Source organism: Pseudomonas sp. WS 5532 (genome assembly GCF_012985445.1).
GTDB classification, from domain to species: Bacteria; Pseudomonadota; Gammaproteobacteria; order Pseudomonadales; family Pseudomonadaceae; genus Aquipseudomonas; species Aquipseudomonas edaphica.
On record NZ_JAAQWK010000009.1, the window covers coordinates 111,992 to 168,920 of the forward strand.

The 56,929-nt window shown below is 58.6% G+C and carries 52 protein-coding genes (2 of these 52 cut by a window edge); 27 read left to right on the forward strand and 25 right to left on the reverse strand.

Annotation, left to right across the window (positions count from 1 at the left end; all coding sequences use genetic code 11):
- Positions 1–253: the 5' end (the start) of an NAD(P)-binding domain-containing protein gene (locus tag HBO23_RS17065; protein ID WP_264082989.1), read on the reverse strand. 446 nt of this gene lie to the left of the window's left edge; 253 of the gene's 699 nt are visible here — the first part of the coding sequence; it begins with the start codon at positions 251–253; its stop codon lies beyond the left edge, outside the window.
- A gap of 87 nt (positions 254–340) precedes the next feature.
- Between HBO23_RS17065 and HBO23_RS17070 the strand changes: the two genes are divergently transcribed.
- Both HBO23_RS17070 and HBO23_RS17075 read left to right on the forward strand, forming a co-directional pair.
- Positions 341–1,216 carry a LysR family transcriptional regulator gene (locus tag HBO23_RS17070; protein WP_169985859.1) on the forward strand — a complete coding sequence of 292 codons (876 nt, stop codon included), beginning with the start codon at positions 341–343 and terminating at the stop codon, positions 1,214–1,216.
- Between the two features lie 159 nt (positions 1,217–1,375).
- Positions 1,376–1,705, forward strand: a complete 330-nt coding sequence (locus HBO23_RS17075) for a YXWGXW repeat-containing protein (protein ID WP_099549597.1) — start codon at positions 1,376–1,378, stop codon at positions 1,703–1,705.
- A 21-nt stretch (positions 1,706–1,726) separates the two neighbouring features.
- Here HBO23_RS17075 and HBO23_RS17080 read toward each other — a convergent pair whose 3' ends face one another.
- From HBO23_RS17080 to HBO23_RS17090, 3 genes are all read right to left on the reverse strand, one after another.
- A complete protein-coding gene (locus HBO23_RS17080; RefSeq protein ID WP_170039025.1) occupies positions 1,727–2,095 on the reverse strand; it encodes a hypothetical protein in 369 nt (122 codons plus the stop codon).
- 77 nt (positions 2,096–2,172) lie between these two features.
- Complete coding sequence (locus HBO23_RS17085) at positions 2,173–2,568, reverse strand: type II toxin-antitoxin system VapC family toxin (protein WP_017137461.1); 396 nt, start codon at positions 2,566–2,568, stop codon at positions 2,173–2,175.
- Positions 2,565–2,822 carry an AbrB/MazE/SpoVT family DNA-binding domain-containing protein gene (locus tag HBO23_RS17090; protein ID WP_017137462.1) on the reverse strand — a complete coding sequence of 86 codons (258 nt, stop codon included), beginning with the start codon at positions 2,820–2,822 and terminating at the stop codon, positions 2,565–2,567. Before HBO23_RS17090 ends, HBO23_RS17085 begins: the two co-directional genes overlap by 4 nt.
- A gap of 155 nt (positions 2,823–2,977) precedes the next feature.
- On the opposite strand from HBO23_RS17090, the gene HBO23_RS17095 reads away from it, so the two are divergent.
- Complete coding sequence (locus HBO23_RS17095) at positions 2,978–3,370, forward strand: RidA family protein (protein ID WP_099549595.1); 393 nt, start codon at positions 2,978–2,980, stop codon at positions 3,368–3,370.
- Here the strand turns inward: HBO23_RS17095 and ppnN are convergent, their stop codons facing one another.
- Together ppnN and HBO23_RS17105 are read right to left on the reverse strand one after the other, a co-directional pair.
- Positions 3,371–4,744: a nucleotide 5'-monophosphate nucleosidase PpnN gene (gene ppnN, locus HBO23_RS17100; protein WP_138450195.1), complete on the reverse strand. Its 1,374-nt coding sequence runs from the start codon at positions 4,742–4,744 to the stop codon at positions 3,371–3,373.
- Positions 4,745–4,893: 149 nt separating this feature from the next.
- Positions 4,894–5,718, reverse strand: a complete 825-nt coding sequence (locus HBO23_RS17105; protein ID WP_017137465.1) for an aspartyl/asparaginyl beta-hydroxylase domain-containing protein — start codon at positions 5,716–5,718, stop codon at positions 4,894–4,896.
- A gap of 275 nt (positions 5,719–5,993) precedes the next feature.
- Here HBO23_RS17105 and fabV point away from each other — a divergent pair, with 275 nt between their 5' ends.
- Together fabV and HBO23_RS17115 are read left to right on the forward strand one after the other, a co-directional pair.
- Complete coding sequence (gene fabV / locus HBO23_RS17110) at positions 5,994–7,187, forward strand: enoyl-ACP reductase FabV (RefSeq protein ID WP_017137466.1); 1,194 nt, start codon at positions 5,994–5,996, stop codon at positions 7,185–7,187.
- A gap of 241 nt (positions 7,188–7,428) precedes the next feature.
- The gene (locus tag HBO23_RS17115; protein WP_170038919.1) at positions 7,429–8,052 is read left to right on the forward strand and encodes an HAD family phosphatase; all 624 of its coding nucleotides are present in this window, start codon (positions 7,429–7,431) and stop codon (positions 8,050–8,052) included.
- Here the strand turns inward: HBO23_RS17115 and HBO23_RS17120 are convergent.
- Positions 8,049–8,954, reverse strand: a complete 906-nt coding sequence (locus HBO23_RS17120) for a LysR family transcriptional regulator (protein ID WP_138450197.1) — start codon at positions 8,952–8,954, stop codon at positions 8,049–8,051. The two genes, HBO23_RS17115 and HBO23_RS17120, sit on opposite strands and share 4 nt — an antisense overlap.
- A 103-nt stretch (positions 8,955–9,057) precedes the next feature.
- On the opposite strand from HBO23_RS17120, the gene HBO23_RS17125 reads away from it, so the two are divergent.
- The gene (locus HBO23_RS17125) at positions 9,058–10,227 is read left to right on the forward strand and encodes an aspartate aminotransferase family protein (protein ID WP_170038921.1); all 1,170 of its coding nucleotides are present in this window, start codon (positions 9,058–9,060) and stop codon (positions 10,225–10,227) included.
- 119 nt (positions 10,228–10,346) lie between these two features.
- On the opposite strand, the gene punR is transcribed toward HBO23_RS17125, so the two are convergent.
- A complete protein-coding gene (punR, locus tag HBO23_RS17130) occupies positions 10,347–11,261 on the reverse strand; it encodes a DNA-binding transcriptional activator PunR (RefSeq protein ID WP_017136120.1) in 915 nt (304 codons plus the stop codon).
- Between the two features lie 122 nt (positions 11,262–11,383).
- Between punR and punC the strand changes: the two genes are divergently transcribed.
- A complete protein-coding gene (gene punC, locus HBO23_RS17135) occupies positions 11,384–12,568 on the forward strand; it encodes a purine nucleoside transporter PunC (RefSeq protein WP_170038923.1) in 1,185 nt (394 codons plus the stop codon).
- A 91-nt stretch (positions 12,569–12,659) separates the two neighbouring features.
- Here punC and HBO23_RS17140 read toward each other — a convergent pair whose 3' ends face one another.
- The gene (locus tag HBO23_RS17140; protein ID WP_170038925.1) at positions 12,660–13,493 is read right to left on the reverse strand and encodes a nucleoside-binding protein; all 834 of its coding nucleotides are present in this window, start codon (positions 13,491–13,493) and stop codon (positions 12,660–12,662) included.
- Between the two features lie 158 nt (positions 13,494–13,651).
- Between HBO23_RS17140 and HBO23_RS17145 the strand changes: the two genes are divergently transcribed.
- A complete protein-coding gene (locus HBO23_RS17145; RefSeq protein ID WP_138454049.1) occupies positions 13,652–15,154 on the forward strand; it encodes a nucleobase:cation symporter-2 family protein in 1,503 nt (500 codons plus the stop codon).
- A gap of 99 nt (positions 15,155–15,253) precedes the next feature.
- Here the strand turns inward: HBO23_RS17145 and HBO23_RS17150 are convergent, their stop codons facing one another.
- Both HBO23_RS17150 and HBO23_RS17155 read right to left on the reverse strand, forming a co-directional pair.
- Positions 15,254–16,186: a proline iminopeptidase-family hydrolase gene (locus tag HBO23_RS17150; RefSeq protein ID WP_170038927.1), complete on the reverse strand. Its 933-nt coding sequence runs from the start codon at positions 16,184–16,186 to the stop codon at positions 15,254–15,256.
- A 93-nt stretch (positions 16,187–16,279) separates the two neighbouring features.
- Complete coding sequence (locus HBO23_RS17155; RefSeq protein ID WP_170038929.1) at positions 16,280–17,044, reverse strand: LuxR family transcriptional regulator; 765 nt, start codon at positions 17,042–17,044, stop codon at positions 16,280–16,282.
- A 183-nt stretch (positions 17,045–17,227) separates the two neighbouring features.
- On the opposite strand from HBO23_RS17155, the gene HBO23_RS17160 reads away from it, so the two are divergent.
- From HBO23_RS17160 to HBO23_RS17185, 6 genes are read left to right on the forward strand one after another with little or no spacing between them, the layout of a single operon-like run.
- Entirely contained in the window at positions 17,228–18,115 is an 888-nt protein-coding gene (locus tag HBO23_RS17160; protein ID WP_017136114.1) for a proline iminopeptidase-family hydrolase, read from the forward strand.
- 3 nt (positions 18,116–18,118) lie between these two features.
- On the forward strand, positions 18,119–19,066 hold the full coding sequence (locus HBO23_RS17165; protein WP_017136113.1) for an ABC transporter permease: 948 nt from the start codon (positions 18,119–18,121) through the stop codon (positions 19,064–19,066).
- Positions 19,063–19,920: an ABC transporter permease gene (locus HBO23_RS17170; RefSeq protein WP_170038931.1), complete on the forward strand. Its 858-nt coding sequence runs from the start codon at positions 19,063–19,065 to the stop codon at positions 19,918–19,920. The genes HBO23_RS17165 and HBO23_RS17170 overlap by 4 nt, the downstream gene beginning before the upstream one ends.
- On the forward strand, positions 19,917–20,873 hold the full coding sequence (locus HBO23_RS17175; RefSeq protein ID WP_026013611.1) for an ABC transporter ATP-binding protein: 957 nt from the start codon (positions 19,917–19,919) through the stop codon (positions 20,871–20,873). The genes HBO23_RS17170 and HBO23_RS17175 overlap by 4 nt, the downstream gene beginning before the upstream one ends.
- Positions 20,870–21,841 (forward strand): ABC transporter ATP-binding protein, encoded by a 972-nt coding sequence (locus HBO23_RS17180; protein ID WP_170038933.1) that lies wholly within the window; start codon positions 20,870–20,872, stop codon positions 21,839–21,841. The genes HBO23_RS17175 and HBO23_RS17180 overlap by 4 nt, the downstream gene beginning before the upstream one ends.
- 35 nt (positions 21,842–21,876) lie before the next feature.
- Positions 21,877–23,391: an ABC transporter substrate-binding protein gene (locus HBO23_RS17185; protein ID WP_170038935.1), complete on the forward strand. Its 1,515-nt coding sequence runs from the start codon at positions 21,877–21,879 to the stop codon at positions 23,389–23,391.
- A 239-nt stretch (positions 23,392–23,630) separates the two neighbouring features.
- Here HBO23_RS17185 and HBO23_RS17190 read toward each other — a convergent pair whose 3' ends face one another.
- From HBO23_RS17190 to HBO23_RS17205, 4 genes are all read right to left on the reverse strand, one after another.
- Positions 23,631–24,371 (reverse strand): YciK family oxidoreductase, encoded by a 741-nt coding sequence (locus tag HBO23_RS17190; protein ID WP_017136110.1) that lies wholly within the window; start codon positions 24,369–24,371, stop codon positions 23,631–23,633.
- A 177-nt stretch (positions 24,372–24,548) separates the two neighbouring features.
- Positions 24,549–25,220 carry an N-acetylmuramic acid 6-phosphate phosphatase MupP gene (mupP, locus tag HBO23_RS17195; RefSeq protein ID WP_099549098.1) on the reverse strand — a complete coding sequence of 224 codons (672 nt, stop codon included), beginning with the start codon at positions 25,218–25,220 and terminating at the stop codon, positions 24,549–24,551.
- A 4-nt stretch (positions 25,221–25,224) separates the two neighbouring features.
- On the reverse strand, positions 25,225–25,923 hold the full coding sequence (gene ubiG / locus HBO23_RS17200) for a bifunctional 2-polyprenyl-6-hydroxyphenol methylase/3-demethylubiquinol 3-O-methyltransferase UbiG (RefSeq protein ID WP_003172645.1): 699 nt from the start codon (positions 25,921–25,923) through the stop codon (positions 25,225–25,227).
- 64 nt (positions 25,924–25,987) lie between these two features.
- A complete protein-coding gene (locus HBO23_RS17205; protein WP_170038937.1) occupies positions 25,988–27,319 on the reverse strand; it encodes a TRZ/ATZ family hydrolase in 1,332 nt (443 codons plus the stop codon).
- Between the two features lie 109 nt (positions 27,320–27,428).
- On the opposite strand from HBO23_RS17205, the gene mtnA reads away from it, so the two are divergent.
- The 11 genes from mtnA (at position 27,429) to HBO23_RS17260 (ending at position 40,993) form a co-directional block, all read left to right on the forward strand.
- Positions 27,429–28,499 carry an S-methyl-5-thioribose-1-phosphate isomerase gene (mtnA, locus tag HBO23_RS17210; RefSeq protein ID WP_170038939.1) on the forward strand — a complete coding sequence of 357 codons (1,071 nt, stop codon included), beginning with the start codon at positions 27,429–27,431 and terminating at the stop codon, positions 28,497–28,499.
- 423 nt (positions 28,500–28,922) lie between these two features.
- Complete coding sequence (gene gyrA / locus HBO23_RS17215; protein ID WP_017136106.1) at positions 28,923–31,586, forward strand: DNA gyrase subunit A; 2,664 nt, start codon at positions 28,923–28,925, stop codon at positions 31,584–31,586.
- 246 nt (positions 31,587–31,832) lie between these two features.
- On the forward strand, positions 31,833–32,918 hold the full coding sequence (gene serC, locus HBO23_RS17220; protein ID WP_026013609.1) for a 3-phosphoserine/phosphohydroxythreonine transaminase: 1,086 nt from the start codon (positions 31,833–31,835) through the stop codon (positions 32,916–32,918).
- Positions 32,918–34,012, forward strand: a complete 1,095-nt coding sequence (gene pheA, locus HBO23_RS17225; protein ID WP_003172650.1) for a prephenate dehydratase — start codon at positions 32,918–32,920, stop codon at positions 34,010–34,012. The genes serC and pheA overlap by 1 nt, the downstream gene beginning before the upstream one ends.
- A gap of 9 nt (positions 34,013–34,021) precedes the next feature.
- Positions 34,022–35,134 carry a histidinol-phosphate transaminase gene (gene hisC / locus HBO23_RS17230; RefSeq protein ID WP_017136104.1) on the forward strand — a complete coding sequence of 371 codons (1,113 nt, stop codon included), beginning with the start codon at positions 34,022–34,024 and terminating at the stop codon, positions 35,132–35,134.
- A gap of 28 nt (positions 35,135–35,162) precedes the next feature.
- Positions 35,163–37,373 (forward strand): bifunctional prephenate dehydrogenase/3-phosphoshikimate 1-carboxyvinyltransferase, encoded by a 2,211-nt coding sequence (locus tag HBO23_RS17235; RefSeq protein WP_262378197.1) that lies wholly within the window; start codon positions 35,163–35,165, stop codon positions 37,371–37,373.
- Positions 37,370–38,059: a (d)CMP kinase gene (gene cmk / locus HBO23_RS17240; RefSeq protein WP_169985669.1), complete on the forward strand. Its 690-nt coding sequence runs from the start codon at positions 37,370–37,372 to the stop codon at positions 38,057–38,059. The genes HBO23_RS17235 and cmk overlap by 4 nt, the downstream gene beginning before the upstream one ends.
- Positions 38,060–38,179: 120 nt before the next feature.
- Positions 38,180–39,874 carry a 30S ribosomal protein S1 gene (gene rpsA / locus HBO23_RS17245; protein ID WP_017136102.1) on the forward strand — a complete coding sequence of 565 codons (1,695 nt, stop codon included), beginning with the start codon at positions 38,180–38,182 and terminating at the stop codon, positions 39,872–39,874.
- 161 nt (positions 39,875–40,035) lie between these two features.
- Positions 40,036–40,320 (forward strand): hypothetical protein, encoded by a 285-nt coding sequence (locus HBO23_RS17250; RefSeq protein WP_017136101.1) that lies wholly within the window; start codon positions 40,036–40,038, stop codon positions 40,318–40,320.
- A 132-nt stretch (positions 40,321–40,452) separates the two neighbouring features.
- Positions 40,453–40,746 (forward strand): integration host factor subunit beta, encoded by a 294-nt coding sequence (ihfB, locus tag HBO23_RS17255; RefSeq protein ID WP_003172657.1) that lies wholly within the window; start codon positions 40,453–40,455, stop codon positions 40,744–40,746.
- Positions 40,747–40,765: 19 nt separating this feature from the next.
- Entirely contained in the window at positions 40,766–40,993 is a 228-nt protein-coding gene (locus HBO23_RS17260; protein ID WP_170038943.1) for a LapA family protein, read from the forward strand.
- A gap of 60 nt (positions 40,994–41,053) precedes the next feature.
- Here the strand turns inward: HBO23_RS17260 and HBO23_RS17265 are convergent, their stop codons facing one another.
- The 10 genes from HBO23_RS17265 to wecB form a co-directional block, all read right to left on the reverse strand.
- Positions 41,054–42,070: a glycosyltransferase family 4 protein gene (locus tag HBO23_RS17265; protein WP_170038945.1), complete on the reverse strand. Its 1,017-nt coding sequence runs from the start codon at positions 42,068–42,070 to the stop codon at positions 41,054–41,056.
- Positions 42,067–43,026 (reverse strand): SDR family oxidoreductase, encoded by a 960-nt coding sequence (locus HBO23_RS17270; RefSeq protein WP_170038946.1) that lies wholly within the window; start codon positions 43,024–43,026, stop codon positions 42,067–42,069. The genes HBO23_RS17265 and HBO23_RS17270 overlap by 4 nt, the downstream gene beginning before the upstream one ends.
- A 2-nt stretch (positions 43,027–43,028) precedes the next feature.
- Positions 43,029–44,207, reverse strand: coding sequence for a glycosyltransferase family 4 protein (locus HBO23_RS17275; protein ID WP_017136097.1), 1,179 nt, complete (start codon positions 44,205–44,207; stop codon positions 43,029–43,031).
- 7 nt (positions 44,208–44,214) lie between these two features.
- A complete protein-coding gene (locus HBO23_RS17280; protein ID WP_170038947.1) occupies positions 44,215–45,843 on the reverse strand; it encodes a heparinase II/III family protein in 1,629 nt (542 codons plus the stop codon).
- Between the two features lie 60 nt (positions 45,844–45,903).
- A complete protein-coding gene (asnB, locus tag HBO23_RS17285) occupies positions 45,904–47,745 on the reverse strand; it encodes an asparagine synthase (glutamine-hydrolyzing) (RefSeq protein WP_169985675.1) in 1,842 nt (613 codons plus the stop codon).
- Positions 47,745–49,367, reverse strand: a complete 1,623-nt coding sequence (locus tag HBO23_RS17290) for an O-antigen ligase family protein (protein ID WP_170038949.1) — start codon at positions 49,365–49,367, stop codon at positions 47,745–47,747. The genes asnB and HBO23_RS17290 overlap by 1 nt, the downstream gene beginning before the upstream one ends.
- A 16-nt stretch (positions 49,368–49,383) precedes the next feature.
- On the reverse strand, positions 49,384–49,845 hold the full coding sequence (locus tag HBO23_RS17295; protein WP_026013606.1) for a serine acetyltransferase: 462 nt from the start codon (positions 49,843–49,845) through the stop codon (positions 49,384–49,386).
- 2 nt (positions 49,846–49,847) lie between these two features.
- Positions 49,848–51,092 (reverse strand): hypothetical protein, encoded by a 1,245-nt coding sequence (locus HBO23_RS17300; protein ID WP_017136092.1) that lies wholly within the window; start codon positions 51,090–51,092, stop codon positions 49,848–49,850.
- 136 nt (positions 51,093–51,228) lie between these two features.
- A complete protein-coding gene (gene wecC, locus HBO23_RS17305; RefSeq protein ID WP_099549091.1) occupies positions 51,229–52,494 on the reverse strand; it encodes a UDP-N-acetyl-D-mannosamine dehydrogenase in 1,266 nt (421 codons plus the stop codon).
- A complete protein-coding gene (wecB, locus tag HBO23_RS17310; RefSeq protein ID WP_099549090.1) occupies positions 52,491–53,630 on the reverse strand; it encodes a UDP-N-acetylglucosamine 2-epimerase (non-hydrolyzing) in 1,140 nt (379 codons plus the stop codon). The genes wecC and wecB overlap by 4 nt, the downstream gene beginning before the upstream one ends.
- Before the next feature lie 1,189 nt (positions 53,631–54,819).
- Between wecB and HBO23_RS17315 the strand changes: the two genes are divergently transcribed.
- On the forward strand, positions 54,820–56,814 hold the full coding sequence (locus tag HBO23_RS17315) for a nucleoside-diphosphate sugar epimerase/dehydratase (protein ID WP_170038951.1): 1,995 nt from the start codon (positions 54,820–54,822) through the stop codon (positions 56,812–56,814).
- 111 nt (positions 56,815–56,925) lie between these two features.
- Positions 56,926–56,929, forward strand: partial view of a helix-hairpin-helix domain-containing protein gene (locus HBO23_RS17320; RefSeq protein ID WP_017136089.1) — the start only. Its footprint extends 329 nt past the window's final position; 4 of the gene's 333 nt are visible here — the first part of the coding sequence; the start codon lies at positions 56,926–56,928; its stop codon lies beyond the right edge, outside the window.

Below are 56,929 nucleotides of genomic sequence, written 5' to 3' on the forward strand. Positions count from 1 at the left end.
CGCTGCGGTAGTGTTCAAGCGGGATCGCCACCAGCACCACGTCGCCAAACTGGGCGGCATCCTGCGCGCTGCCCACTTGCACACCGGGTATGCCGCTGCGCACGCTGCTCATGGTCTGCGGGCCACGGGAGTTGCTCAGCATCACCGCGTGCCCGGCAGCCAGGGCCAGTTGGGCCACGGCGCGCCCGATAAAACCTGCTCCAATCACGCCAATCTTCATGGCCTTGCTCCTGCGAAGTGGGGGAGTGGCTATGATGATTGGCAACCATTGGGTGATAAATGGGTGGTTTGGAGTCAGTGTAGTTACTGGGAGTAGTTAATTGTGGACCGTCTAACCAGCATGAGTGCGTTTGTAACGGCTGCCGAGCTGGGCTCTTATGCCCGCGCCGCCGAGCGCTTGAACCTGTCGCCGCAGATGGTGGCCAAGCATGTCACCGCGCTGGAGCAACACCTGGGCGCCCGCTTGCTCAACCGCACCACGCGCCGGCAAAGCCTGACGGAGCTGGGTAGCGCGTACTACGAGCGCTGCAAACATATTCTCACGGAAGCCGAGGCGGCCGATTCGCTGGCGCAGATCATGAATGACACCCCGCGCGGCAAGTTGAAGGTCACCGCCCCGGTCACGTTCGGCTCCTACAGCCTGATGCCGCTGATTACCGGGTTTTTGCGTGACAACCCGGATGTGGAAATCGACTTGCACCTGACCGACCGTTTTGTCGACCTGGTGGAGGAGGGTTATGAAGCGGCTTTTCGCATCGGCCCGCTTGCAACGACGGGCCTTACGGCTCGGCCGCTGGCACCTTATCGCCTGGTGGCCTGCGCCGCGCCTGCCTACCTGACCGCACGGGGCGTGCCTTTGGTGCCGGCAGACCTTGAGCATCACGAATGCCTGGGTTATGCGTTCTGGTCACGCCCGGCAGAGCGTGAATGGGTCTTTTACCAAGGCACCACTGTGCACAAGGTGCAGGTTGCCAGCCGTTTGCAGGTCAACGAAAGCCGGGCGTTGATGACGGCGGCACTGGATGGTTTCGGCATCGTGCTTGGCCCTGAAGACTTCTTGCGCACGGCACTGGCCAAGGGCGAGTTGGTGCGGGTGCTGCCAGGCTTCGAGGCGCCGAGCCGCTCAATGCACCTGGTCTACACGGCGAACCGCCAGCGCACGGCCAAGTTGCGGCGCTTTGTCGAGGCGGTGCTGGGGCGTTTCGGACCCGCTTGAGCGCTCAAATACCGGCCCTGTGGCGCGAATACCTCAGGTTCAGCAACCTGACAGACACCACCTGTTAAAAATAACCCAGAGCCAAGCAGGAGCGAGGCTGCAGCAAGGGGGCATTTTTTACCGGTGTATTCGTTGGGCGCTGGCGCCCGAGGGGTGTGTATGTTGCTACGTTATGCGGCATTGGCGGCGTTTGTCGTCGCGGCGTCCGGGTGTGTACAAGAGCGCGTGGTGCACGAGCGCGGGCCGGTGCAACGAGAGTATGTCGAGGTGGTGGCGCCGCAGCCGCCGCCGGTGCAGGTGATCGAAGTCGAGCCAGCGGCTCGCTACGGTTATGTGTGGTCACGCGGCTACTGGCGTTGGGAAGGTGGGCGCTATGTGGCGGTGCACGGCCATTGGGAGCAGGTGCGCGAAGGTTATCGTTATGTGCATCCGCACTGGGTGCAGCGTAATGACGGTTATCACTGGCAGGGCGGTGGCTGGGTTCGCTGAACCTGGCACCTGACAAAACGGCTAGCTCGGCTTTTGGGTGCCTAACAGCTTGACCTCGCGCAGCAGCGCGGCACCGAGTTGATCGCTGCCCAACTCCTGATAGCCAACTATCTGGGTGTCGCCGTGTTCTTCGGCCTGGATGATGATCACCGGTGTTTCCTTGCCGGTGGCTTCATCCACATGCAGGGCGTACTGCGGCACATCCACCTTGATCGGTGAACCCGCGGGCTTGCCTTGCACATTCAGCGTAAACGCCGCGCAGCCGCTGTCGATATCCACGCTGGTCGCGGAGCGGCCGCTGACGAAGCAGGTTTTGGGCAGGTCGGGCCAGGTGATGGTCTCGGCCAGGGCGAGGGTGGGCGCCAGGGCCATGGCAACAAGAAGCAGCATGCGCACGTGGGGAGTTCTCTTGATCAAGGGCAGTGGCGTTTTTTACCAAAGCCCGGCATGCGTCGCAATGCGGCGGCTCAAGCCAGGCGCTTCATTCCCGTGGCTTTTGCCGCATCAAGGTCGAAGGTGGCGGTGTATTCACAGCCGGCTGCATGGGCGCAGCGTTCGATCAGGTAGTCGGCGAAGTCGGCTTTGCCGCCTGTGAATCGTCGCAGTGCCTGCCAGATAATCTCGGCGTGCTCGACGGTCAGTTCACGGGTGCGCAGCAGGGTTTCCAGCACGGTCACCACGTCGCTTTTGGCCGATTGATAGCAGCTTTGCAGCACCCAGACCAATTCCACCACCGACACCAGGCTGACAAAGCCCGGTGACACGCTGGTGAGCGACTCGATCAGCGCCGAGGCCTTGGGCGATTGCACGGGGTCATCCTGGGTGACATAGCGCACCAGCACATTGGTATCGAGCCCGATCATCCGGCGTTTGCTCCTTGCGCGGCGATGGCGCGGTTCATGTCTTCGATCGACACGGCCTGTGCGGGCTTGCGGATCAGCCCCTTGAGGTCCTGCACGGTTTTGCTCGCGGCGATAATGGAAAACTTGCCGTCTTCCGTTTCGACAAATTCAACCCGATCGCCTGTTTCCAGGCCAAGCGCGGTGCGCACTTGCACGGGGATAGTGATTTGCCCTTTCGAGGTGAGTGTGGCGGTGGCCATAGTGAAAATCTCCATCGTGATATTCCTTACGTTAAGGTAAGGATTGATGAAGGACAAGATCCGTTGGTCCATAGGGTGCTCTGCTGGTGTGAGTGAGTGGGAACAGGTAAAACCCTAGCTCGAACTCTGCGCGCTCACACGCCCGCCTGCGACCCAAAGAGATACAAGCTATGACCGAACGTCAGCTCATCATTCCTGCCGCCATGCAACCCATTGTCGAGCGCGCCGGCTACGTGCCTGCGGTAAAAGTTGGCAACACTCTTTACTGCGCAGGCCAGGTCGGCCGTACACCGCAGCTGGCCGTGATCGAAGACCCCGAGGCGCAATTTATCGCGGCCTGGGAAAACCTGAGGGAAGTATTGGAAGAGGGCGGTTGCAGCTTCGATGACGTGGTGGACATGACCACTTATCACGTGAACATGCGCCAGCACATGGCGGTTTTTCGGGAGGTGAAAAACCGCCTGTTCCCACGCGGGCATTGCGCCTGGACCACGATCGGGGTGTCCGAACTGGCACACCCCGGCCTATTGGTGGAAATCAAATGCGTGGCGGTGCAGCGCTAGTTACTGCACCACGCGATAGCACGGCACATAGGCTGCGCCGCCCGGCAACTTCATGCGGTGCTGGGCGACAAATGCCTGCAACAGCTCGTCCAAGGGTTTCATGATCGCCGAGTCACCGTGAATCTCATACGGGCCATGCTGCTCGATCAGGCGAATACCCTTGTCCTTGACGTTACCGGCCACAATCCCCGAGAACGCGCGGCGCAGGTTGGCCGCCAGTTCATGGGGCGGCAGCGCGTGGCTCAGTTGCAGGCTGGCCATGTTTTCGTGGGTGGGGTCGAACGGGCGCTGGAAGCCTTCGTCGATCTTCAGCAGCCAGTTGAAGTGGAACGCGTCGTTGCGCTCGCGGCGGAACTGCTTCACGGCCTTGAGCCCGATGGTCATCTGGCGGGCCACTTCGGCCGGGTCGTCGATGATGATCTGGTAGTGCGCCTGCGCCGCTTCGCCGAGGGTGGCGCCGACGAACGCGTGCAGTTGTTGCAGGTACGGCGCGGCCTGTTTCGGCCCGGTGAGGATGACCGGGAACGGTACATCGCGGTTATCCGGGTGCATCAGGATGCCCAGCAGGTACAGGAACTCTTCGGCCGTGCCGGCGCCGCCCGGGAAGATGATGATGCCGTGGCCCACGCGCACAAAGGCTTCCAGGCGTTTTTCGATGTCCGGCAGAATCACCAGCTCGTTAACGATGGGGTTCGGTGCTTCGGCCGCGATGATGCCCGGCTCGGTCAGGCCCAGGTAACGGCCGTTGGTAATGCGTTGCTTGGCGTGGGAAATGGTCGCGCCTTTCATCGGGCCTTTCATCACGCCGGGGCCGCAGCCGGTGCACACGTCAAGGCTGCGCAGGCCCAGTTCGTGGCCGACTTTCTTGGTGTATTTGTATTCTTCGGTATTGATCGAGTGCCCGCCCCAGCACACCACGATTTTCGGTTCGACACCCGGGCGCAATGTACGGGCGTTGCGCAGCAGGTGGAACACGTAGTCGGTGATGCCCTGGGAGTTGCTCAGGTCGATGCGCTGGCTGTCCAGCTCGTTCTCGGTGTAGACGATATCGCGCAGGGCGCTGAAGAGCATTTCGCGGGTGCTGGCGATCATCTCGCCGTCGACGAAGGCATCGGCGGGGGCGTTCAACAGTTCCAGGCGCACGCCACGGTCTTGCTGGTGGATACGCACTTCAAAGTCTTTATAGGCGTCGAGGATGGTCTTGGCGTTGTCGATATGCGCGCCGGTGTTGAGGATGGCCAGGGCGCACTGGCGGAACAACGTGTAGATGCTGCCGGTACCGGCTTCACTCAGTTGCTGGACTTCACGTTGGGACAGGGTTTCGAGGCTGCCCTTGGGGCTGACGGAGGCATTGATGACTTGACGTTGGGGCATTCTGATTCCTTGAAAGCACAGCCATCGCAGCCGCCAGGGGCGGCGATGGCTGGAGAATGGTGAGCGCCGAACTCGGTCGCACTAGACAGTTAGTTTGGCCGCCAGAAGGGCAGGGCGCAAACGCCGTCAACACCATCATGCCGCAGAACTTACTGAATCAGCTTCCAGTTTTTGTAGAAAACCCGACGCAGGGTAAACACCAACCCGGCAAAACCCGAAATCACGGCGTTGAGCACTGAGGGCAGCAAGGTCGGCCGCACGATGTCAATGAACAGGCAGTAACGCTTTGCGTCGTTTTTGTTGAAGGAGGCATGCATCAGCGTGTCATCGAAGATGAACAGCGGGTCATCGTGCCAGTAGTGCTTGTGCTTGCCCACCTGGATGTAAACACCGTCGTGATGCGGCGCCGGCGCCATGTTGTAGAGCACGCGGAACATCATGCGCAGCGGGCCGAAGTGGAAGGACGTGGAGCGGTTTTCGTTGAACACCGAGACGCCGATGGTCTTCACAAACGGCAGTTTCTTGCGCAGTTGCGGGATGTCCAGGGTGGTTTCGATCGGGCGACCGTACCATTGGAAGAACAACATGCCGCGCTTTTTCTCGGCCATGCGCTCGTCCAGGTAGCTGATGATTTCGTCCTTGTTGGCCATGGCGTCGTCGATGACTTGTTGCAGGTCTTCGCGCCAGGCGGGCGGCAGGTCGCGCATGGTGTAGACGTGGCGGTTGCGCAGGCTCAACAGGTCGAACAGGGTATTGAACGGCGCCAATATCCAGGTGTTGCGGCCGTTACCAACGAAGTATTTCTTGATGGTGTCGCGGTCGTACAGGCCGTTGCGCAGGAAATCATAAATGCCGCAGAACAGCACCAGCAGCAGAAACACCAGGCTGGTACGTGGGAAGCAATAGATGAACAGCAGAACGCCGAGTACCCAGGCGACTGAGACCAATTTTTTTTGCACAGCACTTTTACTCATGAAGCGAGGCTCCGGACCTGAAACAAAGCGAAACAATCCCGCCATGATAGTGGGTTATCACGGTGCCGGGCGTTTTAAATATTGCGAATTTGTGAACGTTGAACACAGTTTTTAACCAGGCGGTGCTGTGCGCCAGCTGTTTTGCCGATTGGATTTTGTAAACAGAAGATTTGCGTCTATCGTGACGCTTCGGTTTTTCGCGCGTCATAGACCGGTACGATTGAAGTTGAATGGCCACCACTGGCCGTCGACCCCTTGGAAGAGGCAGAAATTTTATGATCATCAAACCGCGGGTTCGTGGCTTTATCTGTGTGACCGCTCACCCTGTTGGCTGTGAAGCGAACGTCAAAGAGCAGATCGACTACGTAACCCAGCATGGCGCCATCGAAGGCGGCCCCAAAAAGGTGCTGGTCCTCGGCGCTTCCACCGGTTATGGCCTGGCCGCGCGCATCAGTGCTGCGTTTGGCTGCGGCGCCGACACCCTGGGCGTGTTTTTTGAGAAAGAAGGCGAAGAAGGCAAGCTGAGCTCCGCCGGCTGGTACAACAGCGCGGCGTTCGAGAAGTTTGCCGTGGAAAAAGGCCTGTACGCCAAGAGCATCAACGGCGACGCGTTCTCTGACGAGATCAAGCGCCTGACCATCGAAACCATCAAGAAAGACCTGGGCAAAATCGACCTGGTGGTTTACAGCCTGGCCGCGCCGCGCCGTACCGACCCGCAAGGCGTGGTGCACAACTCCACCCTCAAGCCGATCGGCAAGGCCGTGACCCTGCGCGGTATCAACACCGACAAAGGCGTTGTGGTCGACACCACCCTTGAGCCTGCAACCCAGGAAGAAATCGACGGCACCGTGAAAGTCATGGGCGGCGAAGACTGGCAGCTGTGGATCGACGCCCTGCGTGACGCCGACGTGTTGGCCGAAGGCGCCAAGACCACTGCGTTCACCTACCTCGGCGAGAAGCTGACCCAGGATATTTACTGGAACGGCTCCATCGGCGAAGCCAAGAAAGACCTCGACAAAAAAGTCCTGACCCTGCGCGACAACCTCGCCGCGCTGAAGGGCGACGCCCGTGTGTCGGTGCTCAAGGCCGTGGTTACCCAGGCAAGCTCCGCGATCCCGATCATGCCGCTGTACCTGTCGCTGCTGTTTAAAGTGATGAAAGAGCAGGGCACCCACGAAGGTTGCATCGAGCAGGTTTACGGCCTGTTCAAAGACAGCCTGTACGGCAGCGAGCCGAAGCTGGACGCCGACGGCCGCCTGCGCGCCGACCTGGCTGAGCTGGAACCGAAGGTTCAGGATGCCGTAGCTGCACTGTGGAATCAGGTGACCGATGACAACGTCAACGAGATCAGCGATTTCGCTGGCTACAAGGCGGAGTTCCTGCGTTTGTTCGGTTTTGAAATCGACGGCGTGGACTATGAAGCTGATGTGAATCCGACTGTGAAGATCAAGGGCCTGATCCAAGCCTAAACACGGTCAGAAAATGTGGATGCCTGGCTTATGTGGGAGCTGGCTTGCCTGCGATACAGTCACCTCGGTATATCAGTTACACCGAGGCGATGCTATCGCAGGCAAGCCAGCTCCCACACAAGCCAGCTCCCACATTTGCCTTGGGTTAATTCAGAACCCTCCTACATTCCCTCGCGCTCCCACCCTTCCTCACAATCTGCCAGACTCCTTGCGCTATCAAGCCACGCTAACGGAGGATCTGATGACGATTCGTGCAGTAGTTTTTGATTTTGGCGGTGTCCTGTTCGATTGGAACCCGCAGCACCTTTACCGCAAGCTGATTGCCGACGACGCCGAACGGCAACACTTTCTCGACACCATCTGCACCCAAGCCTGGAACACCGAGCAAGACGCCGGCCGCAGCCTGGCCGAAGGCACCCGCCACCTTATCGAGCAATACCCGCAGCACGAACTCCTGATCCAGGCCTATTACGACCGTTGGCACGAAATGCTGCGTGGCGCGTTGCCCGATGGCGTGGCCATTCTTGAGGCGCTGCATAAGGCCGATATGCCGCTGTTCGGGCTCACCAATTGGTCGGCTGAAACCTTCCCTTACGCACGGGCCAACTACCCGTTTCTGCAGCACTTGCGCGATATCGTCGTGTCTGGCGAGTTGAAGTTGATCAAGCCGGACCCCGCGATCTATCACGCGAGCCTTGATCAGGTTCGCGCTCACTTGCCGGATATACAGGCCAGAGAAGTGGTGTTTATCGACGACGTTGCCGGCAATATCGAGGCCGCTGAAGCCCTCGGCTGGCAGGGCATTCACCATGTGTCGGCCGAGCGCACTGCGGCGCGTTTGCGCGCGTTGGGCGTGAGCTTTTAGCGCGCCCACTTTTCCATGGCGAAATCCACAAAAGCGCGCAGCTTGGGCAGGCGGTAGCGGTCCTGTCGGTAGAGCAGGTGCATGGGGCGGCTGGGCAGTTGATAGGTGGTCAGCAACGCCACCAGCTTGCCGCTCTCCAGGTCCGGCTGCACCAGGGCATCGGCCAGCATGATGATGCCCATGCCGTTCACGGCTGCCTGGCGCAAGCCTTGGGAGCTGTTGATGGTCAATGCTCCGGCCACCGGCACCTCCACTTCGCCTGCATCGCCGGTCATGCGCCACAGTTTGCTGGTGTCGCGCCAGTTATCGTTCGCCGGGTAGGCAAATGCCAGGCAGTCGTGCTGGCGCAAGTCGTCGGGCGTCTGCGGAATGCCACGTCGCGCCAGGTACGCCGGTGACGCGCAGAGCGTCAGGGTGTAGGCCTGCATCGGCCTGGCGATCAGGCTTGAGGTTTCCAGCTCGCCCAGGCGGATGGCAACGTCGAAGCCGCTGTCGACCAGATCCATGCGCTCATTGCTGAGTTCGACATACAGATTGATCTGCGGGTAGCGCTGGGCAAATTCGCTCAAGGCCGGTGTGAGGCGTTCGGTGCCGAACACGGGTGGCGCGGTGATGCGCAGGCTGCCTTTGGGCGTTTCGCTGTGGATCTGCTCTGCCAATAGTTCAGAGTCGGCCACCAGCCCCAGCACCTCCAGGCAACGCTGGTAATACTGCCCGCCAAATTCGGTGAGGCTCTGTTTGCGCGTGGTGCGCTTCAGCAAGCTGACCCCCAGCCGTTGCTCCAGCGCGCGCAAGTGGTTACCGACCATGGTGGTCGACAGCCCGCATTCCTGCGCGGCGGCGGTCATGCTGCCGGCTTCGACCACTTTCACGTACACCGACATCGACTGGAACAGATCCATTATCAAGCCCTGATTTAAAGTCATTGCAGGAATGCGCAGTTTATCCAGCTCAGGTGGCTAACGATACTGGCAGCATCACAACGATGCACTGGAGCCTGCCACCATGACCGCCGCCTGCCTGATGACCACCTATCAACCCATGGCCCTAAGCTTTACCCGTGGCCTGGGCACGCGCCTGTGGGACCAGCAGGGCCGTGAATACCTCGACGCCGTGGCCGGTGTGGCGGTAACCAATGTCGGGCACTCCCACCCCAAATTGGTCACGGCGATCAGCGAGCAGGCGGGCCTGTTGCTGCACACCTCCAATCTCTACAGCATCGACTGGCAGCAGCGCCTGGCCGAGCGCCTGACGCAGTTATCCGGCCTGGACCGTGCGTTCTTCAATAACTCCGGCGCCGAAGCCAACGAGACCGCGCTGAAACTGGCGCGGCTGCATGGCTGGAAAAAAGGCATTGAAGATCCTTTGGTGGTGGTGATGGAGAACGCGTTTCACGGGCGTACGCTGGGCACCATGGCCGCCAGTGACGGGCCTTCGGTGCGCCTGGGGTTCCAGCGCCTGCCGGGGGACTTTCTCAAGGTGCGCTTTGGCGACTTGGCCGCATTGGCGGCCATTACCGAGCAATTCGGCACGCGCATCGCGGCGGTCTTGCTCGAGCCGATCCAGGGTGAAAGCGGCGTGCTGCCCGCGCCGCCCGGTTACCTGAAGGCGCTGCGCGATCACTGCACGCGCCACGGCTGGTTGATGATGCTCGATGAAATCCAGACCGGTATCGGCCGCACTGGCGCCTGGTTTGCGTTCCAGCACGAAGGCATCGTGCCCGACGTGATAACCCTGGCCAAAGGCCTCGGCAACGGCGTGCCCATCGGTGCCTGCCTGGCCCGGGACGCCGTGGCCCAGTTGTTCACGCCAGGCAGCCACGGCAGCACGTTTGGCGGTAACCCGCTGGCCTGCCGCGTGGGTTGCACGGTGTTGGACATCATTGAAGAACAAGGCTTGCTGCACAACGCCGCGCTACAGGGCGAGCGCCTGCTGGCGCGGTTGCGGGTGGAGTTGAGCGAGCACCCGCAGGTGCTGGCGATTCGCGGCCAAGGCTTGATGGTCGGCATCGAGTTGGCCAGGCCTTATCGTGACCTGGCCCAGCGTGCGGCCCAGGAGCATGGGCTGCTGATCAATGTGACCCGGGGCAAGATCATCCGCCTGTTGCCGCCGCTGACACTGGATGCCAAGGAGGTTGAGATGATTGTGCGGGCCATCACCCGTCTCCTGGATTGAAACCGGATCAAACTGTGGGAGCTGGCTTGCCTGCGATAGCGGTGTGTCAGCCACTGTAGTTGGCACAGACAGTCCGCTATCGCAGGCAAGCCAGCTCCCACATTGGATCGGCGTGATATTCAGAGATCCGGGCCATTGAGCCATTCCTGGTTCATGGTTTCGGTATCGCCCAGGTACTCCAATAACCAACTCATCGCCGGCGATACCTTATCCTGCGCCCACGCCACACACGACGGGCTGGCCGGAAACGGTCGGCTCAGTTGCAGCGCCACCAGGTCGCCACGCTCGACCCACGGCAATACCTGATGAGCCGGCGCCATGCCCACGCACAGCCCATCGCGCAGGCAATCGAGTGCCGAGGCCCAGTTGGGCACGACCAAACGGCGCTGGTTATCCAGGGTCCAGGTGTCACGCTTGGGCAGGTTGCGCGAGGTGTCGGTCATGCACAGCGAGGCGAACGGGCGCAGTTGGTCGTCACTGAGCAAGCCGCTGACGCTTGCCAGCGGGTGCTGGGCGCTGACCACACACAGCCAGTTGAGCAGGCCCATGTCCCGAAATGTGAAGCGGCTGGCCACCGGCACCGCGCTGGTGGCGCCGATCACAATGTCGGTGCGCTCATCGGCCAGGGCGTCCCACACGCCGTTGTACACCTCGTATTCGAGCAGCAATTCCACCTCAGGGAATTGCCGATAAAAATCCAGCACCAGTTGCCGGCAGCGCTGGGGTTTGACGATGGAGTCCACCGCGACCTTCAACTGGCCGCTCCAGCCATTGGCCACCTGCTGGCACAAACGCCGGGTGCCGAGCATTTTTTTCATCACCCCGCGCGCTTCGTCTATAAATAGACGGCCGGCGGGGGTCAGCTCCACATCGCGATGGCGGCGCACAAACAGCGGCACCGCCAACCATTCCTCCAACTGGCGCACCGTATAACTGATGGCTGACGGCACGCGGTGCAATTCCTGGGCAGCGGCGCTGAAGCTGCCATGGCGTGCCACGGCATCGACTACATCCAGGGAGTATTCGGACCACATAGCGGTTGCCTTCAAAATATTTGATTCAAGTATCCAATTATTATCGCTTCACACACAGCCTGTCAGCTTCATAATGGGCGCCAGTCAGCAAATAGTTTGATGGCAGCATCCACAAGGCTTCAATGAAAAATTCTTTTGGTTTCACCTGGTATTTGGCGGGGCTGAGCATGCTCGGTTATCTGGCCATGGACATGTACTTGCCGGCGTTTGGCGCCATGGGCGAGCAGTTGCAGATCAGTGCGGGCGCGGTGGGCGCCAGCTTGAGTATTTTCCTCGCGGGCTTTGCGCTCGGGCAGTTGCTGTGGGGGCCATTGTCCGATCGCCTGGGGCGCAAGCCGGTGCTGCTCGCCGGGCTGAGCCTGTTTGTGCTGGGCTGCGCCGGGATGTTCTGGGTCGAGACGGCGCCGCAGTTATTGGCGTTGCGTTTTATCCAGGCGATTGGCGTGTGTTCCGCCGCCGTGAGTTGGCAGGCGCTGGTGATTGACCGTTACCCGGCCGACAAGGCCCACCGTGTGTTCGCCAGCATCATGCCGCTGATGTCGCTGTCACCGGCGTTGGCGCCGCTGTTGGGCGCGATGGTGCTGAACCACTTTGGCTGGCAGGCGATTTTCGCGGTATTGCTGGGCGTGTCAGTGCTGTTGCTGTTGCCGACGTTGCTGTTGCGCAAAATGCCGAAACGTCGGGCTGAGGAGGGCGAACCTTCGCGCCTGGGCTATGGGCAGTTGCTGACCTCCCGGGTGTTTACCGGCAATGTGATGATCTTCGCCGCCTGTTCAGCCAGCTTCTTCGCCTGGCTCACCGCGTCGCCGTTCATCCTTGGCGACATGGGTTACAGCCCGAATGACATCGGCCTGAGTTACGTGTTGCCGACCTTGTCTTTTCTGGTCGGCGGTTACAGCTGTCGCAGCGCCTTGCAGCATTACCAAGGCAAAACCCTATTGCCGTGGTTGCTGGTGGCCTATTGCATCAGCATGGTCGCGTTGTACCTGGTTGCGACCTTGACCGTGCCGACCCTGACCACCTTGTTGATTCCGTTCTGCCTGATGGCGTTGGTCAACGGCGCCAGCTACCCAATCGTGGTGGCGAATGCGCTGATGCCCTTTGCGGAAAATTCCGGCAAGGCGGCAGCGCTGCAGAACACCCTGCAATTGGGGCTTTGTTTTCTGAGTAGCCTGCTGGTGTCGTCGATGATCGACCAGCCGTTGTTGATTACTGTGATTGTGATGCTGGCGACTGCGCCGCTGGCGGTGTTGGGTTACTGGCTGGCGCGGCCCAAAACCGATAATTCGGAACTGGCAAACGCCTGAAGCTGAAACCCAATCAAACATGTGGGAGAGGGCTTATGTGGGAGCTGGCTCCCACATAAGCCAGCTCCCACAGTTGATTGGGTTTTTTCAGTTAGAACGTCACTTCCATATTCAGCGTAGGCGTGGAGGTGCGAGTGCCCATGCCACCATCCACCCCGAACTTGTTATGCCAGTACTCGTAACCCACCCCCAGGTACAGGTTCGGCTTCACGCTTTTACCCGGCCGCACCGCCACCATCAGCGCGGTGCGCATCAGGGTTTCCGGCGCGGTGTCGCGGCCGTGGTAGTCCTCGCCCTTTTCCCCGACGTAATTGATAAACCCCTGGAACTTCGCCGCGTGGTTGGCGATGTCGAACGGGCGCATCCAGGTCAGGTTGAGCATGTAGGTGTCGTCGAAGGTGTGGTTCGACTCTTTCGCACCGGGGATGCCGGTGTGGTTCTTTTCCTTGTAGTACATCAGGCTCAAATCCAGCACGCCGACGGTGTTGAACTTCAACGTCGGGCCGACCACCAGCGCGCGTTTTTTAGCTGAGGCGAAGTTGTTGTTGCGGTTGGCGTCGAAGCCCAGTGTCAGGGCGTAATCCTTGACCAGGCCGGTGCCCAGAGGCACATCGAATACCCGTGAGGCGTACAGCTGGTGTCGGTACACGGCGTAGACCTCACTGCCACCCTGGTCGGTGCCCTTGCGTGGGTCGCTGCTGTCGGACAGAAACACATCGAGGTTCAGGTAGTTGCTGCCGTACTGGTAGCCGCTGGTGTGGGTGAAGCTGTAGATGCGCTTGCTGAAGTCGTCGGGGTTGTTGGGGTTGGTGAAGTGCTGGCCGTAGCGAAACCCTACGCTGTTGTTCATCCATTCCAGCGCGACGGCCTCCCCACCGCCGAGAAGGGTCAATGCAACGGTGGCGCCCTGTAATGCCTTTTTCATTGTTCTAGGTCCTTTGGCGTTCTGGCTCATGACGGCCGGATTGTTTTTGTAACGCCGATGGAGGGTATCTTGTTCGATTGATTGTATACAACTCTATGGACATCCAGTCCAAACATTGCATACAGTGTTCGCACAACAAAAACAGAGAACCCCTCACCATGACTATCCCGAAGGCGTCACCGCAGCGGCCAGAAGACGAGAATCTCGGCGTCGCGGCCAACATGGCTTACGGCCTGCAGCATGTGCTCACCATGTATGGCGGCATCGTTGCCGTACCGTTGATCGTCGGCCAGGCGGCCGGGTTGTCGCCGGCGGATATCGGCCTGCTGATCGCCGCCTCGCTGTTTGCCGGTGGCCTGGCCACGTTGCTGCAAACCCTCGGCCTGCCGTTTTTTGGCTGCCAATTGCCGCTGGTGCAGGGCGTGTCGTTTGCCGGTGTGGCAACCATGGTGGCGATTGTCGGCAGTGATGGCGCGGGCGGGGTGCCGGCGATTCTCGGGGCGGTGATGGCCGCGTCGTTTATCGGCTTATTGATCACGCCGGTATTCTCACGGATCACCAAGTTCTTCCCGCCGCTGGTCACCGGCATCGTGATCACCACCATCGGCCTGACGCTGATGCCGGTGGCAGCGCGCTGGGCCATGGGCGGCAATAGCCGCGCAGCGGACTTTGGCAGCATGGCCAACATCGGCCTGGCGGCACTGACCCTGGTGCTGGTGTTGCTACTGAGCAAGATCGGCAGCGCGACCATCTCGCGCCTGTCGATTCTGTTGGCCATGGTGATTGGCACCGTGATCGCGGTGTTCCTCGGCATGGCGGACTTCTCCAGCGTCGCCCAAGGGCCGATGTTCGGCTTCCCGACACCTTTCCATTTCGGCATGCCGACCTTCCATGTGGCGGCGATCATTTCCATGTGCATCGTGGTGATGGTGACGTTGGTGGAAACCTCGGCGGACATCCTCGCGGTCGGCGAGATCATCGACACCAAAGTCGACTCCAAGCGCCTGGGTAATGGCCTGCGTGCCGATATGCTGTCGAGCATGTTTGCGCCGATCTTCGGTTCATTCACCCAAAGCGCCTTCGCCCAGAACGTCGGCCTGGTGGCGGTTACGGGAGTGAAAAGCCGCTTTGTAGTGGCCACTGGCGGTGTATTTCTGGTGGTGTTGGGCCTGCTGCCCTTTATGGGGCGGGTGATTGCGGCGGTGCCGACTTCGGTGCTTGGCGGCGCCGGTATTGTGTTGTTCGGCACCGTGGCGGCCAGTGGGATTCGCACGCTGTCCAAGGTGGATTACCGCAACAACATGAACCTGATCATCGTGGCAACGAGCATCGGTTTCGGCATGATCCCGATTGCAGCGCCGAACTTTTATGATCACTTCCCCACCTGGTTCGCGACCATTTTCCATTCGGGCATCAGTTCGTCGGCGATCATGGCGATTCTGCTGAACCTGGCGTTCAACCACTTCACCGCCGGTAACTCGGACCAGCAATCGGTGTTTGTGGCCGGCACCGAGCGCAGTTTGTGCTTCCACGACGTGGCGGCGTTGCGCGATGGCGATTACTTCAGTGGCGGTAAATTGTTTGATGCTGAAGGGAAGGAGATTCCAGTGGTGGCTGAGGTGCCGAGGAAGGCCGCAAAGCCTGAGACCACCGAGGTCTAAAACTGTGGGAGCTGGCTTGCCTGCGATGGCGGCGAGCCAGTCACTGCACCTGTAACTGATGTACCGCTATCGCAGGCAAGCCAGCTCCCACAGTTGAACTCAGCCGGCCTTGAGTGCTCGGTGCGGCAGCGAACACGCCTCGTCCAGAAACTTCACCACCGTCCCCATGCACGCCTGGCGTTCTTCCACGTGGGGCATGTGGCTGGAGTCTTCAAACAACGCCCAGCGCACGTCGGTGATTTCATCCAGGAACGGCTTGACCACCAAGGGCGTGGCCTCGTCGTGGCGTCCTGATATCACCAGCGTCGGCACATTGATCGCCGACAGGCGCCCGATCACGCTCCAATCCTTCAAGCTGCCGATGATGTGAAATTCGGTCGGGCCGCTCATGGCGTGGTACACCGTCGGGTCGGCGTCCACCGCTGCAAAGGTGCGCGCCACTTCTTCCGGCCATGGGTTTACTCGGCACACATGCTGGTCATAGAAGATCCGCGCCGCCGCAAGGTATTCCGGGTCTTGGTAAGTGCCGGCCAGTTCGTGTTTGAGCAGGGTTTGATGCACGCCTTCGGGCAACAGCTGGCGCAGGCGGTTGGCTTCGCTGACCCAGGTGCGCATGCAGGTGGGCGAGTTGGCCGGGATAAACGCGCGCAGGCCCTTGGGTCGCAAAATCGCGTGTTCGCTGCCGAGCATGCCGCCCCAGGATTGCCCCAGGATCGCGTAGTTGTCACTGATCTGCAGGTGGTCCAGCAGGTTGTTCAGCTCGTCGAGGAACAGGTCGATGGTCCAGAACGACGCGTCCTTGTCCGGCAAGTGCGTAGAGCGGCCATTGCCGATTTGATCGTAGTGAATCACCGCATGGCCGCTGGCGGCGACGTCCTTGAACGCGTCTACGTAGTCATGGGTGCAACCGGGGCCGCCATGGAGGATCACCAAGGGCGTGCGGCCGGTGCCCAGGTCGCCAGTGACGCGGTACCAGGTCTGGTAGGCGCCGAAGGCCGCGTAGCCTTCGCGGACTTTCTCGATGAATTCCATTTCGTACCCTGCTCTGAAAAAAAGGATCAGGGATACGATAGTCGGCACGCAGCGTTTAAGTAACTAGCAAAACAGCTAGGTTTTACCGACGGATCAATCTTCGAGCAGGCGGTAATGGGTCGCGCGCACCACCGCCTGTACGCGGTTCTTGGCACCCAGTTTGTGCATGGCCGAGGCCAGGTGCAGGGTGACCACCGCCAGTGAGCGGCTTAACTGCGTGGCGATCTCGGCGGCGGTCAGGCCCTCCGCCGCCCATTTAAGGCACTCGCGCTCGCGTTTGGTCAGATGGATGTGCGGGTAGGTGCGTAGCTCTTTGCTCAGCAGCGGGTAGGCCGCTTCCTGCAAGGCATGGGTGATCAGACTGAAGTCCGTCAAGGTTTGCTGGGCATCTTCCAGCACCGTGCTGGCCTTGCCGGTGCGCAGGCCGGTCAGCGACGCGAAGCCGCCACGCGGCAGGTGGATCGGCACGGTGACGCCGCAGGTCAGTTGGCGTTCATGCAAATAAGAGGACACGGGCGCATGGCACGGGTCGATGATCTTTTGCAGCGCAGTGTCGGCTTTGGCCTCATAGGACCACACGAACGGCGACACCGTGCTCAAGGCCAGGTGCTGCACCGGGTCGATCTGGTAAAAACCTTCGCTGCACCATAACGCGTGCCAGTCCGACGGCGTGTTGCGCGACTCCAGCACCGAAGGCGTGATCAGCGAACCGTCCTGGTCGATGGGCACCGGCGTGTAGTCATACACCAACGCATCAAAGCCCAACTGCTGGGCGAGGACAAACGTGTTGTCCATCTGTTCAACCAGGCTCCTGCCGGGCATGAGGCGGTTGTTGAAGGCAGTAAGTTTGGACAGCATCCGTTCTGCTCCCGAATTCATTTGAATCTCGACTTGCGGCAAGTAGAATGCCACGCCCCGGCGAAGGACTGCCAGGCCAAACCTATAAGAACTACTAGGTTATGGACGCGCGGCATCCTCGGTAGTGTTGGCCCTGTAAACGGCCGCTACCTGCCAGGCCGATACAACACAAGGAATGTATGCATGTGGCGTGAAATTGCCCCCGACCAGCAGTACAACGTGCAGGTCGATGGCCATAACCTCGTGGCCTACAGCTTTGGCGACGGCGATGAGGTGCTCTTGTGTCTCAACGGCGGCCCGGGCCTGCCGTGTGACTACTTGCGCGACGCCCATGGCTGGCTCAAAGAGCATAACCTGCGAGTGGTTGCATTCGATCAGCTTGGCACGGGCGCATCAGCCAGACCATCAGATGTTTCCCTGTGGGAAATTGGCCGTTATGTCGAAGAAGTCGAAACCGTGCGCCAGGCACTGGGCCTGGGCCGTGTGCATCTGCTTGGGCATTCGTGGGGCGGCTGGTTGGGCATCGAGTACGCCATCCACTATCCCGACGCCCTGAAAAGCCTGATCCTGGAAAACACCGTCGGCGATATTCCGCACCTGTCCCAGGAGCTCGAACGCCTGCGCGGTGCCCTCGGCAGCGAAACCGTGGCCATGATGCAGCGCCATGAAGCCATGGGCACACTCGACCATCCGCAGTATCAGGCCGCTATCACCTTGCTCAACTACCGCCACGTCTGCCGTCTGGACGAATGGCCGGAGCCGGTCAAGCGCTCCCTGGGCGACTGGAACATGGGGCCTTACGAAACCATGCAAGGCCCCAACGAGTTCCTCTATATCGGTAACCTCAAGGACTGGAACCGCATCCCGGAGATGGCCGATTTCAAGATGCCGATCCTGATCACCACCGGCCAGCACGACGAACTGACACCCGCCTGTGCCCATCGCATGAAACTCGCCGCCACACACGCCGAGTTGCATGTATTCCCCAACAGCAGCCATATGCCGTTTTATGAGGAACCCCACGCGTACTTCCCGGTGCTGCTGGACTTCCTCGCTCGCCACCGAGGCTGACGGATGAATCTTGCGCGTTACCGTTTTGTGTTGTCCCGGCCGCTGCAATTGCTGCCGGTGTTGTTTGGCATCAGCCTGATCACGTTTGTGCTGGTGCGCTCGATCCCCGGCGACCCGGCGCGGGCCTTGCTGGGCTCGCGCAGCACGCCGGACGCGCTGCTGAAAATCCGCGCCCAATACGGCCTGGACCAGCCCTTGTGGCTGCAATATTTCTACTTCCTCAAGAACCTGCTCAAGGGCGATCTCGGCCAGTCACTGCTCTATAAGGTCGACGCGTTGAAACTGATCGTCACCCGCATTGAGCCGACGCTGGTGCTGGTGCTCGGCAGTGTGCTGCTGGCGCTGTTGATCGCGGTGCCGCTGGCCACCGTGGCGGCGCGCAACAAAGGCGGTTGGGCGGATAACCTGATCCGCGTGTTCACCACGGTCGGCCTGGGCATGCCGGCCTTCTGGCTGGGCTTGATGCTGATTCTGTTGCTGAGTGTGAAGTGGGGGTTGTTCCCGGTATCGGGCTACGGTCGCACGTTTACAGATAAAGCCCACCACATGGTCCTGCCGTGCTTGACCATTGCGCTGGCGCTGGCGGCGGTGCTGGTGCGCAACCTGCGGGCGAGCATGCTGATGGAGTTGCAGGCTGACCATGTCACCGCTGCCCGCGCACGCGGGTTATCGGAGGCGGCGGTGTTTCGTCGGCATGTGTTACCCAACTCCCTGGTGCCGGCGGTTAACCTGCTGGCGGTGAATATCGGCTGGCTGATCAGCGGCACGGTGGTGATCGAAAGCCTGTTCGCGATTCCCGGCATCGGCCAATTATTGGTGCGCGGCATTTTTACCCGCGACTACATGGTGGTGCAGGGCGTGGCGATGGTGCTGGCGTGTGCGACGGTGGTGGTCAACTTCGTCGCGGACGTGGCGACCGTGGCCCTCGACCCACGGGTGAAGATGCAATGAGCAGCCGACCACTGATTGCGCCGTGGCGTTTGCGCCTGCGGTTTGGTTTTCGCAATGGTCGGCTGACCGCTGCGTGGGGGCTGTTGATCTTGTTTATGTGGTTGGCCCTGGCGTTGCTCGCGCCGTGGCTCGCGCCGTATGACCCGATTGCGCAGAACACCGATCTGAGTTTGCTGGCGCCCAGCCTTTCCCATCCATTTGGCACGGATAACTACGGCAGAGACATCCTTTCGAGGGTGATATGGGGCGCGCGGATTGACCTGCAACTGGCCGTTATCGGCGTGATCTTCCCGTTCCTGATCGGCACTTTTATCGGCGCTGTTTCCGGCTACATCGGCGGGCGCTTCGACAGCGTGTGCATGCGCGTGATCGACGTGGTGCTGGCGTTCCCGTTCCTGGTGTTGATGCTGGCGATCATGGCCATCCTCGGGCCGGGCTTGCAGAGTTTTTATATCGCCATGGCGTTGGTGGGCTGGGTGTCGTATGCGCGGTTGATCCGCTCGCAGATCCTGGTGCTCAAGGAAAGCGACTTCGCCCTGGCCGCCAAGAGCCTGGGCTTTGGCCATGGGCGCATTCTGTTCCGGCACTTATTGCCCAACGCGATGTTTGGCTCGATTGTGTTTTCGATGTCCGACGCCGTGCTGGTGCTGCTCAACGGCGCCGCCGTGAGCTACCTGGGCCTGGGCGTGCAACCGCCGACGGCGGAGTGGGGCACGATGGTCGCCGAAGGGCAGGCGTTTATCACCACCGCCTGGTGGCTTTGCACCTTCCCGGGCCTGGCCATTGTGACCCTGGCCATGGGTTTCAGCCTGCTCGCCGATGGTGTGGCGCAAGTATTGGGGGATCGTTCATGAGCCTGCTTCACGTGCAGGACCTCAGCGTGATCGCCAACAATGGTGGGCGAGAGGTCACGCTGGTTGATCGTGTGTCCTTTGATTTGGCCGAAGGTGAAATCCTCGGCCTGGTGGGTGAAAGCGGCTCGGGCAAAACCCTGGCCTGTCGCGGCCTGATGCGCCTGTTGCCGTCGCCCAACCTGCGGGTGCAAGGCGGCGCCGTGCGCCTGGCCGGTCGCGACCTGTTGCAACTCGATGAGGCTGGCATGCGCGCCGTGCGCGGTGGGCAACTGGGCATGATTTTCCAGAACCCCAGCAGTCACCTTGACCCGTTGATGCGCATTGGCGAGCAGATCGCCGAAGGCATCCGTTTGCATCAGGGTGCGTCGAAAAAAGACGCGCGCCTGCAAGCCATCGAGGTGCTGCGCCAGGTCGGTATTCCCGATCCCAAGGCGCGGGTCGACAACTACCCCCATGAGTTCTCCGGCGGCATGCGCCAGCGCGCGATGATCGCCGTGGCCCTGGGCTGCAACCCGCAAGTGCTGATTGCCGACGAGCCGACCACCGCGCTGGACGTGACGGTGCAGGCACAGATCCTGCGCCTGCTGCTGGAGCTGCGAGACCAGCGGGGCCTGGCGATCATCATGATCACCCATGACCTCGGCGTGGTGGCGCAAACCTGTGATTCCATCGCGGTGATGTACGCCGGGCGCCTGTGCGAGCACGCGAGCAAATACGACGTGCTGGCCCATCCACAACACCCGTACACCGCTGGCCTTATCGATTGCCAACCCGCCCACAGCAGCGGCCACGCCTTGCTGCGCACCATCCCTGGCCAGCCGCCGTTACTGGATGCCTTGCCCGACGGTTGCCGCTTCAACCCGCGCTGCCCGCAAGTGGCGGCGTTGTGTACTGAGGTGCTGCCCGAAGGTGCGCGCGTAGCCTGCCACTATCCGCTGGGAGAGCGCCCATGAGCCTGTTGCAGATCAAGGACCTGGAGGTGCGGTTTGCCGCGTCCGGCACGGGTGTGTTGGGCCTTAATAAACAGTGGGTGAGGGCGGTCAATGGTGTGTCGCTCAACCTGGCCGCAGGTCAAACCCTGGGGTTGGTGGGCGAGTCCGGCAGTGGCAAAAGCACGCTGGGGCGGGCAATTCTGCACCTCACCCCGATCAGCGCCGGGCAGGTGTTGTTCGATGGCGTCGACATGGCCCGGGGCAGTGCTATCGACATCGCCCGCCTGCGGCATGAAACCGCAATGATCTTCCAAGACCCCTACGCTGCCCTGAACCCGCGACACAGCATTGGCGAAACCCTTGCCGAAGTGCTGCGGGTGCAGCGCAAGGTCGCCCTGGAGCAGATACCGGCTCGCGTGGTCGAGCTGCTTGACCTGGTGGGCCTGCGCCCTGAACTCGCCAGCCGTAAACCCGGCTCCCTCAGCGGTGGCCAGTGCCAGCGCGTCGGCATCGCCCGCGCCCTGGCGGTGGAGCCGCGTCTGATCATTGCCGATGAATGCGTGGCGGCACTGGATGTGTCGATTCAGGGCCAGATCATCAACCTGTTGCTGGAGCTGCAACAGCGCATGAACCTGGCGATTCTGTTCATCGCCCATGACCTGGCCATCGTGCGGCGCCTGTGCGACCGCGTGGCGGTGATGTACCTGGGAAAAATCGTCGAAGAAGGGCCAGTGGAAGCAGTGTTTACTGCGCCACGCCATCCGTATACGGCGGCGTTGATCGAGGCGATTCCCGAGATTGATCCGCACCGGCCGTTGCCCGCAGAACCGTTGCCCGGTGAGCCGCCGAGCCCGCTGAAGTTGCCCACCGGCTGCGCCTTTCACCCGCGCTGCCGGCATGCCCGGACGATGTGTTCCGTGGTGTTGCCGCCGACCCATTACCTGCACGAGCATCGATACAGTTGCGTGCTTGAAGAACCTCTGTTTTGACCCACTTCTGCCATTCATGAACAAGGAGTTATGACATGCAATCGCGCCACTTGAAGTTGCTCGCCGCCGCGACACTGACCGCCTGGTCCCTCACTGCCGGGCTGGCCCACGCCGCCGGCGTGCTGACCATCGGCTGCCGTGAAGACAGCACCACGTTCGACCCGATCAAAAGCGCACAGAACCGCGACACGTGGGTGTTCGCCAACGTCTACGACACCCTGGTGCGCGTGGATAACCTGGGCACCAAGATGGAACCGGGCCTGGCCGAAAGCTGGGAGATTTCCAAGGACGGCCTGACCTACACCTTCAAGCTGCGTGACGCCAAGTTCTCCGATGGCTCGGCGATCACCGCCGATGACGCGGCGTTCAGCCTGTTGCGCATCCGCGACAACAAGGCGTCGCTGTGGGCAGATCCGTTCAGCCTGATCAACACGGCCAAGGCCAGCGACCCGCAGACCCTGGTGGTCACGCTGAAAACCCCGGCTGTGGCCTTCCTCTCGCAACTGGCCTCGCCGACGGTATCGATCCTGTCGCAAAAAGCCATGACCACGATGGGCGAAGACGCCTACTCGGAAAACCCGGTGACCTCCGGCGCGTTTACCGTGGAGGAGTGGCGCAAGGGCGACCGCGTGATCCTCAAAAAGAACCCGAACTTCTGGCAGGCCAGGAACGTGAGCCTGGATGGCGTGGAGTGGGTCTCGGTCACCGACGACAACACGCGCATGCGCATGGTGCAGAACAACGAGCTGGACACGGCGATCTTCGTGCCGTTCTCCCGCGTGGAAGAGCTGAAGAAAGACAAAAGCGTGGTGATCCACGCCGACCCGTCGACCCGCGAAGATCACCTGCTGATCAACCACGCCCACGGCCTGCTGGCCAAGCCGCAGGTGCGCGAGGCGCTGGACATGGCCATCGACAAGCAGTCGCTGGTCAAGAGCGCCACGTACGGCCAAGGCACCGTGGCCTATTCCTACATCCCCAAAGGCTCGTTGTACCACTACGCCAACAACCTGCAACGCCCGTATGACCCAGCCGCCGCCAAGAAACTGCTGGAAGAGGCTGGTGCCAAGGACTTGAAACTCAACTACGTGGTCAACGCCGGCAACGAAGCTGACGAGCAGATTGCGGTGATCATCAAGGACCAGTTGGCCAAGGTCGGCGTGACCGCCAACCTGCAAAAGGTCGACCCGACCCAAAGCTGGCAGATGCTGGTGGACGGTGAGTACGATATTTCGGTGATGTACTGGACCAACGACATCCTCGACCCGGACCAGAAGACCACCTTCGTGCTCGGCCATGACACCAACCAGAACTACATGACCCGCTACAAGAACGATAAGGTTAAAGAGTTGGTAGCGCAGGCGCGGATCGAGGCCGACCCGGTCAAGCGGGAGCAGATGTATGTGGAGTTGCAGAAGCTGGCGAAGCAGGATGTGAACTGGATTGACCTGTACTACAGCCCGTACATCAACATCTCACGCAAGAACGTGAGCAACTTCCTGCAAAACCCGCTGGGGCGTTTTACCCTTGAGGAAGTGGTGAAGAACTAACGGTCACCGCTAAGCAAATGTGGGAGCTGGCTTGCCTGCGATGGCATCAACTCGGTTTAACAGATAGACCGAGTTGCCCGCATCGCAGGCAAGCCAGCTCCCACACAAGCCAGCTCCCACACAAGCCAGCTCCCACACAAGCCAGCTCCCACACAAGCCAGCTCCCACACAAGCCAGCTCCCACATGAACCCAGTTCCACATTGGGTTCCCTGTTGTTTCAGGTGAACAGTGTCAGTGCTTACTGCGCATCAAACGCCTGCCCATTGATCCCGGCACTGTCCGGCCCCATCAGGTACAGGTACACCGGCATGATGTCTTCCGGTGCCGGCCTTTCCATCGGGTTTTCCCCCGGATACGCCTGGGCGCGCATGCTGGTGCGTGTGCCGCCCGGGTTGATGCTGTTGGAGCGTACCGATGCCACATCTTCCAGCTCGTCTGCCAGGGTTTGCATCAAGCCTTCGGTCGCAAACTTCGACACCCCATAAGCGCCCCAGTACGCCCGGCCCTTGCGCCCGACGCTGCTGGAGGTGAACACCACCGACGCATCCTGGGACAGCTTGAGCAGTGGCAATAATGTGCTGGTCAGCATGAACATCGCGTTGACGTTTACGTGCATCACGCGCATGAAGTTCTCACCGGAAAGCTGCTCGATCGGCGTGCGTGGGCCAATGATCGAGGCGTTGTGCAGCAGGCCGTCGAGGCGACCGAATTCTTTCTCGATCATTGCTGCCAGCTCATCGTATTGATGGGGCAGGGCGGTTTCCAGGTTGAACGGGATCACCACCGGCTGCGGCTGGCCGGCCGCTTCGATCTCGTCATACACCTGGGCCAGGTTGGCTTCGGTCTTGCCCAGTAGCAACACGGTGGCGCCATGGGCGGCATAGGTTTTTGCCGCCGCCGCGCCGATCCCGCGACCGGCACCGGTCACCAGGATCACCCGGTCTTTGAGCAGTTCTGGACGTGCGGAGTAATCAAACATAAAAAACCTCGACAGAATTCAAGCTGATACAGGCCTTGAAGTGGAATCCATTTCACGTGGGAGCTGGCTTGCCTGCGATGGCGGAGTATCAGTCACCGCAAGTGCTAGCTGGCAGGCCGCTATCGCAGGCAAGCCAGCTCCCACAGTGATCTCAGTGCTAGTGGGTATCTCGAACAATCAGCAACTGCACAGTGCGTTATCCAGCACCTTGCGCAGCTCCAGCGGGTGGTCCACTACCACGTCGGCGCCCCAGTTGCGTGGGTTGTCGTCCGGGTGGATGTAGCCGAAAGTGACCGCCGCAGTGCGGGTGCCGGCGTCGCGGCCAGACTCGATATCGCGCAGGTCATCGCCCACGAACAGCACGCTGGCCGGGTCCAGGTCGAGCATCTTGCACGCCAGGATCAGCGGCTCGGGGTCGGGCTTGCTGTTCTTCACGTGGTCCGGGCAGATCAGCAGTGCCGAACGCTCGGCCAGGCCCAGTTGCTGCATGATCGGTTCGGCAAAGCGCAACGGTTTGTTGGTGACCACGCCCCAGACCAGTTTGGATTTCTCGATGTCTTCCAGTAACTCGGCCATGCCGTCGAACAGTTTGCTGTGGATTGCGCAGCCCTTGAGATAGCGCTCCAGGAACTCGAGGCGCAACGCTTCAAAGCCAGGGGATTCGGGGTCCATCGAGAAGGTCACGGCGACCATCGCCCGTGCCCCGCCGGAAATTTCATCGCGGATGTGCTGGGGGTTGATCGGCTCCAGGCCTCGGTCGGTGCGCATGGCCTGGCAGATCGCGATAAAGTCCGGCGCGGTGTCCAGCAAGGTGCCGTCCATGTCGAAGAGAACTGCTCGCAACTTCACAGGCTTACTCCTCGCGCAGGGTCTGGATCATGTAGTTGACGTCCACGTCGCTCGCCAGCTTGTAGTGCTTGGTCAGCGGGTTGTAGGTCAGGCCGATGATGTCCTTGACGGTCAGCCCGGCCTGACGGCTCCAGGCGCCCAGCTCGCTCGGGCGGATGAATTTCTTGAAGTCGTGGGTGCCACGCGGCAGCAGCTTCATGATGTATTCGGCGCCGATGATCGCGAACAGGTAGGCCTTGGGGTTGCGGTTGATGGTGGAGAAGAACACCTGGCCGCCCGGCTTGACCATACGGAAGCAGGCGCGGATCACCGAGGACGGGTCTGGCACGTGCTCGAGCATCTCCAGGCAAGTAACCACGTCGAACTGCTCGGGCATCTCTTCGGCCAGGGCTTCGGCGGTGATCTGGCGGTATTCGACGCTCACGCCGGATTCCAGCTGGTGCAGTTGGGCCACGGCCAGCGGCGCTTCGCCCATGTCGATGCCCATCACGGTGGCGCCGCGCTGGGCCATGGCTTCGCTGAGGATGCCGCCGCCGCAACCGACGTCCAGCACCTTCTTGCCGGCCAGGTTGACGCGCTCGTCAATCCAGTTGACGCGCAGCGGGTTGATGTCGTGCAGCGGTTTGAACTCGCTTTCGCGGTCCCACCAGCGGTGGGCCAGGGCTTCAAACTTGGCGATTTCGGCGTGGTCGACGTTGCTCATGGTGAATCCTCTAAATCTGATAAATCGGTTATTCAGTCCTGAACGGCGCGGTTCAAGACCTTCGTTATTCGCTGTGCCCGCTGATCCGTTGGCCCCAGGCGATGGCCGTGGCGGTCAACTGCTGTTCATCCATGCGGGTCAATCGCCGGTCGTCGAGCAACTGCTTGCCGGCGACCCAAAGGTGTTTCACACACTCGCGTCCGGTGGCATATATAAGCGTTGAGACCGGGTCGTAGATCGGTTGTTGCGCCAGCCCCGAAAGATCGAATGCGACGATATCTGCCGCCTTGCCGACTTCGAGCGAGCCAATCTCGCTGTCCAGGCCCATGGCACGCGCCCCATTGAGCGTAGCCATGCGCAGGGCGCGATGGGCGTCCAGGGCAGTGGCCGAGCCGGCGACGGCCTTGGCCAGCATCGCCGCCGTGCGGGTTTCGCCCAACAGGTCGAGGTCATTGTTGCTGGCCGCGCCGTCGGTGCCGATGGCCACGTTCACGCCAGCCTGCCACAGACGCTCTACCGGGCAAAAACCGCTGGCCAGTTTCAGGTTCGATTCCGGGCAATGGATGACGCTGGTGTTGCTTTCTACCAGCAAAGCCAGGTCGTCCTCGCTGATTTGGGTCATATGAACGGCCTGGAAGCGTGGGCCGAGCAGGCCCAGACGGCCCAGGCGCGCCAGTGGGCGTTCGCCGGTCTTGTCCACGGCTTGTTGCACTTCGAAGGCGGTTTCGTGCACATGCATATGGATGGCGGCGTCCAGTTCTTCGGCGATCACGCGGACTTTTTCCAGGTTCTCATCGCTCACGGTGTAAGGCGCGTGAGGGCCGAAGGTGATCTTGATACGCGGGTGGTGCTTGAGGTCGCCGAACAGCTCCACGCCCTGGCGAATCGCCTCATCAGCGCTGCTGGCGCCTGGGATCGGGAAGTCGAGGATCGGCAGCGCGATCTGCGCGCGCATGCCGCTGTTATGTACGCAGTCGCTGGCGACCTTGGGGTAGAAGTACATGTCCGAGAAGCAGGTGATGCCGCCCTTGAGCTGTTCGGCGATGGCCAGGTCGGTGCCGTCGCGCACGAAAGCTTCATCGACCCATTTGGCTTCGGCGGGCCAGATGTGTTTTTCCAGCCAGGTCATCAGCGGCAGATCGTCGGCCAGGCCGCGAAACAGGCTCATCGCCGCGTGGCCGTGGGCGTTGATCAAACCGGGGCTGAGCAGCATGCCCGGCAGCTCGCGCACTTCGCTGGCTGTCAGCTTCAAGGCCGCCGCCCGTGGCCCGATAAACGCAATGCGCCCGTCACGGATGCCCAGGCCGTGCTCCTTGAGCACCACGCCAGCGGGTTCGACAGGTACCAGCCAGGTTGGCAGCAGCAATAAGTCGAGCGGGGCGGCAGTGGAGGTCATCGCAGGCTTCTTCCCAGGCAGCTATAAAAGAAGGGCGAAGTATACCCGAGCGTCCTGGCTGGCGGATCGCTATAATCGGCGGCTTTTGTTCATGAGTGCGGGGTAAGGGATGCGCGACCGACTGTTAGCTGCAGAGAAAGTGAAGGCCATCGATTGGCGTGATGGCGCACTGCACCTGCTCGATCAGCGTGCTTTGCCCTCGCGGGAAACCTGGGTGGCCTGCACTTCGGCGGCTGAAGTCGCCCAAGCCATTCGCAGCATGACTGTGCGTGGCGCGCCGGCTATCGGCATCAGTGCTGCCTACGGCCTGGTGCTGGCCGCCCGCGAGCGGATCGCCGAGGGCGGTGACTGGCAGGCGGCATGGGAAGAAGACTACGCATTGCTGGCCGATAGCCGTCCGACCGCCGCTAACCTGTTCTGGGCCTTGAAGCGTATGCGTGACCGCCTGGATCGGGTCAAAAAACACGCCGACCCGCTGGCGGTGCTGGAAGCCGAAGCCATTGCGATCCATGAAAGCGACCGCGAAGCCAACCTGGTCATGGCCCAATTAGGCCTCGAACGGATTCGCAAGCACCAGGGCAACGCCCAGGCGATCCTCACCCATGGCAATGCGGGCGCCCTGGCCACTGGCGGCGTGGGCACGGCCCTTGGGGTAATCCGCGCAGCGTTCCTCGAGGGTTTGGTCGAACATGTCTATGTCAACGAAACCCGCCCGTGGCTGCAAGGTTCGCGGCTGACGGCCTGGGAGTTGGCGGGCGAGGGTATCCCGGCCACGGTCAATGCCGACTCGGCCGGTGCGCATATCCTCAAGACCAAGGGCGTGACCTGGGTCGTGGTCGGCGCCGACTGCATTGCGGCCAATGGTGATGTGGTCGGCCCGATCGGCACTTATCAATTGGCGGTGTGTGCCATGCACCACGGCGTGCGTTTTATGGTGGTGGCGCCCAGTTCAACGCTCGATTTGATGATGGCCACCGGTGATGATGTCAGCCTGGAAGAGCGTGATGCGGCGGAGTTGCTTGAGGTTAACGGTCAGCGGTTGGAGGTTGCGGCGTTTAATCCGGTCTTCGATGTGACGCCGGCGGACCTGATTGATGTGATCGTGACCGAAAAAGGCATCGTCGAACGGCCTGATACCGCCAAGCTGGCCAAGTTGATGTGCCGTAAGCGCCTGCATTGAGGGCTTTGGTGGCTGTTGGATCGCTATCGCAGGCAAGCCAGCTCCCACACTTACGGTGCTCGCAGGCCAACATGTGGGAGCGGGCTTGCCCGCGATTGGCCCTGTAAGTCAATAAAACCCTTGGATCCAGCCTCAAAAAACAGCACCCACCCCGCTCTGAGCCTCTCTCGTCCCCCTCAAGCCTGTCATCCGTCAAATTACTAGCCTCCATGCGCATCAGGGGGATAGGTGCGTGGCGGCGATTGTGATAACATCCGGCGGTTTCCAGGGCCGCCCCGAGGGGTTGCCCATAACGTGCAGATCCGTGTCATAACTCGTTGATTTGTCGTAAGTCGTTGTCAGGCACTCTGCCAGCAACGGCGAGCTTCGTTCGTCCCATATGGATGTGACGAGGTTTCACCCGAAAAAGGAATCAGGCTTCTCATGGGCGAACTGGCCAAAGAAATCCTCCCGGTCAATATCGAAGACGAGCTGAAACAGTCCTACCTCGACTACGCAATGAGCGTAATTGTCGGTCGGGCACTGCCTGATGCGCGCGATGGCTTGAAGCCCGTGCACCGGCGTGTGCTGTTCGCGATGAGCGAGCTGGGTAACGACTGGAACAAGCCGTACAAGAAATCTGCCCGTGTTGTCGGTGACGTGATCGGTAAGTATCACCCTCACGGCGACACTGCGGTGTACGACACCATCGTTCGGATGGCCCAGCCGTTTTCCCTGCGCTACCTGCTGGTAGACGGCCAGGGCAACTTCGGTTCGGTCGACGGCGACAACGCTGCGGCCATGCGATACACCGAAGTACGCATGACCAAGCTGGCGCACGAGCTGCTGGCTGACCTGCATAAAGAAACCGTGGACTGGGTGCCGAACTACGACGGCACCGAAATGATCCCGGCCGTCATGCCAACCCGTATTCCCAACCTGCTGGTCAACGGTTCCAGCGGTATTGCCGTGGGCATGGCCACCAACATCCCGCCGCACAACCTCGGTGAAGTCATCGACGGTTGCCTGGCCCTCATCGACAACCCTGAGCTGACCGTCGATGAGCTGATGCAATACATCCCCGGTCCGGACTTCCCGACTGCCGCGATCATCAATGGCCGTGCCGGCATCATCGAAGCCTATCGTACCGGCCGTGGCCGCATTTATATGCGCGCCCGCTCGATGATCGAAGACATCGACAAGGTCGGTGGCCGCCAGCAGATCGTCATTACCGAACTCCCGTACCAGCTGAACAAGGCGCGTTTGATCGAGAAGATCGCCGAGCTGGTTAAAGAGAAGAAGCTCGAAGGCATCACCGAACTGCGCGACGAGTCTGACAAAGACGGTATGCGCGTGGTGATCGAGCTGCGTCGTGGCGAAGTGCCTGAGGTGATCCTCAACAACCTCTACGCCCAGACCCAGCTGCAAAGCGTGTTTGGTATCAACGTAGTGGCCTTGATCGACGGCCGCCCGCGCATCCTGAACCTCAAGGACCTGCTCGAAGCCTTCGTGCGTCACCGCCGCGAAGTGGTCACCCGCCGCACCGTGTTCGAACTGCGCAAGGCCCGCGAGCGCGGCCACATCCTGGAAGGCCAGGCGGTAGCGCTGTCGAACATCGACCCGGTGATCGCGCTGATCAAGGCTTCGCCGACGCCGTCGGAAGCCAAGGAAGCGCTGATCAAGATGCCGTGGGAATCCAGCGCCGTCGTGGCGATGGTTGAACGTGCCGGTGCCGATTCGTGCCGTCCGGAAACCCTGGACCCGCAATACGGCCTGCGCGACGGCAAGTACTTCCTGTCGCCGGAACAGGCCCAGGCCATTCTGGAACTGCGTTTGCACCGTCTGACCGGCTTGGAGCACGAGAAACTGCTGGCCGAGTACCAGGAGATTCTCAACCAGATCGGCGAGCTGATCCGCATCCTCAACAGCGCTGTGCGCCTGATGGAAGTGATCCGCGAAGAACTGGAAGTGATCCGTGCCGAATACGGCGACGTGCGCCGCACCGAAATCCTCGATGCGCGCCTCGACCTGACCCTGGGTGACATGATCCCGGAAGAAGAACGTGTGGTGACCATTTCCCACGGTGGCTACGCCAAGACCCAGCCCTTGGCTGCGTACCAGGCTCAGCGTCGTGGCGGTAAAGGTAAATCGGCTACCGGCGTGAAGGATGAGGACTACATCGCTCACCTGCTGGTTGCCAACAGCCACACCACGCTGTTGCTGTTCTCCAGCAAAGGCAAGGTGTACTGGCTCAAGACCTACGAGATTCCGGAAGCCTCCCGCGCTGCCCGTGGTCGTCCGTTGGTCAACCTGCTGCCGCTGGACAGTGATGAATACATCACCACCATGCTGCCGGTTGAGGAATACACCGAAGGTCACTTCATCTTCATGGCCACCGCCAAAGGCACCGTGAAGAAGACTCCGCTGGAATCCTTCAGCCGCCAGCGCAGCGTGGGCCTGATCGCCCTGGAGCTGGACGAAGGCGACGTATTGATCTCTGCGGCCATCACCGATGGCGAGCGTGAAGTCATGCTGTTCTCCGATGGCGGCAAAGTGACACGCTTCAAGGAATCCGACGTTCGCGCCATGGGCCGTACCGCTCGCGGTGTGCGCGGTATGCGTCTGCCGGAAGGGCAGAAGCTGATTTCGATGCTGATCCCGGAAGAAGGCAGCCAGATCCTCACCGCTTCGGCGCGTGGTTATGGCAAGCGGACCGCCATCAGCGAGTTCCCGGAGTACAAGCGTGGCGGCCAGGGCGTAATCGCCATGGTCAGCAACGACCGCAACGGCCGTCTGGTTGGCGCGGTGCAGGTGCTTGATGGTGAGGAGATCATGCTGATTTCTGACCAGGGCACTCTGGTGCGTACCCGTGTGGCTGAAGTGTCGAGCCTGGGCCGTAACACCCAGGGCGTGACGCTGATCAAGCTGGCCAGCGACGAAACGCTGGTAGGCCTGGAGCGCGTTCAGGAGCCATCGGAAGTCGAAGGCGAAGAGCTGGAAGGCGAAGACGGTGCGGTATTCGATGGCGAGGTGATCGCAACCGGCGATGACAACGTCGACGAGCCAACCCTCGATGCTGCCGCAGACGAAGAAGAACCGCAGGAATAAGCGGACACACAGGGGGCGGATGAAGATTCGCCCCCTTGTTGTTTGTGTCCCCTTTGAAACACATGTCCTTGGTCTGGCTTCGATCCCTGTGGGAGCTGGCTTGCCTGCGATAGCATCACCGCGGTATCACTGCAACTACCGAGGTGCCTGTATCGCAGGCAAGCCAGCTCCCACAAGGGCTCGCGCCAGCGCAAGGCCGTTGCCGAACATGATTGCAGCCCCAACCAGATCAGAGTGAGATTGGATGTGAGCAAGAGAGCCTATAACTTCTGTGCCGGTCCCGCGGCGCTTCCTGAAGCAGTCCTGCAGCGTGCGCAGGGTGAACTCCTCGACTGGCATGGAAAAGGCCTCTCCGTGATGGAAATGAGCCATCGCAGCGATGAGTTTGTGTCCATCGCCACCAAGGCCGAGCAGGATCTGCGCGACTTGCTGGACATCCCTTCCAACTACAAAGTGCTGTTCCTGCAAGGTGGCGCGAGCCAGCAGTTCGCGCAGATCCCATTGAACCTGCTGCCGGAAGACGGCACTGCCGACTATATCGACACGGGTATTTGGGGTCAGAAGGCGATTGAAGAGGCCTCGCGCTACGGTCACGTCAACGTGGCGGGCACCGCCAAGCCGTACGATTACTTCGCCATTCCCGGTCAGAACGAGTGGAAGCTGTCGAAAGACGCGGCCTACGTGCACTACGTCGCCAACGAAACCATCGGCGGCCTGGAGTTTGACTGGGTGCCGGAAGTGGGTGACGTGCCGTTGGTGTGCGACATGTCTTCGGACATCCTCTCGCGTCCGATCGATGTGTCCAAATACGGCATGATCTACGCCGGTGCGCAGAAGAACATCGGTCCGAGCGGCATCCTGGTCAACATCGTCCGCGAAGACCTGCTGGGTCGCGCGCGTTCGCTGTGCCCGACCATGCTCAACTACAAGGTCGCGGCCGATAATGGCTCGATGTACAACACGCCGCCGGCGTTCGCCTGGTACCTGTCGGGCCTGGTGTTTGAATGGCTGAAAGAGCAGGGCGGTGTTGCCGCCATGGGCAAGCTCAACGAAGAGAAGAAGCGCACCCTGTACGACTTCATCGACGCCAGCGGCCTGTACAGCAACCCGATCAACCTCACCGACCGCTCGTGGATGAACGTGCCGTTCCGCCTGGCCGATGACCGCCTGGACAAGCCATTCCTGGCCGGTGCCGACGCACGTGGCCTGCTGAACCTCAAGGGCCACCGTTCGGTCGGTGGCATGCGCGCCTCCATCTACAACGCTGTCGACATCCACGCGATCAACGCGCTGGTTGCCTACATGGCAGAGTTCGAAAAGGAACACGGCTAATGTCTGAGCAAGAACTCAAGGCCCTGCGTGTACGTATTGACAGCCTGGACGAGAAAGTCCTGGAGCTGATCAGTGAGCGTGCGCGCTGCGCACAGGAAGTCGCCCGCGTGAAAATGGCGTCCCTGGCTGAAGGCGAAGTGCCGGTGTTCTACCGGCCTGAGCGCGAAGCCCAGGTGCTCAAGCGCGTGATGGAGCGCAACAAAGGCCCGTTGGGCAACGAAGAGATGGCGCGGTTGTTCCGTGAAATCATGTCGTCGTGCCTGGCGCTGGAGCAGCCACTTAAGGTGGCGTACCTCGGCCCGGAAGGCACCTTCACCCAGGCAGCGGCCATGAAGCATTTTGGCCACGCGGTGATCAGCAAACCGATGGCGGCCATCGATGAAGTGTTCCGCGAAGTGGCGGCCGGTGCGGTGAATTTTGGCGTGGTGCCGGTGGAAAACTCCACCGAAGGCGCGGTCAACCACACGCTGGACAGCTTCCTTGAGCACGACATGGTGATCTGCGGTGAAGTCGAACTGCGTATCCACCACCACCTGCTGGTGGGCGAGAACACCAAGACCGACAGCATCAGCCGTATCTACTCCCACGCCCAATCGCTGGCCCAGTGCCGCAAGTGGCTGGACGCGCATTACCCGAATGTCGAGCGCGTGGCGGTGTCCAGCAACGCCGAAGCGGCCAAGCGGGTCAAGGGTGAGTGGAATTCGGCGGCCATCGCCGGTGACATGGCTGCGGGCCTGTATGGCCTGACGCGCCTGGCCGAAAAAATCGAAGACCGCCCGGATAACTCCACGCGCTTCTTGATGATCGGCAGCCAGGAAGTGCCGCCGACCGGCGACGACAAAACCTCGATCATCGTCTCCATGAGCAACAAGCCCGGCGCGCTGCATGAGCTGCTGGTGCCGTTCCACGATAACGGGATTGACCTGACGCGAATCGAAACTCGCCCTTCGCGCAGCGGTAAATGGACTTATGTGTTCTTTATCGACTTCATCGGCCACCACCGCGACCCGCTGGTCAAAGGGGTGCTGGAGAAAATCAGTCAGGAAGCCGTGGCACTCAAGGTGCTGGGCTCTTACCCGAAAGCGGTTTTGTGAGGCTTTAACATGAGTGGCAACTTCCTCGCCCTGGCTCAGCCGGGCGTGCAACAACTGTCGCCTTACGTTCCAGGCAAGCCTGTGGACGAGCTGGCGCGTGAGTTGAACCTGGACCCGTCGAAGATCGTAAAGCTGGCCAGTAACGAAAACCCGCTGGGCCCAAGCCCAAAAGTATTGGCGGCGATTCGTGAGGAACTGACTGAGCTGACCCGCTACCCGGACGGTAATGGCTTCGCCCTCAAGTCGCTGCTGGCCGAGAACTGCCGCGTCGAACCGAACCAGGTAACCCTGGGCAACGGTTCCAACGACATTCTTGAGCTGGTCGGCCGTGCGTACCTGGCGCCAGGCCTGAATGCGGTGTTCAGCGAGCACGCGTTCGCCGTCTACCCGATCGTGACCCAGGCTGTGGGGGCTGACGCCCGCGTCATTCCTGCCAAGGACTGGGGCCATGACTTGCCGGCCATGCTGGCGGCCATCGACGCGCAAACCCGCGTGGTGTTTATCGCCAACCCGAACAACCCGACCGGCACCTGGTTCGACGCCCAGGCGCTGAACGACTTCCTGCAGGACGTGCCCGAGCACGTGCTGGTGGTGCTGGACGAAGCCTACATCGAGTACGCCGAAGGCAGCGACCTGCCGGACGGCCTGGACTTCCTGGCGGCTTACCCGAACCTGCTGGTGTCGCGCACCTTCTCCAAGGCCTACGGCCTGGCATCGCTGCGCGTGGGTTACGGCTTGTCCACCGCGGTGGTTGCCGATGTGCTCAACCGTGTGCGCCAGCCGTTCAACGTCAACAGCCTGGCGTTGGCGGCGGCGTGTGCGGCGGTCAAGGATGCCGAGTACCTCGAAGAAGGCCGTCGCATCAACGAAAGCGGCATGCTGCAGCTGCAGGAAGGTTTCCGTGAGCTGGGCCTGGGCTGGATTCCTTCCAAGGGCAACTTCATTTGTGTGGACCTCGGCCAAGTCGCCGCGCCGGTGTTCCAGGGCCTGCTGCGCGAAGGCGTGATCGTGCGCCCGGTGGCCAACTACGGCATGCCGAACCACCTGCGTATCACCATTGGCTTGCCGGCCGAAAACAGTCGCTTCCTGGAGGCGTTGGCCAAGGTTCTGGCTCGTGGTTGATGTCACTGCATTGCAACCTGCTGTGCCTATGATCGGTCGCCTGGTGGTGGTCGGCCTGGGGTTGATCGGTGGCTCCTTCGCCAAGGGCCTGCGTGAAAGCGGGCTGTGTGGCGAGGTGGTCGGTGTGGACCTGGACCCGCAATCGCGCAAGCTGGCGGTGGAGCTGGGCGTGGTGGACCGCTGTGAGGCAGACCTGGCGCTGGCGTGCCAGGGCGCGGATGTGATCCAGCTCGCCGTGCCGATTCTGGCGATGGAGAAGTTGCTGGCCTTGCTGGCGGATATGGACCTTGGCCAGGCGATCCTCACGGACGTCGGCAGTGCCAAGGGCAATGTGGTGCGCGCCGCCAAACTCGCCTTTGGCGGCATGCCGGCGCGTTTTGTGCCGGGCCATCCGATTGCCGGTTCCGAGCAGAGCGGCGTCGAGGCGTCCAATGCGCAGTTGTTCCGTCGCCATAAGGTGATTCTGACCCCGCTTGAGCAGACCGATCCGGCGGCCTTGGCGGTGGTGGATCGTCTGTGGCGCGAGTTGGGCGCGGATGTCGAGCATATGCAGGTCGAGCGCCACGACGAAGTGTTGGCGGCGACCAGCCATTTGCCGCACTTGCTGGCCTTTGGCTTGGTGGATTCTCTGGCCAAGCGCAACGAAAACCTTGAGATTTTCCGTTACGCCGCCGGTGGTTTTCGCGATTTCACGCGGATTGCCGGCAGTGACCCGGTGATGTGGCACGACATCTTCCTCGCCAATCGTGAAGCTGTGTTGCGCACCCTGGACACCTTCCGCAGTGACCTCGACGCCTTGCGCGATGCGGTTGATGCGGGTGATGGCCATCAATTATTGGGCGTGTTTACCCGTGCGCGGGTGGCGCGTGAGCATTTCAGCAAGATCCTGGCGCGCCGGGCCTACATGGAAACCGCTGTGAACGCCGATGAGCAGACCTTTCTCGCCAAACCGGGCGGCCGCTTGAGCGGGCAGATCCGGGTGCCGGGCGACAAGTCGATCTCCCATCGCTCGATCATGCTGGGCTCATTGGCCGACGGCGTGACCGAAGTCGAAGGTTTCCTCGAAGGCGAAGATGCCCTGGCAACCCTGCAGGCGTTTCGTGACATGGGCGTTGTGATTGAAGGGCCGCACCACGGGCGCGTGACGATCCATGGTGTGGGGTTGCACGGTTTGCAGCCGGCGCCGGGGCCGATCTACCTGGGTAACTCTGGTACGTCGATGCGTTTGCTGTCCGGGTTGCTCGCGGCGCAGCGCTTTGACAGTGTGTTGACCGGTGATGCATCGCTGTCCAAACGCCCGATGAACCGCGTGGCCAAGCCACTGCGGGAAATGGGCGCAGTGATCGAGACCGGGCCGGATGGGCGTCCGCCGCTGACAATTCGCGGTGGCCAGGCGCTCAAAGGCCTGGACTATTCGATGCCGATGGCCAGTGCGCAGGTGAAGTCCTGCCTGTTGCTGGCCGGGTTGTATGCCGAGGGCAAGACCTCGGTGACCGAGCCTGCGCCGACCCGTGATCATACCGAGCGGATGTTGCGTGGGTTTGGTTATCCGGTTGCCGTGGCGGGGGCTACGGCGTCTGTCGAGCCGGGCCATGCATTGAAGGCTACACATATAGAAGTGCCGGGGGATATTTCCTCTTCGGCGTTCTTTCTGGTGGCGGCTTCGATTGCTGAAGGCTCCGAGTTGCTGCTGGAGCACGTTGGCGTCAACCCGACGCGCACTGGCGTGATCGATATCCTGCGGCTGATGGGCGCGGATATCACCCTGGAAAACCCGCGTGAAGTGGGCGGTGAGCCAGTTGCCGACCTGCGCGTGCGCGCCGCTGAGTTAAAAGGCATCGAGATTCCCGAGGCCCTGGTGCCGCTGGCGATCGACGAGTTCCCGGTGTTGTTCGTGGCGGCGGCCTGCGCCAAAGGGCGCACCGTGCTGCGTGGCGCCGAAGAACTGCGGGTCAAGGAGTCCGACCGCATCCAGGTCATGGCCGATGGTCTGTTGGCCCTTGGCGTGAAGTGTGAACCGACACCTGATGGGATTATCATTGACGGTGGCCCAATGGGCGGTGGCGAAGTGCAATCCCATGGTGATCACCGCATCGCCATGGCGTTCAGCGTGGCCTCCCTACGGGCGGCCGCGCCGATTCGTATCCGTGACTGCGCCAATGTTGCTACGTCTTTTCCGAATTTTCTTACACTGTGTGCCCACGTCGGCATCCGTGTTGCCCAAGAGGCTCAATTGTGAATATCAAAGCACCGGTGATTACCATCGACGGGCCAAGCGGCTCGGGCAAAGGCACGATCGCCGGCATTCTGGCCAAGCGCCTGGGCTGGTGCCTGCTGGATTCCGGCGCGCTTTACCGCCTGCTGGCCTTTGCCGCACGCAACCATGGCGTCGACCTGACCAACGAAGAATCCCTGAAGCTGCTGGCGGCGCACCTTGATGTGCAGTTCGTCGGCGCGACGGAAGGTCATCCGCAGCGCATCATCCTTGAGGGTGATGACGTGACCGATGACCTGCGCAACGAACAAGTCGGCTCCTGGGCCTCCCAGGTTGCCGCTCTGCCGGCCGTGCGTGACGCATTGCTGCAGCGCCAGCGGGCGTTTCAGGAGCCGCCGGGCCTGGTCGCTGATGGCCGTGACATGGGTACCGTGGTGTTTCCCGAGGCGCCGCTGAAGGTTTTCCTGACCGCCAGCGCCGAGGAGCGTGCTCGCCGCCGTTACTTGCAGTTGAAGGGCAAAGTCGATGGTGTTAGTCTGTCGAGTCTGCTAGATGAGATCCGTGCACGCGATGAGCGTGATACCCAGCGTGCGGTAGCCCCGCTAAAGCCGGCGGCTGACGCCATACAGCTGGATTCCACGGAGTTGTCCATCGAGCAGGTGCTGGAACGCATCTTGAGTGAAATCGCCATTCGCGATATCGCCGGGTGATCAAGAAGGCCGCAGGGGACCAGTCATAGTCCTGCGGTGGCTTCTTTTAACTGAAACTGACCCACACCGTCTGGGGTGTGGAGATGGGCGTATTCTTCGCCCTTATCAACAGGAATTAAAATGAGCGAAAGCTTTGCGGAACTCTTTGAAGAAAGCCTAAAAACCCTGAACCTTCAGGCAGGCTCCATCATCACCGGTGTTATCGTTGATATCGATTACCAAGCTCGCTGGGTAACCGTTCACGCTGGTCTGAAGTCTGAAGCTCTGATCCCGCTGGAACAGTTCTACAACGATGCTGGCGATCTGACTATCAATGTCGGTGACGAAGTTCACGTTGCTCTGGACTCGGTTGAAGACGGTTTCGGTGAAACCAAGCTGTCCCGTGAAAAAGCCAAGCGCGCTGAATGCTGGATTGTTCTCGAAGCAGCCTTCGCAGCTGAAGAAGTGGTCAAGGGCGTTATCAACGGTAAGGTTAAAGGCGGCTTCACTGTCGACGTTAACGGCATCCGTGCGTTCCTGCCAGGTTCTTTGGTCGACGTTCGTCCTGTGCGCGACACCACGCACCTGGAAGGCAAAGAACTCGAATTCAAGGTCATCAAACTCGACCAGAAGCGCAACAACGTTGTCGTTTCCCGTCGCAGCGTCCTGGAAGCAGAGAACTCCGCCGAGCGTGAAGCTCTGCTGGAATCGCTGCAGGAAGGCCAACAAGTCAAAGGTATCGTCAAGAACCTCACCGATTACGGCGCATTCGTCGATCTGGGTGGCGTCGATGGCCTGCTGCACATTACCGACATGGCTTGGAAGCGTATCAAGCATCCTTCCGAAATCGTCAACGTTGGCGACGAGATCGATGTCAAGGTTCTGAAGTACGATCGTGAGCGTAACCGCGTTTCCCTGGGCTTGAAGCAGCTGGGCGAAGATCCATGGGTTGCTATCAAAGCTCGTTACCCAGAAAGCACTCGCGTAACCGCGCGCGTTACCAACCTGACCGACTACGGCTGCTTCGCAGAGCTGGAAGAGGGCGTGGAAGGCCTGGTACACGTTTCCGAAATGGACTGGACCAACAAGAACATCCACCCTTCGAAAGTCGTACAAGTCGGCGACGAAGTGGAAGTTATGGTTCTGGACATCGACGAAGAGCGTCGTCGTATCTCCCTGGGCATCAAGCAGTGCAAATCTAACCCATGGGAAGATTTCTCTGGCCAGTTCAACAAGGGCGATAAAATCTCCGGCACCATCAAGTCGATCACCGATTTCGGTATCTTCATTGGTCTGGACGGCGGCATCGACGGCCTGGTTCACCTGTCCGACATCTCCTGGAACGAAGTGGGCGAAGAAGCTGTTCGTCGTTTCAAGAAGGGCGACGAGCTGGACACCGTTATCCTGTCGGTTGACCCAGAGCGCGAGCGCATCTCCCTGGGTATCAAGCAACTGGAAAGCGATCCGTTCTCCGAGTACGTTCAAGAGAACGACAAAGGCGCAATCGTTAAAGGCACTGTGAAAGAAGTTGACGCCAAAGGCGCCATCATCGTTCTGGCCGACGATATCGAAGCGACTCTGAAAGCCTCCGAAATCAGCCGTGACCGCGTTGAAGACGCGCGCAACGTTCTGAAAGAAGGCCAGGAAGTAGAAGCCAAGATCATCAGCGTTGACCGCAAGAGCCGCGTGATCCAACTCTCCATCAAGTCCAAGGACGAGATCGAAGAGAAAGAAGCAATCCAGAGCCTGCGCGACAAGCCAGCTACCTCTGACATCGCTTCGGGTCCGACCACTCTGGGCGACCTGTTGCGTGCACAAATGGAAAAGCAGAACTAAGTTCTGTCAGACCATAGAAAAAGGGCGACTTCGGTCGCCCTTTTTTGTGCCTGAAATTCGTTGAATCAACAAGTTAGAACCAAGGCGTGCAGCCCAGTGTCAGAGCTGACTATAGTTCTTAACAAATGCTCCGCTGTGTTGTTGTTTCAATAAGGATTTGAATGAACAGGCTTATCGTTTTATTCGCAGTGGTGCTGCTGGCCGGCTGCACTGCCACCAGTGCCAAAACCCACGCCAAGCGCGGCGTCAGCGGCATTGAGATCGATTGCTCGGGCCTTGGCAGCAACTGGGACAAGTGTGAGAAGCGCGCTGCCCGGGAGTGCAAGATGCAGGGCTACAAGGTCATCACCCGATCCAGTGATGCCAAGGACGAGGAGGGTGACTATCTGTTCGGCTGGAACCCTGCCGGCGCTGTCACTCGTACCATGTTGGTGATCTGTAATTGAGGGGGTCAAGCATGTGTTCCGGGTATCCGTTTATGCTGCAGATAAGTTGGCAGGTGGGCTGTTCAAATTCACCAAGTCATGCTAAAACCTTCGAAGCGCTTTTCCTAGCTGCTTGAAAAAGAAGGGAAAAATATGACGAAGTCGGAGTTGATCGAACGAATTGTCACCCATCAAGGGCTGCTTTCATCCAAGGATGTAGAGCTGGCTATCAAGACTATGCTTGAACAGATGTCCCAATGCCTGGCTACCGGGGATCGGATTGAGATCCGTGGTTTTGGCAGTTTCTCCCTGCACTACCGTGCACCGCGAGTGGGTCGCAACCCGAAAACCGGGCAATCCGTCAGCCTTGACGGTAAGTTTGTGCCTCACTTCAAGCCGGGCAAGGAATTGCGCGATCGAGTTAATGAGGATGAAGACGAGGTTTGATACTCGTGAGGGAGTGGGCATGAGTAGATTGACGCGTGTTATTGCAATGCTGGTAGTGTTGGTGCTGCTGCTGTGCATCGTGGCATTTGTGCTGGAAAATCAACAGTCGGTTTCTCTGCAGTTTCTGAGTTGGGCAGCCCCGCAGTTACCAATTTCTGTTTTCGTAGTGCTCGCTTTATTGGTCGGAATGGTTATTGGCCCACTGATGGCGTGGGTTGCCAGGGCGCGGCGCAAGACTCGAGTTTGATCCTGGCCACTATTGATGAGTGGAAGGAAGGGGAGGCGATCGCCGCCCCTTTGCACTGGTTCAATTCGGTTCTTTCTCTCCAGCCCTGAACTTTACGGCCAGCGCTATCAGCGGCAGATAGGCCACCAGCAGTCCCAGAAAGCCATCCAACGTGCCGTTGCCCACGAGCAGCGCCATAGGTAACAGCCATCCAATGTTGATTGCCGCTACCACCAGGGTAACGGGTGCGTGTTTACCGAACTGGCGAGAAGCGAACTGGTAGGCGTGGCTGCGGTGGGCCTCATAGACTTTGTCGCCTCTGAGCAGGCGGCGCAGCAAGGTCCATGTCGCATCAGTGATAAACACACCCAGCAGGATCAGCCAGCTCCACAGTAGCTGCGGCGAGACCCAGGCCGCTTGCAGCGACAGCACCCCCAGCGTGATGCCGAGGAACCCGCTGCCCGCATCGCCCATGAAGATGCGGGCTTTTGGGAAGTTCCAATACAGGAAGCCAACCACTGCAAACGCCAGTAATAACGGTGTAAACGCGATCAGCTCATGACCTGTTAGCCAATAGAGCAGCGCACTGCCAAGGCATACGCAAATAGCCTCGACGCTGGCTATTCCATCAATTCCATCCATGAAGTTATACAAGTTCAGCAGCCATACCAGGTAGACCGCTGCCAGCATATGGCCGATCCAGCTCAAGTCGACGGCGAATCCCGCCACCACCAGCGGCGGCAGGCCACCGATCCAGAACAGTGCCCATGCCGCGGCTATAAAGTGCCCTAGCAGGCGCCAACGTGCGCTGATATGGCCATGGTCGTCCAAAAAACCCAATACCGCGATGCCGGTCCCGGCGCCGAATAATGCGTACGTGAGTGGCCATGTAATCAGGCCAAGGCAGGCAGTCAGCAATAGCGCTAACAGAAAGCTGACGACGATCGAGACACCACCGCCCCTGGGCGTAGGCACGACGTGCGAGCTGCGCGCATTCGGGATGTCGATCAGGCTTCGAGCCAGAGCGTAATGACGCAAGGCCCCCGTTAAAAGGAGTGCGACAATCGTCACAGCCGGTAACAACCACCACATATTCATTTAGTTTGCCGTTCCAAAAAGTGTTTACCTGTTTTACTCAGTGCCTGGTCAACGCTGCTCGGCGGTGTCCAGCCCAGCAGTTCGCGGGTCTTGCCAATATCGACCTGCAGGGAGCCGCATAGCCTTTGAGCGAGTGCCCGGCGACCCAGCGCAGTGGCGCCGGTTTGCAGCAACCAACTCGGCACAGGTAGCAAGCGTGCGGGCTTGTTCAGAGCCGTTCCCATTCGACGCAAAAGCGCTGTGGTCGAGAGGTCCTCCCCGTCACTGACCAGGAAGGTTTGATTGGCGGCAGCGGGGTGCTCGGTGCACGTCACAATCAAATCAATCAAGTTGTCCAGGGCAACCAGGCTGCGTCGATTGTTCACGGCGCCAAAGGGCAAGGGCAGGCCTTTATGCAACCAGCGCATCATGCTCAGGAAGTTCGCTTGAACGCCGGGTCCGTAGACCAATACGGGACGAATGATCACCACTTCCATGCCAGTTTCAGAAGCCAGTTTTCGCAGGCCTTGCTCTGCTTCCTTTTTGGAGATGCCGTAAGGGTCGGTAGGGGTTGTGGGACCGTCAGCCGTATACGGCACGCCAGTCGCCGTGCTCTCGCCATTGACCTTGATCGAGCTGATAAATATAAAGCGCTTAACCCCGGCAGCCGCCGCTTGGCGGGCCAGGTTTAAGGTGCCTTCGACATTGATCCGCCGGTATTCGGCAAGTGGATCGGTGGATGCGTCACTCATGACATGGACCCGGGCGGCCAGGTGGATCACCGTTTCTTGGCTCTCGAGCAACAACTGCCAATCCTGATCGTCGGATAGCCCGCCGATAAGGCGCTGGTTGACGCGCGTATCAAGATCGGCCTTGAGCTCGCGTACAGCAGCGGTAATCGAGTGCTGGCGTTTAAGCAGTGGCGCGATTAACCCGCTACCGACAAAGCCACTCGCTCCCGTCAGGAGGATTTGCATAATCAAGGAGTTCCTGTGAGTGAAAGAACATCTTTCGCCATTTCGCGCATGATGCGGCCACGCGCGAAACGCTCGACGAAGGCATGGCGCGGGCGCGTCATAATATTGAGAGTCTTGAAGGACTGGATCCCTGCGGCGGCGTCACACGGCGCAAACACGGCAGCGTTTTCAATATGTTCAGAGACAAAACTGGCTGCGTAACCAGAGATGCCCGCCCAGATCGGTTTGCCCAGTGCAGCGTATTCAAAGACTTTTGATGGCAAGACTTTGCGGAAGGCGTCGTGGTCGTTCAAATGCAGGAAAAGCACATCCGCCGACTGATAAGCCTCGATCAATTGTTCGCGCTTGACCGGTTTCAAGAGTTCAACGTTAGTACAGGCGTGAGTGACAATGGCTTGTTTTAACAGCTCGATCCGGCCTCCGTCGCCGATCACGCGGAATCGCACCTTCCCTTCAAGTTGTTTGGCCAGTTGGGGGATAATGTTGTGCAGCCCCTGGCCTTCACCGATATTTCCCGCATAGACAATGTCCAGGATCGGGCTGGGCACCTTTTCTTCAGCGACGGGTTGCGCATCCAGGAATTCGCCATCGATGCCATTCGTATAGGTGGAGTAGCGTTGGTCGGGATAGCGTGATTTGAAGTAAGGAAGAAAACCTTCAGAGACCAGGTTGACCTTTTGCGCCGAGTGAATGGTAAAACGTTCAACCAGCGATAATAAGGGTTTAAGCAACCAGACTTTTTCTTTGGACAGCACATCCTTGATCGTGTCGACAAAGATGTCGCGTATATCCAAGTAGAGTGGCGTTCGTTTTGTGCGTGCGATCACCGCTCCCAGCGTAGCGGTCATCAGGCGTGAAGAAGTCGCATAGACAAGATCGTAGTCTTGGTTTCGCACAATCTTGCGTGCAGCGTTGGCATACACCAGAAACGCTCTTGCTTGATCGACCATCCCGCTCTTGTGGCCAGGCAGGGCCACTCGGCGGATGGTGAGCCTCGGGTGCTTCTCCAGTTCCGGGGCTTGACTGCTGAAGGAGCTGTAGCGATTCGGCAGGGTTGTGATCAACTCAATATGGGCGTCTGCAGGGAGTTGCTCCAGAAGTGCGTCTACCAGTGCTGTCGTGCGGAATGAACCGGCTGACAGATCAGGCTGGTAGTAAAAGCTCAAAATCAAAAGTTTCACGTAAGCCTCACCAGGTTATGCGGGTGGTCAGTTTGTCTGTCGACATTTCAGCGACGATGCACTGATTGGGAACAGACTTGCCGAATTCCGGATGCCATGTGGAAGACACCACATTGATCCGGGTTGCGCCCTCTAGTGTCGCGACAGCGACCTGACCGCCGGGCAGGGTGATCGTTACCGTGTTGCCTTGTTGAGTGGTGTGGATATCAGGGTGTAAAAATAGCCTTGATACAGCTTGATCGAATTTGCCGGAGACGGAATCTATCACCTGTAATTCACCGGCCATCGCAACCCACTCACGAGCGTGCAGGTTTTTCCCCGGTAGACGCAGGTAGCCGTCATGGCTGCCACTGACACGTACGGTGTCGACTGTGTGTTCCAGCTTATCCACGCAGGTGCGTGCGCGTCGTGCGACCCTGAATCCGGCCCAGACTTCAGATGAGTTTTCACCGTTCACTTCTATTGTGTTGTGCGCTGCCGTGCTGCGTTGCCGTTGACGTTCCGCGTCTTCGCCGTATTGAGACGTTCCAGAGTTGACGAACACGCGCTGTCCAAACAGGCTGAGTTCGAAGCTCAGGGTGTCCGCATGGGTATGACCTGGCTGGTAATCAGGCGCAACCTGCGCAAGGTTCAACAATGCCTTGCACTGATCGCCAAAATTGATCGCCACGTAGCCACTTTCAGCCTGGTGTACAGCTGCAATCGTAGCGGTGGGCATGTCATTGGGCGCACGGCATCCCAATTCAAACGCGTACGCCTCTATATCGAGCAGTGTGGGTGCAATGCCGAATGCCGAGTCATTAAAGAACGCAATGCCACCATCCGGGTGCTGGAGGCTGCGTAACCAGACCAGGCCTTGCTCAATCTGGTGCTTCCATTGGTTTTTGCGAATGTTAAGTTCCGGCAGCTCGGAGTGAGTGGCCAGGTTCAGCAGGTCGCAGATGTCCCAAAGAAGAGACGCGTGGTACATGGGTGAAAGTTCGAAGTGCGCACCGTCCGCCAGAAACTGCTCCTTGATTTCCTCATCAAGGATCTTCAAACCCTTGGACAGCCAGCTGTCTGCCCGATCGCCGTTCAGAAAGCTCCCGGCAAACACCAGTGCCTTGCCATTCACGAACAAATGGTTAGCGAGAATGTGATATTCGATCTGTTCAGACAGCGCGTAGGCCTGTGTAGCCAGGCTGTCCAGCCAGTGCGGTTCCAGGCTCGGTTGTTGTTGCATCCACTTGATCAGATTTACGATGCGCAAAGAGAGCGTATAGGGTTCCCAGCCGCATCCGTGAAAGGGGGCGTTGTTTGTGATCCAACTGTTGACCAGGCGCGTGTCGAAGTCTCTTCGGTCTTCGCCTGAAGAGGCCAGATGATCCAGATAATGCAGGTTGTATTGCCAAATTTTCGGGCGTGTCTGATCGTGCCAATCAATCGGTGCCGTCAGGCCCATGAATTCAAACTGTTCGTCGGCACCGAAGCGCGAGGCACACCAATGGGGAGCCTTCGCCAGGTTAATTCCGGGGCGCCGGGTAAAGCCTTGTGCCGAAAAAGGCCGAACTTTAGCGAAGCGATAGTAAAGACGGTAAACAACCTGCTTCAATCGCAGCATTTTAACGGTGTGGTAGAGCTTGATTATTCGTTGCATCAACGTCCTGCTTAGGTCAGTCACTTGAAAGTTAAAGTAGTGAGTATTGACTGACGCCAGTTAAGGGAAATTTATTTTCAGCCAGCGCTCGAAGTACAACACCTGCCAGAGTTTGTAGGTGTTGTTTGCGCTGCCTGAAAAATGATTGTTCACTAATTTTTCCACCTCTCCTCGGGCCACATAGGTGTAGATGCGCTCGAACTCGGCGAGCAGGCGTTGTTGGCCTATGCGTTGAATAATGCCATCCAGAGGTGGGTTGAAGCCTGTTTTGGGGCGATCAACCAATGAGGCGGGAAGCAGACTTTTCAGGAGCTGTTTGAGTGGGGCCTTTGGCGCTCCGCCTTTAAGCAAATCTGCACTTGAGGTTGCAAGACCGCTGGCCACCACACGCTCGTCCAGCAACGGAACGCGCAGTTCGATACTGGCCAACATACTGGCCTTGTCCGAGACACTCAGGTTATGGCTCAAGAAGCCTGTCTGGTCAAAATGCTGTGCACATTTGACTTTGTCTTCAACGGCGCCGCTGTACTGATCCATTACGCCGGACAGGCGTTGCTTGTAGTGTCGTTCAAGCTCGTTGTAGTCACGAAAAAAGCCCTGCAACTCTTGGCGGGAGAAGTACCCCAGCATGCGCGAATACGCCAGGGGCCAATAGTTTTCCTGAGCATAGGACACCAACCGTTCGAACTTTTTGTCGAGCCGCTTTGGAAATAACTTGAGTTTTAGCAGTGCACTTAATACGGGATACAGCAGCCTGATGAGTGTGTGATGCTTGAGTACTGTGTAGCGTGGGTAACCTGCAAACGCCTCATCTCCGCCCATGCCACTGAGCATGACGGTATATCCACTTTTCCTGGCTTCGGTGGACAAGCGGTAGGTTGCCCAGAACGTATAGTCGGATACCAGTTCTTCGGTGTTGGCAGCGACGAAGTCGATGGACTCGAAGGGGTCTATATCTGAGTCGAGAATCTCCGTGACCACCAGCTTTTTGCCAAGGTGTTCGGCGATCCTGGCGGAAAACTTCGTATCGACAGCGGAGTCGTCCGTTGCGTCGTACTGTGCAAAAAATAAGTCAGCATCACCGGTGAAACTTGCCAGGATGCTGGAGTCTGCGCCACCACTGAAAAATACCCCGACCGGGACGTCCGCTTCCAATTGGCGCGTCACGGCAGAACGCACATCCTGCACGAGGCTTTGCTCGGTCTTGAAGTTCATGGCGCTCTGGTAACGCTGGGTTGTCATCTTGCCGGTTGCTAGGTCGAACGCCAGGTAACTACCGGGCATCAGTTTCTTGATGGATGTGTAGCCGGTGTTGGGTTCGTAGAGAAAGCCGTTGTTGAAAAACTCAAAGACATCATCAGGGTCTATGTCGGTGTTTACCTGCGAAAAACATTTCAGGCCGCGGATTTCTGAGCAGGCGTAGAAGCCGTCGACGCCGGTGTAGCAATACACCGGCTTGATGCCAACGACGTCCCTTACCAGAAAGGTTTTTTGGCGCGGCTCATCCAATATGACAAACGTGAACATGCCTTCAAGCAGTGCAAAGGCCTGCTCTTGATGTTCTACGTACAATTGCAGGATAACTTCGGTATCGGAGGTGCCTTTGAAGGTATAGCCTTTTTCGATCAGTTGCCGGCGCAATTCGTGATGGTTAAACACCTCGCCATTGAACACGATACTTACACCATGATTGTCGGCAAACATCGGCTGGCTGCCAGTCGGTGACAAATCCAGGATGCTCAGCCTGTTGTGTCCTAGCCCTACCTGATAGCCCGCGACACTGGCGAAATAGGTGCCGGATGCATCCGGGCCACGGTGCCGTGTAACCGCCAGGCTTTTTTCCATTTGGGCCTGGGTCTCGGGTACACCGTCTTTGACTGCAAAAAAGCTGAGGCCACACATTATACCGACGTCTCCCTGGGGTCTTTGACGACCGTTTCCGGCCTGGTGTTGGAGAGTGACGCTGTATGCCCGTCAGGCAAGGCGGTACCCATCATTTGATTTGAATGCTTATGCGCCAGCATTACGCCCCAAGCTGCTGCGAGCAGTAAGTTGAAAGAGATCAGGCGAAACACCGCGAAGAACAACCCGTAGATCGCCAGCGTTATGACCGCCGTGCGAATCACGGTGAGGTGAGCGGGGTCGGATTTTAGAGTGGTGAACCGATATAAAACGGGAGCACCGAGGACAGTGATGTACATCAGCAGCCCTAAGACGCCGCCGACCATCAGCATGTACAGTGGCCAGTTATGGATATAGCCAACTGACTCCGTGAATGAATCACCGCCGGGTCTCTCCCAGCGCATCTCGTGTTTGATCCCGATACCATTGCCCAGCGCGGGGTGGTCCTGAAACATGCGCCAGGCGATTTTATATTCCTGTACCCGGGAAGAGACGTTGAAGTCCTGCTTCTCGTTGGCAGCGGGCTTGGATTCGGAGGCTACAGGCGCCGCAGGGTCAGGTTGCGTGTGTTTCTCTCCCATGGACGCAATGGAAGAGGTTGCGATAGGTAATGCAGTATTCGCCAGGGAGTTCATGCGCCCGAGCCATACGTCTTGCATGCCGGTGGCAAAAATAAACACAAGGCAAAACAGCGCTTGAATGACAATGCCGGATACCACTTTTAGCCATAAGTGCCTGCGCGCGAAAAAGGTATAGAGCGCGAACAAGCCAATGACGAGAAATGCACTGATCAGCATGCTTCGTGTGAATGTGATCAGCACGGCGGCTGTGCACAGCAGCGATATCAGGCCACTGATCCATGCAACCCTTCGGTCAGGCGTCAGCGTGCCGACGACATAGCCGAGCACCATGCCCAGCGGCAGGATCGCGTCGGTTGCTTGCGCCAGCACCATGGTGATGCGATCACGCATTGGGCCCTGTGCGTTAACGTTGCGCAGCGCTTCTTCATAAGGGATTTTTACCATCTCCCCGTTGACCTCAAGGGTCCAGTACGGCTGCCACAGACCGTGATAGAAGTAATAGAAAACGATGTAGCCTGCGGTCAATAAAATCAGGGTTCCCACCGAAGCGCCGAGCCAACGAACGTTGTTTTCTTCGCGGCCTACAAGAGCGCAGATCGGGATCAGTGCATAGATAAACAGAAAGGGCACGACCCCTCTGAGCCAATCAGCCATCGGAACATGGTGGTACATCGCTACAACCAGGTTCAGCACTAGAAACCCAAGGCCTATTAGCAATGGCGCGGCGAACAGGCGCAGGACCGATGTAAAACCCAGAGTACGGAGCAATTTGATCAATGCGCTGAGGAATACCGCCACCAGCAGGGCAGCAAACGCCACTTCCTGAGCGCCCAGCGAAGTGGGCGCGGGGTGGAGAGCAAAGGCCAATGGGAATAGCGCCAATAAACCCAGCCAAGGCGACATGATGGCCGTCAATACCAATAAAGCGCTGCCGATAATGGCCGTGTAGAAAAGCACGCCAGGATCCAGCATAAATAAAATGGCGATGAGCGCTGCCGCCGTGATCGCCATGGAATTTTTTACGCAGTCAGGTTGACGCATTGCGGTACTCCATTGTTCAAGGGCGTATGGCTTTATAGTCGCTGGCTGTTTGTCCAATCACTTTTGCGGGTATTCCCACAACGATTGAATTATCAGGCACGTCTTTCAATACGACCGCTGAAGCGCCAATTTGACAGTTATTGCCGATGACGATATCGCCAATGATCTTTGCCCCGGCCCCTATGTAGCAGTTGTCACCGATGACGGGGCAGCGATTGATCTCGCTGGTGACATAACCCTCAGCGGCGCCGATGGTGATGCCTTGGCCCAGCACACAGCCGTCGCCAACCTTGGCATTTGCGTGCAGTACAACGCCGATCGCGCCATAGGCGAATATCGTGCCCCTTCCGATCGTTGCGGTAATTGGAATGTAAGAGTTGAACAGTAGGAAAATCACATTTCGAACAAGGCCTGGTAATAACGGCACTCGACGCCGGTGCAGCCAGTTTCCAACTCGATAAAGTTTTACTGCGTTCACGGTTAAAACCTCAGCGTGCGAAGATCAGCGGGTCGAAGCTGGAGTGCTCCCACTGCAATGATCATGAGCGAGCACATATACAGCACGGCCCAGACCAGGCTGATGTGTGTCAAAAAGATAGTCAGGGGAGAGAGTAAGGCGACCCAAAAAACTACCGGCAAGCGAATGCCAGGACGGCAGCTTATGTGCAGGAACAACAAGTAGGCCGAGAACCCGATAGCGTAGAACAACTGTGCCTGGTTCAAGTCTTTGACAAACAGAATCATGCTCGTTATGGCCAGTGGCGCAATGACAAGGTTTGCCACGATGACTTTACGGTGCAGGCCGGAGGCGACCAGATAGCGCTCTGTCACCACTGCCCAGTACAGCACTGGCAGGCAGGGCAGCATCACCAGATAGTTCGAGTACTGAGGGAACAGCCAAACCGCTGCGTACCCCGATAAGCCTACCAACGCGAAGTAGAAAATAGCGATCGACGTGATGATTCTATATTGCGCTTGGCGTTGCCCGCCCGAGACGAAGGCGACAAACACTGCCCTGACGTTGATGGGGAACAGGCTGGTAGCGGATTGAATGATCGAGACGATGACCCTGAACAATCCAAGGTCGCGCACGGGCAGGCTCTTGGAAAGAATGAAGGGCAAGATGTTGGTGAACAGATTGAACACCAGGGTGATGGATATCATTCTGGGTAATAACAGCAGCACACCTTGGCAGGTCTGCAGCAGCTGTTTGCCGACGGGCAGTTTCGCACCTTTGAAAAACAGCACCGCTACCGCAAACGCGCACGGAATCAAGTTGGTCAGAATCAGTATGTCGACGATAGTCAGCGAGACTATTTGTTGGTAGCTGATAAACAGGAGCGTGAAAAACACGCCAAGAAATAGCACCAGGTAGGCCACGATCCAGCGTTGCAGGCGTAGCCCGAACAGCGATAACAGGCATGCCGAGCTCAAAAGCATCACCCCAAGCAGGAGTGGGTTGCCAATGTGGTCAATCAGGTTCACAGCGCTGAACAGTACAAAAATCAGTACGGCCATAAATAATGAAGTCACCAGAATGTACTCGGCCTCCACGGTGGCAATCAGCTGCTCATTGACGATATCCAACAGTTTTTGAAATAAAAATACCAGCACGTTGGCCTTGATGAATGCGCCGTACGCTTCCAAGCCGTAAAGTCCGGGAATCACAAAGTTAACAACCAGGCCACTTATCAGTGTCAGCACCTGGATCAATAAATTGACCATGCCAGAACCTCTTGAACCTCATCATGACAAATGCAATTGCATGATCATTTAACAAACGTGCCCAGCTCGGTGCTCGGAAACCGACGCAATACTAACGGCTTGCGTCGATTTCCAAGCGGTATTCATCAAGCTTTTTTCAAGCCCACACACCGCGTGTGTCGATGACTTTGAGCGAGGACAGGCGTGCGCCCGGGATTTTCTTGAATACGCTGTGATCGACCAGCAGGACAATCACGTGCGCAGATGACAGCGCCTGATCGATTCCGCTCAGGGTTGCAATACCTTCAAGGCGAGCCGGCAGGTGCGCGATATTCGGTTCAATCGCCAGAACAGTACCGGGATGGGACTGGGCAATGTGTGCGGTGATCTCTAAGGATGGACTTTCACGCAAGTCGTCGATGTCCGGCTTGAAGGCCAGCCCGAGGCAGGCAACCGTAACGTCCTTGGCGGTTTTCGACGGGTGTTCCTGCAGGAATTGACCGATAGCCAGTTGAACCTGCTCCAATACCCACTTTGGCTTGCTGTCATTCACTTCCCTTGCGGTGCGGATCAGGCGTGCCAGGGCGGGCGTTTTGCTGACAATGAACCAGGGGTCGACAGCGATGCAGTGACCGCCCACACCGGGGCCAGGTTGCAGGATATTAACGCGAGGGTGGTGATTCGCAAGGCGGATCAGCTCCCATACATTGATGTTGAGTTCGTCGCAGATCATCGACAGTTCATTGGCAAACGCGATATTCACGTCGCGAAAGCTGTTCTCTGTGAGTTTGCACATTTCGGCGGTGCGGGCGTCGGTGATGATGCATTCACCCTCAACGAATGTTTTATACAGAGACCGCGCTGCTTCTGAACATTTGCTGGTAAGCCCGCCGATGATGCGATCGTTTTCGATCAACTCCCGCAGTACGTGACCCGGCAGCACGCGCTCGGGGCAATGCGCTATGCGGATGTCCGACTCTGCGCCATGGGTTTGCGGAAATGTCAGGTCCGGACGGGCTTCTGCCAGCCAGGCAGACATTTGCTCGGTAGCCCCGACTGGGGAGGTTGATTCCAGCACGACCAAGTCACCCTTTTTCAGGACGGGAGCAATGGCTCGGCTGGCTGATTCGATGTAGGAAAGATCGGGTTCGTGATCGCCCTTGAACGGTGTCGGGACGGCAATCAGGAAGGCATCGGCCGGCTCTGCGGTTAGAGTTGCCCGCAAATAGCCTTCGGTAACGGCGGCCCGTACGACGATATCCAGATCCGGTTCGATAATATGGATTTCGCCGCGGTTGATGGTTGCAACTGTGTTCGGGTTGACGTCGACGCCAATGACTTTTTTCTTACGTGCAGCGAAAACAGCTGCCGTCGGAAGCCCTATATAGCCGAGGCCGACTACAGAAACAGTTTCAAAGCTCATGAATTAGCCTTTTTAATTCGTGAAAGTACATCGAGAATTCGTGCGGATGCTTTTCCGTCACCATAGGGGTTGTGAGCGAAGCTCATCTGGCCATAGGCTTCAACATCAGTCAGCAAGACTCTCAAGTTAGAGGTAATGGCCTCAATTTCAGTCCCGACAAGTTTGACTGTGCCCGCGTCAACCGCCTCTGGACGCTCTGTGGTGTCACGCATCACCAGCACAGGTTTACCTAAAGAGGGGGCCTCTTCCTGAATGCCACCTGAATCACTCAAAATTAGATAAGAGCGATCCATCAAATACACAAAGGGCAGATAATCCAGGGGTTCGATCAGATGGATATTCTGGATGTCGCTGAGCAGGCGATTGACTGGCTCGCGTACATTCGGATTCAGGTGAACGGGGTACACAATCTCGACATCGGGGAACTCCAGGGCCGTATTGATCAAGGCCTGGCAGATATTCTCAAAGCCACCGCCGAAACTTTCGCGGCGATGACCCGTGACCAGGATCACTCGCTGGCAATCGCCCAGAAACGAGAACTGCTGGTGAAATTGCTGTTGCAGGGCAGGACGGGTCTTGATTCGGCCCACCACATCCAGCAACGCGTCAATGACAGTGTTGCCGGTCACATGGACGCTTTGGCTTGCGACCCCCTCTCTCAGCAAATTCTGCCTGGACGTTTCAGTGGGTGCGAAGTGCAATGCCGCAAGAGCGCCAGTCAGCTTGCGGTTTGCCTCTTCAGGCCACGGAGAATAGAGGTTTCCGGTGCGCAGGCCGGCTTCGACGTGAGCCACAGGAATTTGGTGATAGTAAGCGGCCAATGTGGTGGCGAACGTCGTCGCTGTGTCGCCATGGACCAGGACAATATCCGGTTTGAAGGTTGCGAAGACAGTTTTCATTCCCTGCAAGATGGCACTCGTGACATCGGTCAGATCCTGGCCGGACTTCATGATGTTCAAATCGAAATCAGGCTTGATTTCAAAGAGACTGAGCACTTGGTCGAGCATTTCTCGGTGCTGTCCAGTCACGCAGACCTTGGCAGTGAAGCGCTCATCTGCTGCAAGGCTCAACGCCAAGGGAGCCATTTTGATTGCTTCAGGTCGTGTGCCGAATACACACAGGGTTCTTAAAGTCATCGCAACACCGCTACTTAAAGTAAAAATCAATGCACGCTTACGTCATAATCCGCGGATTAGGGTGCCGTCAGTTGTGATACGTTTTTGCACACGCTATGCCAGGGCGCAGGGCCGCGGGACAGCACAATCAGATAGTGGAAACATGACATCTGATAGTTGTGCATGCGTTATTTTTTGGAATTCCACTCGCAGGCAGTTGCAGGCCCGTGAGTTGAGGTTCGTGCGAATTCCAAGCCATTTGCCTGGGTCTAGTGAAAATTCTCGGGCGTCCTCCTTTCGTCCCGTTTGGCAGTGCGTATGTACACCTGCGATGATCACTCAGCAAGTAGTGCGCATACTCTAAAGTATCCCTCCCATTCGGCTCCAAGGCAAAAATTGGCTTGCATTGGGGCTGGTTAGTTTCGTTAAAACATGATCGCGGATTAGCATCTCTATGATTAAAGTCAACCGTCAAGTGCGGGTGATCCGGTCATTATTTTGTCGCGGCGGATGCTTACAGATTTTTCCTACAGCGCTTTCCGCTGTAGCGGCGCAGGTGAACGCGTTGCGGAGTATAGCCTCTTTAGGCGTGTTTTTTCCAAGATTGGAATGGAACAGCTGTTCGACTGGCTCTAAAAGGGCATTCGCGGGACGTTCTAGATTAAGGGACTTAGAGTCCAGCTATACCATTAATGAACATCGACGGTGGCATCAGCCTCTCTCGTATTGTTTTAAGGGTGACCATTTTTGTTACATTTTGCTATACGATACTGTTGCTGTGCTAGCTAATGATACGGCTGCAACTCAACGTCTCGGGCCAAGCCTAGCAGCTTGTCAGGTGTTCGCCATTTTTTGTTCGTGAGCGCTCGAACCCCGCGGTTTCGTAGGGGTCAGTGCCTACCCGTCCTGGTTTTTTTTGGGGCTGAGAAAGGATTTCAAAGGATTTCCGACACAACAAGGGTATCATCCCATCTATGGTGTTTACTGTAGGTGTCGAGTACCACCGTGGTATTTTCTGTACAGAATAGGGGTTATTAACCCAAGGAAAGGTCGTCAAAGGAGTGCGATTTTTCTGAAAGGAGATTTTCATGCAGTTGCCACGTCTGTACGATTTTTGTTCAGTGCGGGTTATTCATTGTGGATCGCTATTTTCGTCTATTCGCGGGCAGGGTTTTGATTCTAGGAGCGTGGAAAAGTGTTGGAGAGGGGCATGGATAAGATGAGAGTTTTTTTATTAAATCTGCCGCGCCGCCACAAGCGCATTCTTCAGGTGCTTGTTGATATTGTACTGGTGTGGATTTCATTATGGTTGGCCTTCGTCGTACGGCTTGGAATTGCCGAGATGGAACAACCGATCCAGCGATACTTATGGCTGTTCGTGAGCGCTCCGGTTATTGCCATTCCCCTGTTTGTTCGCTTTGGCATGTACCGCGCCGTCATGCGTTACTTTGGTAACGATGCACTTATTACTATTATCAAGGCGGTGAGCCTTTCTTCACTTATTCTTGGCTTGGCTGTCTATCTTTACAGCAACCATCAATACGTTGTTCCACGCTCGGTTATTTTCAATTATTGGTGGTTGTGCCTGGTTACCGTAGGCGGGTTGAGACTAGCGATGCGCCAGTACTTCATGGGGGATTGGTTCTCTGCAGCACAGCATGTTCCCTTTACCAATCGTGATGATGGCTTGACGAAAGTTGCCATTTACGGAGCCGGCTCGGCGGGTAATCAATTGGTTGCTGCGTTGCGCATGGGGCGTGTCATGCGGCCGGTCGCCTTTATCGATGACGACGGGAGTATCGCAGGTCGTGTCATCTCTGGGCTGCAGGTGTTCAAGCCCAAGCATATTCAGCAGATGATCGACACAACAGGCGCTCAGCAGATATTGCTCGCAGTGCCTTCGGCGGGCCGCGGGCGCAGGCGTGAGATTCTCTCGAACTTGGAGCGTTTTCCGCTGCATGTGCGCAGTGTTCCGGATTTTATGGACCTGGCCAGTGGCCGCGTCAAGGTCGACGATATTCAGGAAGTCGATATTGCCGACTTGCTGGGGCGTGATGCAGTGCCAGCCCAGGAAGACCTGCTTGCACGTTGTATCGTTGGCCAGTCGGTCTTGGTCACGGGAGCAGGGGGGTCGATCGGGTCTGAGCTATGCCGGCAGATTTTGACGCAGAAACCCAAGACCTTACTCTTGTTCGAACACAGCGAATTTAACCTCTACAGTATCCTGTCCGAACTTGAACACCGCGTTGCGCATGAGTCAATGCCCATTAAGTTATTGCCCATTCTGGGTTCGGTACGCGACGAGAATAAATTACTTGATGTTATGAAGAGCTGGCACGTCGACACGGTTTATCATGCGGCTGCGTACAAGCATGTGCCGATTGTCGAACACAACATTGCCGAAGGTGTCTTGAATAACATCATTGGTACTTTGAATACCGCCCAGGCAGCCTTGAAGGCCGGTGTGGTGAACTTTGTGCTGATTTCCACCGACAAGGCTGTTCGCCCCACTAATGTGATGGGGAGTACCAAGCGCCTTGCAGAATTAGCCCTGCAAGCCCTCAGCGTTGAAAAAGCGCCGGTGATGTTTGGCGACAAGTCTGGCGTGGCCCGCGTAAACAAAACGCGCTTCACGATGGTCAGGTTCGGCAATGTACTGGGTTCTTCCGGCTCAGTGATTCCGCTTTTTCACCGGCAGATCAAGGCAGGCGGTCCATTGACCGTCACACACCCAAAAATTACGCGTTATTTCATGACCATCCCCGAAGCGGCCCAACTGGTGATCCAGGCCGGTTCCATGGGGCAGGGGGGGGACGTGTTCGTTCTGGACATGGGTGAGCCCGTAAAAATTGTAGAGCTTGCGGAAAAGATGATTCATTTATCCGGGCTGAGTGTACGCACGGATAAAAACCCTCTCGGGGATATCGCGATTGAGTTCACCGGATTGCGGCCAGGCGAAAAGCTTTACGAGGAGTTGCTGATCGGCAACAACGTCGTCGCTACCCAGCACCCGATGATTATGAGCGCCAACGAGGATCACCTGGCGTGGGACGTACTCAAAAGCAAACTGAGAGAATTGCTCGGCGCGGTGAGTGAGGACGACTACACCCGTGTGCGTCAGATCCTGCGCGAGACAGTCAGTGGCTACTCGCCCGACGGCGAAATCGTCGATTGGATCTACCAGCAGCGCCGTTTGGAGCCGTGAGTTAACACCCTGTTACTCACCCGTTTTTGACTCTCTCCCCACATCGCCTAAGTTAGAAAAGCAGCTTTTGGAAAGCTGCTTTTCTTCTACCGATGTCATGGAGTGTCACCAATGC

Bases quoted from the DNA above. Each gene is read 5' to 3' on its own strand.
- HBO23_RS17070 (WP_169985859.1), top strand. From the start codon at position 341: ATGAGTGCGTTTGTAACGGCTGCCGAGCTGGGCTCTTATGCCCGCGCC.
- HBO23_RS17075 (WP_099549597.1), top strand. From the start codon at position 1,376: ATGTTGCTACGTTATGCGGCATTGGCGGCGTTTGTCGTCGCGGCGTCC.
- HBO23_RS17080 (WP_170039025.1), bottom strand. From the start codon at position 2,095: ATGCTGCTTCTTGTTGCCATGGCCCTGGCGCCCACCCTCGCCCTGGCC.
- HBO23_RS17085 (WP_017137461.1), bottom strand. From the start codon at position 2,568: ATGATCGGGCTCGATACCAATGTGCTGGTGCGCTATGTCACCCAGGAT.
- HBO23_RS17090 (WP_017137462.1), bottom strand. From the start codon at position 2,822: ATGGAGATTTTCACTATGGCCACCGCCACACTCACCTCGAAAGGGCAA.
- HBO23_RS17095 (WP_099549595.1), top strand. From the start codon at position 2,978: ATGACCGAACGTCAGCTCATCATTCCTGCCGCCATGCAACCCATTGTC.
- ppnN (WP_138450195.1), bottom strand. From the start codon at position 4,744: ATGCCCCAACGTCAAGTCATCAATGCCTCCGTCAGCCCCAAGGGCAGC.
- HBO23_RS17105 (WP_017137465.1), bottom strand. From the start codon at position 5,718: ATGAGTAAAAGTGCTGTGCAAAAAAAATTGGTCTCAGTCGCCTGGGTA.
- fabV (WP_017137466.1), top strand. From the start codon at position 5,994: ATGATCATCAAACCGCGGGTTCGTGGCTTTATCTGTGTGACCGCTCAC.
- HBO23_RS17115 (WP_170038919.1), top strand. From the start codon at position 7,429: ATGACGATTCGTGCAGTAGTTTTTGATTTTGGCGGTGTCCTGTTCGAT.
- HBO23_RS17120 (WP_138450197.1), bottom strand. From the start codon at position 8,954: ATGGATCTGTTCCAGTCGATGTCGGTGTACGTGAAAGTGGTCGAAGCC.
- HBO23_RS17125 (WP_170038921.1), top strand. From the start codon at position 9,058: ATGACCGCCGCCTGCCTGATGACCACCTATCAACCCATGGCCCTAAGC.
- punR (WP_017136120.1), bottom strand. From the start codon at position 11,261: ATGTGGTCCGAATACTCCCTGGATGTAGTCGATGCCGTGGCACGCCAT.
- punC (WP_170038923.1), top strand. From the start codon at position 11,384: ATGAAAAATTCTTTTGGTTTCACCTGGTATTTGGCGGGGCTGAGCATG.
- HBO23_RS17140 (WP_170038925.1), bottom strand. From the start codon at position 13,493: ATGAAAAAGGCATTACAGGGCGCCACCGTTGCATTGACCCTTCTCGGC.
- HBO23_RS17145 (WP_138454049.1), top strand. From the start codon at position 13,652: ATGACTATCCCGAAGGCGTCACCGCAGCGGCCAGAAGACGAGAATCTC.
- HBO23_RS17150 (WP_170038927.1), bottom strand. From the start codon at position 16,186: ATGGAATTCATCGAGAAAGTCCGCGAAGGCTACGCGGCCTTCGGCGCC.
- HBO23_RS17155 (WP_170038929.1), bottom strand. From the start codon at position 17,044: ATGCTGTCCAAACTTACTGCCTTCAACAACCGCCTCATGCCCGGCAGG.
- HBO23_RS17160 (WP_017136114.1), top strand. From the start codon at position 17,228: ATGTGGCGTGAAATTGCCCCCGACCAGCAGTACAACGTGCAGGTCGAT.
- HBO23_RS17165 (WP_017136113.1), top strand. From the start codon at position 18,119: ATGAATCTTGCGCGTTACCGTTTTGTGTTGTCCCGGCCGCTGCAATTG.
- HBO23_RS17170 (WP_170038931.1), top strand. From the start codon at position 19,063: ATGAGCAGCCGACCACTGATTGCGCCGTGGCGTTTGCGCCTGCGGTTT.
- HBO23_RS17175 (WP_026013611.1), top strand. From the start codon at position 19,917: ATGAGCCTGCTTCACGTGCAGGACCTCAGCGTGATCGCCAACAATGGT.
- HBO23_RS17180 (WP_170038933.1), top strand. From the start codon at position 20,870: ATGAGCCTGTTGCAGATCAAGGACCTGGAGGTGCGGTTTGCCGCGTCC.
- HBO23_RS17185 (WP_170038935.1), top strand. From the start codon at position 21,877: ATGCAATCGCGCCACTTGAAGTTGCTCGCCGCCGCGACACTGACCGCC.
- HBO23_RS17190 (WP_017136110.1), bottom strand. From the start codon at position 24,371: ATGTTTGATTACTCCGCACGTCCAGAACTGCTCAAAGACCGGGTGATC.
- ubiG (WP_003172645.1), bottom strand. From the start codon at position 25,923: ATGAGCAACGTCGACCACGCCGAAATCGCCAAGTTTGAAGCCCTGGCC.
- HBO23_RS17205 (WP_170038937.1), bottom strand. From the start codon at position 27,319: ATGACCTCCACTGCCGCCCCGCTCGACTTATTGCTGCTGCCAACCTGG.
- mtnA (WP_170038939.1), top strand. From the start codon at position 27,429: ATGCGCGACCGACTGTTAGCTGCAGAGAAAGTGAAGGCCATCGATTGG.
- gyrA (WP_017136106.1), top strand. From the start codon at position 28,923: ATGGGCGAACTGGCCAAAGAAATCCTCCCGGTCAATATCGAAGACGAG.
- pheA (WP_003172650.1), top strand. From the start codon at position 32,918: ATGTCTGAGCAAGAACTCAAGGCCCTGCGTGTACGTATTGACAGCCTG.
- hisC (WP_017136104.1), top strand. From the start codon at position 34,022: ATGAGTGGCAACTTCCTCGCCCTGGCTCAGCCGGGCGTGCAACAACTG.
- HBO23_RS17235 (WP_262378197.1), top strand. From the start codon at position 35,163: ATGATCGGTCGCCTGGTGGTGGTCGGCCTGGGGTTGATCGGTGGCTCC.
- rpsA (WP_017136102.1), top strand. From the start codon at position 38,180: ATGAGCGAAAGCTTTGCGGAACTCTTTGAAGAAAGCCTAAAAACCCTG.
- HBO23_RS17250 (WP_017136101.1), top strand. From the start codon at position 40,036: ATGAACAGGCTTATCGTTTTATTCGCAGTGGTGCTGCTGGCCGGCTGC.
- ihfB (WP_003172657.1), top strand. From the start codon at position 40,453: ATGACGAAGTCGGAGTTGATCGAACGAATTGTCACCCATCAAGGGCTG.
- HBO23_RS17260 (WP_170038943.1), top strand. From the start codon at position 40,766: ATGAGTAGATTGACGCGTGTTATTGCAATGCTGGTAGTGTTGGTGCTG.
- HBO23_RS17265 (WP_170038945.1), bottom strand. From the start codon at position 42,070: ATGAATATGTGGTGGTTGTTACCGGCTGTGACGATTGTCGCACTCCTT.
- HBO23_RS17270 (WP_170038946.1), bottom strand. From the start codon at position 43,026: ATGCAAATCCTCCTGACGGGAGCGAGTGGCTTTGTCGGTAGCGGGTTA.
- HBO23_RS17280 (WP_170038947.1), bottom strand. From the start codon at position 45,843: ATGCAACGAATAATCAAGCTCTACCACACCGTTAAAATGCTGCGATTG.
- asnB (WP_169985675.1), bottom strand. From the start codon at position 47,745: ATGTGTGGCCTCAGCTTTTTTGCAGTCAAAGACGGTGTACCCGAGACC.
- HBO23_RS17290 (WP_170038949.1), bottom strand. From the start codon at position 49,367: ATGCGTCAACCTGACTGCGTAAAAAATTCCATGGCGATCACGGCGGCA.
- HBO23_RS17300 (WP_017136092.1), bottom strand. From the start codon at position 51,092: ATGGTCAATTTATTGATCCAGGTGCTGACACTGATAAGTGGCCTGGTT.
- wecC (WP_099549091.1), bottom strand. From the start codon at position 52,494: ATGAGCTTTGAAACTGTTTCTGTAGTCGGCCTCGGCTATATAGGGCTT.
- wecB (WP_099549090.1), bottom strand. From the start codon at position 53,630: ATGACTTTAAGAACCCTGTGTGTATTCGGCACACGACCTGAAGCAATC.
- HBO23_RS17315 (WP_170038951.1), top strand. From the start codon at position 54,820: ATGGATAAGATGAGAGTTTTTTTATTAAATCTGCCGCGCCGCCACAAG.